Genomic DNA, 57,671 nt, shown 5'->3' with positions numbered 1-57,671 from the left:
TCCCGGCGCCAGACGCGGACCTGTCGCCCAGCATGCAGCGCATCGAAGCCGGCGCATCCATTGGCAGTACCCTTAAAGCGGCCGGGTGGTCGGTGGGCAAGCAAACCATTGACCTGGAATGGATACCGGTCGGTACCGAAACCCTGGCGTGGACCGGCCTGAATGAACCGAGTGACGGCGCCGGCCTGGCCCTGCACATATACCGCCTCACCGCGGAACGAGGTGGGGAGACACACCTGGTGGCGCGTATTGCGGAACTGCACCATCCCGATTACCTGACCCTGGCCGACCTGGACCGCCTGTTTCCGGAGCGTTTGCCGCCGGGGACGGACGATCGGGCATTCATGCGACAGGTTCGTGAGTTGCTGGCCCGGTGATTTTGCGTCCGTTACTTTTTCCTGCCGAGCCGGTTCGTCCCTGACCCCATTCATAGGAGATACCCCGTGACCCGAGCCATTTTGATACTTGCCGTTTTCCTCTGGGTCGCGCTGTTCACAGCGCCGCCAACCGCCGAGGCCCAGGAAGCGCGCGCCCGCTGGGAACGGATGTGCCAGATCCGGGCGGAGAAATTCGACCTCGTCATGCCTGGCGCGATGACGGCCAACGATCTCGACATGTGGATCGTGGTCATGCGTGAAGGCCTGCTGGATCCGCTGTGGGAAGCACTGGGCCGCGGCTACGTGACCGACTGGGCGTACTACGTGTTCACCCGAAAGGGTGACCGAGTTGAGCGCGCGGCACTCGGGGTCGGGGGTTACCGCCTGGAAGAATGCGGTGTTTACGATCATTTCGGTGGCAAGGACGAATTGCCCGATTACGTCGCCGAACGCGATCCGCAACGGATCGGGGTCAACATGGCCGAAGCCATCGGTGGAGCGGACGGCCTGTCGCACACTTCCTACCTTCACCTGCGCGATATTCTGGGCGAATACGGTAACCGCCTGGTTTCGGCCGAGCGTTTCGTGTCGGATTTCCGTTCGACCCGCACGGCCATCGAAATCGCCGCTTTCGCGGAGGCTGGTGAAATCAGCCGCGAAATCGCCGACCGCGCGTTTTCCAACGAAGTGATCACGCCCGGTGTCACCACCCTGGAAGACGTTGCCTGGTGGATGTCCGACCAGCAGCTCCGCCGCGGGCTGGAATCTTCGTTCGACATGCCGTCGGTCTACGTCACGGGCCCCGATGGCATCGCCGCGGTGTCCAGTGATCGCATCATTCAGCGGGGCGACCTGCTGATGATCGACTGGGGTGTGGGCTTCCTCGATTTCTACACCGACATGAAGCGCATTGCCTACGTGCTGCGTGAAGGGGAAACGGAGGCGCCGGCCGGCTTGCAGAATGCTTTCGACCAGGCAGTGAAAGTCCGTAACATCATGAAACGCACGATCCGTCCGGCGGCCACCGCGCAGATCGCGCTGGATCGTACCTGGGAGGCGATCGAGGCGGCCGGGTTCAACCGGGTCGGATTCAATCAGCCGACCGAAGATCCCGGGGTCACCGATGTCGTCCTCGGACCGCACTCGGTGGGTAACTGGGGACACGGTATCGGCCCGTCGCTGGCGTTTTTCAATCCCAAACAGTTAACATTCGAATTGCGTCCCGGAACGTTGATTTCCATAGAACTTTTCGCCTATACAGCTCATCCGGGCTGGAACAATGCGAAGGTGCGGATTCCACTGGAAGACGATGCCGTGGTGACCGAACGGGGCGTTGAATGGCTGTATCCGGTGGCGGACCGGATTTTGTTGATCAAGTGAGCTTCAACCGATACGGCCCGGAGGGCCAGTGTCCTTGTGATCGAGTCATGCCGTCAGCCTGTTACGCGCAGGAATACGGATAACGACCGTATGAGGGAACGCAATATGCGCGCCGTACGAATGCATGAACACGGAGGGCCTGAAGTCCTTCGCGTGGAGGAAGTCCCGGAGCCGGTTCCCGGCGCAGAGGATCTGTTGGTCCGGATGCGCGCGACGACCGTGAACCACCGTGATGTCTGGATTCGCAAAGGGCACCCACATCCCGCTTACCGCGTCGATCTTCCGGCCATTCTGGGGATCGATATCTCCGGGGAAATTGTGGACAAGGGAAGCGAGGTCGAGGGTTTTGCCGTGGGTGAACGTGTTACGGCCAATCCTTATATTCCCTGTGGAAAATGCGGCTACTGCATTCGCGGGCATTTGCAGAATTGCCCGCGCTTCAGCGTTTTCAACGGCGCTTATGCGGAACTGGTTACGATTCCCGCCCGCCAGGCCGTGAAGTTGTCCGCGCAGGTCTCGAACGTGGATGCGGCCTGTTTTCCAAACACCTACATCACCGCCTGGCAGATGCTGATGGGCAAGGCGGCGCTGACACCGGACGATATTGTTTTCGTCTGGGCCGGTACCAGTGGACTTGGCAGCGCGGCCATTCAGATTGCACGACTCGCCGGCGCAACGGTGATCGCCAGCGCCGGTGGCCAGCGCAAACTCGACGTATTGCGCGGCCTCGGGCCCGATTTCATGGTCGATCACTACCGGCAGGACGTGGTCGAGCGTGTCATGGACATCACCGGTGGCGAGGGTGCAAGCGTGGTTTTTGAACACGTTGGCCAGGCAACCTGGGAGCGTTCACTGGAACTGGCGAGCCCGGGTGGCCGCATCGTCAGCGCCGGGGCGACCAGTGGGGACGACGTGCACATGGACGTCACCCGCATGTTCGTCAAACAGTTGCGGATACTGGGTTCGCGGCTCGGCACCATGGAAGACGCACTGGCGGCCGGTAAGCACCTGAACGCCGGCCACTTCAAACCGCTGGTAGGGGCGACCATTCCGTTTGAAGAAATCTCCGAAGCCCACCGCTTGATGGAAGCCGGAAAGGTAATCGGAAAAGTCGTGGTGACGGCGGACTGAGGTGCCATTCGGGCCCGATTCCGCTCCGCCGGCAACCGGATTGAATCAGGCTCCGGCTGCTCCGGTCCGTTCGCCGACCTCGATTTCTTGTGGTTCACGCAGGGTGGTATGCACGTAGCAGGTCTGCTCGCCCATCTGCACCATTTTCAGGTTGCTCTCGTGGGTGTCTTCGCTGTCCAGGAACACGGCGGTCTCGACCGGTGACGGCGCATCGGCGCAGAACGCGGTGCGTTGGACAATACGATATCCCGACAGCGGCAGCTTGCGGATTTGCGCGTAACGGCCCAACTGGGTCATGAAGCAGAAGGCGATGCCGGCGGACAAGTAGGCCGCCCCGGTCGGGGCCCGCATGTCGTCGCGGTTGCCGCTGGCCAGCAGTACGAAACGGCTGCCGGTGGGCTGGACACACAATGCGCTGATTTCGTGCAGGCCGTCGGGGCGAACCCGTACGTCGGCGGCGATATGAACCGAGCGTTTCTGTTCCCCTTTCAGTCCCACGGCGCCTTCGCTTTCCGTGGCCTCGGCCGCTTTGTGTACCAGCGGTTCGGAGGTGTCGGCGTTGTCTGCCGGTGACAGACCTTCGAACAGGGCGGCGGGATCTCCGGCTTCGCTGAGTGCGCCCGCCGGACTGCCGGGCCAGTCGACGATCTCGCCATTGACGTGCACGAGGAAGCGGCTTGGCAGGTGAGCGGCAAGCGTCGAGGCGACCGGGCTGCCATTGCGCAGCGACTCCGACAGCAGCGACGCCACCGCTTCGCCGGACGCACCCGCAGGCTTCACTTCGATGGAATCGACGCCGGCGGCCATGGTGCCGCGCAGGATCGAACCTTCCATCGTGAAGTGGATGTCCACCCGCAAGGCGAGGTCGTCGCTCGGCACACCCCGGTCCGCAGCGGCCGCCGTGACATCGGCGAGCACACAGGACGCCAGTCCGCCGACGAAATAACCCAGGGGGAAGGGCGCCAGGTCGGTGCCGTTGAGCCAGGGGCCTTCGTCGCACAGCACGCGCCAGGCCTGTTGCGTGGCTTCGTCGATCACCACGGCTTCCTTCTGCATGCCTTCCAGCGCCCGGGTGCAGGTCAGCAGGCCGGGCGGGGCGAGCAGGGCGGCGCTGGCCGCGGCCTGTGGTGGTGTCTCGGCGAGGGGATAGACGATGGGGATGTCGGTGTTCATGTCAGCGTTTCACCTTGACGACGCGGTCGCGGTTGGGTTGGCCGAGAATTTCATGCATGGCCGGCGCGGCGTGGTAGGAGTCGGTGATGACGATTTCCTCGTCCCACAACGCATCCTGGATCGCGCCGGAAATGGCGTGCAGCGGTGCGCCGGCGCTCTCGCCCATGCCCTTGGCGCCGTTGTAGGTAAACGGTGACGGTGACTCGATGTTGGCGTGGGCCACGTCGGGCATGTTCATCGCGGTGATCGGGCAGTAATCGCTGAAGGTCGTGGTCAGCAGATTGCCCTCGGCATCGTACGGAAACTGTTCCATCAATGATGCGCCGATGCCGTGGGCGGTGCCGCCGTACGCCTGGCCTTCGACGATCTTCGGGTTCAGTACCGTGCCGCAATCATCCACCGCGGCGTAGGCCAGAATTTTCGGCCGGCAGGTGTCCGGGTCGATCTCCACCACCACGATGTGCAGCAGGGCCGCGTAGGTCAGGGTCAGGTTGCCGAATTTCCGTTCCAGGTCGGGGACTTCGAATTCGGGCCGAAAGACATTGCGGACGTTGAGGCTGACATCCTTCAGTGAGTCATCCAGCGAGGCGTTGTTGTTGTTCACCAGGTTGGACAGCATCCAATACGGCAGGCTCTGGTCGGTGCCGCGGACCCGCACTTCCGGGCCCTGTTCCCCGGTGGCGAATTCCAGATCGCCTTCGGCGGCTTCCAGCGCATGCGCGGCGAGTTGGCGCATTTCCGCCTTGAGCTTGTCGCAGGCGCCCTGGATGGCGGTCATGCCGGTGACCGCGAACTGACTGGCGTAGGTGCCGGAATGGCCGGCGAAGGTGTTCCAGGCCGTGTCGAAGCCGGGTTGCACGTAAATCGCGTCGGCGGGGATGTTGAATTCCCGGGCGACCAGGTTGGCCGCGGCGGTTTCGTGGCTTTGCCCCGATGGCCCGGTGCCGAGCGTGACCCGGACCGTGCCGTCCAGGGTGACCGCCATCGTACACACCTCGGAATTACCGGAAAACGGCAGGTGCGGATTGATGATGCGGGCCTGGCCGAAATTGTTGGTGCCGGAATCCAGGGTCGCGCCGATACCGATTCCGATGCGGCGGCCCTCGGCCTTGGCTTCGGCTTGCTTGCGTTTCCACTCGTCCCAGCCGATGAGTTCCTTGGCGCGGTCGAGCATGCCGAGGTAATCGCCGGAATCGTAAATGCAGCCGTTGGGTGTCTCGTAGGGGAACTCGCGAATGTAGTTGCGCTCGCGGATCACGTCCAGCGGAATGCCCAGGGTGTGTGCGCACACATCCACGACCCGTTCCATGAACCAGATGTGCTGCATGCGTGAGTAGCCGCGATTGGGCACGACGGGGCATTTGTTCGTCACCGCTTGCTCAAATTCGAACCGCACGTTGCGTAAACCGTACGTTGCCGGGAGAACCTGGGCCCAGATGATGCAGCCGAGGGGCTCGTACCGGGGATAGGCTCCGCAGTCATCGAGGTGGCGGGAGCGAATGCCGGTGATCACACCGTCCTTGCTCACGGCCACTTCGGTGTCCAGGAAGGTGCGCTCGTTGCCGTGGCCGCTGGCCAGCAGGTTTTCCGAGCGGGTCTCGGACCATTTCACCCGCCGCCCGCCCGCCTTGCGCGAAGCCAGCGCCGCGATGGCCATGTACAGGTAGTTCCAGATCTTGTTGCCGAAGCTGCCGCCGATATCGTGGCTGCGGATGTGCAGTTGGTCGGTGCCCAGTCGCAGACCGGGGGCCAGCAACTGCTGCGCGAAGCCGATGAATGAATTGTTGCAGAGGATTTCGACCTTGCCCCGGCGGGTCCACTCGGCGACACAGGCGTTGGTTTCCAGCGGAGTACTGGCGAAGCGGTGAAAATGCAGGCGGCCGATTTCAATCACATGGTCGGCCTCCTCGAAGGCGCGATCGACCTCGCCGTATTCGAATACCTCGCGCCAGATCCGGTTGGTGCCGGCGGTATCGTGCAATACGGTGGTGTCGGTCAGCGCATCCTCGACATCGATGACCGCCGGCAGTACATCGTATTCCACCTCCACCCGCTCGCCGGCATCCGCTGCCAGGGCGGCGGTTTCAGCGACCACGGCAACGACGGGTTCCCCCTGGTAGCGCACCCGATCGACGGCCATGGGGTAATCGGTGATCGCATCCGCCGGCGGTGGCGCGATCTGCATGTACGGATCGCACTGCTCGGCGATTTCCGCGCCGGTCAGCGTGCAGACGACGCCGGGCATGGCTTCGGCGGCCGTGGTATCGATGGCCTGGATGCGCGCATGCGCGTAGGGCGAGCGCACCAGATGCACGTGCAACAGGCCGGGTCCGACCTCATCGTCGGTGAACAGTCCGGCGCCGCGCACCAGGCGGGCGTCTTCCTTGCGGTACAGCGAAGCGGAATCTGAATTCATGATTTTTGGCCCGGATGCGGACATCTTCTCCCGTGAAAGCGGCGTTTATGGTACAGGTTTCCAGACGCATCGCAGGTCGCAGTCGACGCAACGAGGTGTTGCGCACTCGGCAATCCGGATCGCGAATTCATCTGCGAGAATGGAGCCATGAACCTGACTCTATATCACAGCGTGGAATCGACCTGCGCACAGAAAGTTCGCATCGCGATGGCGACCAAGGACCTCGATTGGGAGGAGTTGCGTCTCAATTTGCGCAAGGGCGAGCAGTTCGCGCCGGAATACCTGAAACTGAATCCCAAGGCGGTGGTGCCCACCCTGGTCCATGAGGGCGTGGCCATCCGCGAATCCTCGGTGATCAACGAGTACCTGGAAGACCGGTTTCCGCAACCGCCGCTGCGGCCGGCCGATGCGGCGGCGCGGGCGCGGATGCGCCTGATCGTCAAGATCATCGACGACGAGATTCATCCGGCCATCGGTGTGCTCAGCTATGCGGTGTTCCTGCGTCACCAGATGAATGCCCGCATGACACCCGACGAACTCCGTGAACACTTCCGCCGGGTCACCGACCCGGCCCGTCGGGAACGCCAGCAGTCGACCCATGAAAAAGGGCTGGAATCTCCGGGCGCCGCCGGGGCGGTGGCTGCGCTGCAGCGCTTCGTGGCGCACCTGGACGACTCCCTGGACCAGGCCGCGCAGATCACCGCGGACCGCGAGCCCTGGCTGGCCGGCGATCGGTATTCACTGGCGGACGCCGCCGCGGTGCCTTACATGGTCCGGGCCCGCGCGCTGGGGCTGACGCCGCTTTGGGCCGCCCGCCCGGCGGTCGGTGCATGGCTGCAGCGGGCCGTGGACCACGCGCAGGCGTTGCCGGTGGGCGAGGTTTTCGGCTCGGACGCCTTTCATGCCATGGTGGCGGAATACGCCGAACAGGAGGCTCCGGGTGTCGAGACCCTGCTGAAGGCGACGGCCGAAGTGGGATGATTTCAATCCCCGGCCGGTGTATTTGCATCAGCGAACCGTCAAAAGTGACAGTGTCGCGACAGGCTCAGTGAGCGCAGAATGTGTTTCATCGAACAGAGGGACCGGCGAGGGAACGTCGGGACGCCCGAGGCAGACAGGAGTCAGCCGCAACATCGGGCAGCGATCGGCAGGGAAAGCTGAACGTACCGTGTTCGAATGGCCGCGAGGTCGAACTGTGAATGAGCAAGGGATTGCTCAGGAAGCCAGGGACCGGCTTCCGCGAAGGCGAAGGATCGCCACCCGGTCCGGGAAGGATCGGGGAAAGGCAACGGATTGCCAGGAGCCCGGGCAAGCAGCCCGAGGACCAAATTGAGAATAATGGGCAAGTATGAGCCCGGCTGCCCGCAGCCGGGCTTTTTTGTGAACACTCCCCTGGAATTGATGTTCGCCGGCGCATTTTCCCCGCCCGGGTGCGGTTCCCGCCCCTCCAATACCTCCATGGTTTAGTTATGAACGTTCAGGCCTGAACTTTTGGCTGCAGGCCGCTGGACCATTGGCCCTAAAGCCGATGTGCAGTGTGGTCGGGATCGGTGTTATGGTGCCCTTTCAACACGGGCAGACAGTCACTCGGGAGCGCTCATGGGCAAGTCCTTCGGCGCGAGTATCGATCTCGCGAAACTGATCGACCGCCGGTCGTTCATGCTGGGCATGATGACGGCATTCGGCGAATGCATCGCCGGTGAAGCCAAGCGTTGCGCCTTCAGTCCGCCGTTCTATCCGGACGACTACTTCAGTCTGAAAACCGAGGCCGAGCGGATCGCCGGTGAACTCGGCATCGAACTGTGGTTGGAAGAAAATCCCGAAATTGACGAAGAACACCGCGTGATGTGGTGGGTCATGTACAAGTTTCCGGAAGTGCTCGACGAGTATCAGGCGCTGCGCGAGCAGGGTTGCAACCCTGCCTATGAGTTCGACCGCTTCCGGGATCTGCTCAGTTACGGTTTCGCCTTCGGTGAGAATGCCGAAGCGGTACGTGGTCGCCTGCGGGAGAAAACGGACACCATGGAAACCGTTACCCGGGTGTTGTTCCAGCCCGGCGACTGGCCGGTGCCTCGATCCGCGCGCCGAACGGACGATGCCTGAGGCAGCCGTTCCCCGCGAATGGGCTCACCATATGCGCCGCCCGAACCTGTTTTTTTTACCCTGACTTTTAGATTCGGAGAAATTCATGCGTTTCAGTGTTCGTCTCATCCAGCACCTCGGCACGCCGCGCGAGGTTGTGAACCTGGCCGTTCTGGCCGACCAGATGGGTTTTGACCAGGCCTGGTTTCCCAGCGACAAGTTCATGTACAACGCCTGGTCCATCATCGCGGCGGTGGCCGAGAACACGGAGAACATCGTGGTCGGCGCCAACGGGACCGAACCCTACGCCATTTCCCCGGCCGAAATAGCCGCCTTCATGGCGACCCTGGATCACCTGAGCCAGGGCCGGGTGGCCATTGGCTTCGGCATGCACACCGAAAAAATGGTCAATTGGCTGGGCCACGATACTTCCGACCGACTGCAGCGCATTACCGAGGCCTGCGATCTGATGCGGCGGCTGTGGCGCGGGGAAAATGCGCAATTCGACGGTGATGTCTACCACTGGTCGGACCAGTGCTACATGCGTTTCAAGCCATTCCGTGACGCCATACCGATTTACGTGTCCGGTTTCGCCGATGACGACCTCGAACTGAGCGGTGTGCTCGGTGACGGCAGCCTGCCGATGGTGACGCCGCCGGAAAGCGCATCACTGCAGGCGGAGCGGATTCTGCGCGGCGTGCGCAAGGCCGGCAAGGATCCGACCGAATTCGACATCTGCGGCTGTGCCTGGTTTTCAGTCACCGAAGACGGCCAGGGAACCATGACCGATACGCTGAAGGACGTGCTGGCCTACTTCGGTCACTACATGGACGAGGAAACGCTGGCCACCGTGGGTCTCAGCCAGGCCTCCTTCGCCGAAACGCAGCGCCACGTCGATGCCGGTGATTACGCCGCCGCGCGGGCCGCGGTGACTCCCGAGATGGCGCAACTGGCCATTACCGGGAGTCCGAAGGATGCCATCGCCAAAATCGAAATGCTGGCCGATGCCGGTGTCACCCAGGTGTCCATTGGCGGTCCGCTCGGTCCCGACCCCGCCGCGGCGATACGCCTGATTGGTGAGAAAGTCATTCCGTATTTCCGATGAGCCGCGAGTGAGCCGCGCTGCAGCCGGGCCGTTGCCCGGAAACGCAGGACAGGACTCCGGGTCACGCCGGCCCGGAGGATTACGCGCCGCTGAAGGTGTCGCGGTAGGTTTCCCGAAGCACGTTTTTCTGCACCTTGGCCATGGTGTTGCGCGGAAGTTCATCGACGAAGAACACCCGCTTGGGCACCTTGAACGCGGCCAGGTCCGCACGCGCCCCCCGAATGATGGTTTCCTCATCGAGCGTCGCGGATGCTTGCGGCACGACCACGGCGACCACGCCTTCCCCGAAGTCGTCATGCGGTACGCCGATCACGGCGGATTCACTCACTCCGGCGATGCGATCGATAACGAGTTCGACTTCCTTGGGATAAACATTGAGCCCGCCGGAAATGACCAGGTCCTTGGCCCGGCCGACGATGGACACGTAACCGTCGTCGTCGAACGTGCCCTGGTCACCGGTATTGAAGAAGCCGTCGTCGGTGAAATCCTCAGCGGTTTTGTCGGGCAGGTTCCAGTAGCCCGCGAACACGTTCGGGCCGCGGATCTGCAAGTGTCCGACGGCGCCGTTGGCGACCGGTTGCCCCTGGTCGTCGACCACCCGTGCCTCGACCCCGGGCAGCGGCGGGCCGACCGTGCCGGGCCGACGTTCACCATCGACGGGATTGGACGTGTTCATATTGGTTTCGGTCATGCCGTAGCGTTCCAGAATGCGATGTCCGGTGCGTGCTTCGAAGGCTTGAAACGTCTCGGGCAGCAGGGGCGCGGAGCCGGAAATGAACAGGCGCATGTTGCCGCACACATCACCCGAAAAATCCGTGCGTGCGAGCAGGCGGGTGTAGTAGGTCGGAACGCCCATCATGATGGTGCATTCGGGCAGGTATTCAATGATTTTTCCGGGATCGTAGTTCGGCAACCAACGCATGCTGGCACCGCTGGCGAGCACACAGCCGATGGCCACGAACAGTCCGTGCACGTGGAACATCGGCAGGGCGTGGAGCAAGCGGTCGGAGGCGGAGAACTGCCAGAAGTCGACCAGGGTCTCGGTGTTGCTGATCAGGTTGCCGTGGGTCAGCATGATGCCCTTGGGTGTGCCGGTGGTACCCGAGGAGTAGAGCAGGGCCGCGAGGTCGTCGCGGCTGGCGTCGACCGGTTCGCAACGGACAGGCCCGGCGCTCTCCGGTTGCTCCGCGGCTCCCTCGCTCAGGCTGCCGTGGCCTGCGGCGTCGAGGGTCAGCACCGATCCGGTGCCTGCGGCCTCGGCGATGCCGGCCAGGACCTCGTGTTTGGACGGATCGCAGACCACCAGCGCGGGTTGGGCATCGGCGATGAAATAGCGCAGCTCCGAGGGCGTGTAACCCAGGTTCAGTGGGTGATAGACGAAGCCGCCGCGCAGGCAGGCGAGATACAGGCACAGCGCCTCGGGCGATTTCTCGACCTGCACGGTGACCCGGTCTCCGCGGGACAGTCCGAGTTCACGCAAATACCGTGCGATGCGGGCGGAGTGATGGTCCAGGTCGGTGAAGGTGAACGACTGGCCGGTGTCCGTTTCCAGCAGCGTCCGGTCCGGTGTCGAAGCGTTCCGGTTGCTGAACAGGGCGAATAGATTGACAGGCTTTTTTTGCATCGCAATTACTCTTGTCGGCGGGCATGATGGTTGCCTGGTGCCGGAACGGGTCGGAGGGTGAAATGGTTATCTACGGAGTGGCATTACTGGCCTTTTGCATGCTCGCGGGCCTCATCGTCGGTGAGCTGCTCGGTCGGCTCATCGGTGTCAATGCTAATGTCGGCGGCGTCGGCTTTGCAATGTTATTGCTGATTCTGCTGACGAACCTGTCCCGCTATCGCCTGCAACTCGCGCCGATGACCCAGGAAGGGGTCGGGTTCTGGAGTGCCATGTACATTCCCATCGTCGTGGCCATGGCTGCGAAGCAGGATGTCGTGACGGCTGTGAGCAGTGGCTGGGTCGCGGTGGTCGCCGGTGTACTGGCGGTGGCCGCGAGCTTCGCGATGATTCCGGTGCTGGCGCGCTTCGGCGGCGGTGAAACCGATGATTCCTGACACACTGGTTCAGGTTCTGGGCAAGAATTCGCTGATTACGGCGTTCCTGTTCGTGGGCGTGCTGGTGTGGTTGTCGTATGCTTTCTCGCGGCGATTCACGGCCGGACACATTCATGGATCGGCGATTGCCATCACCGCAGGACTGGGGCTGGCCTATCTCGGTGGCAAGCTGACCGGTGGTCACCAGGGCGTGGCTGATCTGGGCTTGCTTGCGGGCGTGGGGATCATGGGTGGCGCGATGCTGCGTGATTTCGCCATAGTGGCCACGGCCTTCGGTGCCGATCCAAAGTCGATTCGTTCGGCAGGCGTGGTGGGTGCGCTGTCCGTCGTCATCGGGGTCGTGCTTTCGTTTGCCGTGGGCGCCCTGGTGGCGGTTGCCTTCGGCTACCGCGATCCGGTCTCGGTCAGCACCATCGGGGCCGGGGCGGCAACCTACATCGTCGGTCCGGTGACCGGTACGGCCCTGGGGGCGGGGTCGGACGTTATCGCCCTGAGCATTGCCGCGGGCCTCATCAAGTCGGTGCTGGTCATGATCGGAACACCGCTGGTCGCCGGCCGCATCGGTCTCAATAACGCTGTCGCTGCGATGGTTTACGGCGGTTTGATGGGCACGACCAGCGGCGTGGCGGGCGGTCTCGCAGCCACCGATCCGAAGCTGGTGCCCTACGGGGCGATGACCGCGACTTTCTACACGGGTGTCGGCTGCCTGCTGGCGCCCTCCGTACTGTTCTTGCTGACGCGCATGGCCTTGACGGCCTGATGGAGCTCTGGTGCATGGGAACGATCAAGCGAATTTTAGAAGGATTGCGCGGGGTGGCGATGTGAGCGGTCCGCGGATTTATTACGGCTGGTGGATCGTCGTGACGGCGGCCATCGGCATGTCCACAGGGCCGGGGCAATTTGCTTTTGGCGCGCTGGGTCTGTTCATGATCCCGCTGGGAGACGAGTTCGGCTGGAGCCGCACCGAGATCAGCCTTGCGCTGACCTTTTTCACGGTCGCGCTGGCGCTGGCGATTCCCTATATCGGAACCCTGGTCGATCGTCACGGCAGTCGCAATGTGTTGCTGCCGTCGTTTCTGGTGTTCGGTGTGCTGCTGGCCCTGATTCCGGTTTTCGCCGATCGCCTGTGGGTGCTCTATCTGCTGTTCTTCCTGATCGGTTCCCTGGCGGCCGGTTCCAACGCCTTGCCGTACCTGCGCACGATATCGGCGTGGTTCGACCGCCGCCGCGGACTGGCCCTTGGCATTGCGATGGGCGGCAGCGGCATGGGCTACGTGTATGTGCCGCCGGCGGTCCAGTACATGATCGATCACCACGGCTGGCGTTCCGGCTACTTCCTGCTCGCAGTCGTGACCGTGGTCGTGGCGGTACCCCTGGTGTACTTCGTGTTGCGCGAGTCGCCGACGGCCCGCGATCTCGAAGGGGTGGACGAATTGCACTCCGCGCCCATCGCTGCCAATGGCGGCGGTGACCCCGCGCCGTTCGGTGCCCTGCTGCGGCAGCCTCTGCTGTGGCTGCTGTTCGTGATCTTCTGTGGCTTGTCGTTCTGCCTGTACGGCGTTTTGTCGCACCTCGTGCCGATGTTGCGCGACCGCGGCATGGATCCGGGCAGCGCGGCGCTGGTGCAGTCGACCCTGGGTATGGCACTGGTGGTCTCACGCATTCTGATCGGTTACATCGTCGACCGGGTCTTCGCGCCGCACGTCGCGGTGGGCTGCTTTCTGCTGAGTGCGGCCGGCATCGCGCTGCTGGCCTATGGCGCCATCGATGCCGTCGCTTTTCTGGCAGTGGTCGGCATCGGCATCAGCATGGGCGCGGAAATCGACATGCTGGCCTTTCTGACCGGGCGGTATTTCGGGGTGGAGAACTTCGGCCGGGTCTACGGCATATTGTTTACCTCGTTCCTGATCGGCACCTCGCTGGGGCCGGTCGGCTACGGTTACGCTTTCGAAACCCTGGGTTCGTACGACTGGGTTCTGTTTCTGAGCATCGGCCTGATGCTGGCCTCGGCCGTGCTGACGATTCGCTTGCCGCGCTACGAGGACGGGAGGCGTGCGGTGCGCCTCGCGATGGGGAAATCCACGGAGGAAACGACATGAATTGCTTGCGCATATTGATCCTGGCGCTTTGCGGCCTCGCGACGTCCGCTTTCGCGGACACGGTCATCCACGCCGGACGCCTGATCGACGTCGTCGCGGGCGAAGTGGACGAAGCGATGACGGTCACGGTGTCCGGCGACCGGATCGTCTCGGTCGAGCAGGGCTACCGTCCGGCGGCGGAAGGCGAGGAGGTGCTCGACCTGCGCGATCACACGGTGATGCCGGGCCTGATGGACATGCACGTGCACCTGACCACCGAGATGTCGCCGCAGATCCACACCGAGAAATTCCTGATGGAATCAGCCGACTACGCCTATCGCGCCAAAACGTTCGCCGAGCGCACCCTGCTGGCCGGATTCACCACCGTGCGCGAGATGGGTGACCAGGACCGCAACCTCGGCGCTTCGATGCGTCGCGCGATCGAGGCCGGCCACATCCATGGACCGCGGATATTCACCGCCGGCAAAGGGCTGGCGACCACCGGCGGTCTGGCGGACTACTCCAATGGCCTGCGCCATGAATACATGGGTGAGCCGGGGCCGGTCGAAGGGGTGGTCAACGGGCCGTTGTCGGCCCGCCAGGCGGTGCGCCAGCGGTACAAGGACGGGGCCGACCTGATCAAGATCAATCTCACCGGCGGCATCATCAATCGCTCCGGCATCGCGCTGGGTCCGCAGTGGATGCAGGATGAACTGGATGCCGTGGTCGAAACCGCCCGTGACTACGGCATGACCGTCGCCGCGCACGCGGCCAGCCTGGAAGGGATTCAGCGCGGCGTCCGGGCCGGGGTCGATTCCATTGAACACGGCACTTTTCTGGACGCGGCCACGGCCAAACAGATGGCGAAGCAGGGCATCGCCCTGGTGCCCACCATGACGGCGCTGAAGTGGATCGCGGAAAAGGTCGGCAGCGACACCAGCCGCTCGGAAATCGAACGCTCGATGGTGTCGGACATGGGCGGCCGGATCGACCGGGTGCTGGCCCTGGCACGCGAACACGGCGTATGGATCGTGATGGGCAGTGATGCGGGCGTGTTTCCGAACGGCATGAACGCCGATGAGTTCGTCTACATGGTGAATGCCGGGATGCCGCCCATGGAGGCCATCCGGAGCGCGACCCTCGAGGCGGCGAAACTGCTGCGTATCGAAGAGCGGGTGGGTTCGCTCGAGGCCGGCAAGACAGCGGATATCGTCGCCGTGTCCGGTGATCCGCTGGACGATATCGCCGTGTTGCGGAACGTGGCCTTCGTCATGAAGGACGGCGTGGTCTACAAACGGGGCGGTGCGGTCATCAAGACGATTGGTGACGGCTGAATCGCGGTACCCGCCTTCGCTACCGGCCGGCGTGATCCGCCGAACCGCGGGTGCGAAATCCGAAGGACGCCAGCAGCGCGCCGACGGAGAACAGCGCCAGCACCGATGCCAGCAACGGCAGCGTGGCCTCGAACAGGCTGCCCGCCACGAAATTCAGCAGTGCCGCGCCCATGGACTGCACCAGCACGAACAAGGCCGACGCGGTGCCGGCGGCGTGCGTGAAGGGTGTCAACGCCTCGCCTGCCGCCAGGCTGACCACGAGGCCGGTGCCGAGGCTGGCCACCACGACACAGGGCAGGATCAGCAGCAGAGGCGGCTCAGGCAGCACGGACATGGCGAAGATCGCACACCAGCCGGCGCAGGCCGTCAACAGTCCGGCGCCGATGCTGCGGTCCACGCCCAGTCGCGGCGCGACCGCCCAGACCAGGTAGAACCCACCCGCGATGGTGGCGTTGAACACCGTCAGCAGCAGGCCGTTCTGGCTTGAATCGAAGCCGAATCGCGCTTCAGTGATGTAGCTGTAATTGGACAGAAAAAACAGCAGCGCGCCGAACAGGAACATGTTGGTCAGGGTGTGCCGCAGAAACACCGGATGAGACAGCACGGCCGTCCAGCGACGGCCCCTGGGATTGGCGCCGTCGTCCTCCGGCCGGGTTTCCCGCAACCAGATGAAACTTGCCGCCCAGATGGCGCTGGCGCCGCACATCATGACAAAGAAGTTTGCGCGCCAGTCGAAATAGCCGCTTAACAGCCCGCCCGCGATCGGGGCCAGCACCGGCACCCACACCATGATCAGGAACATGCCGGCGATGGCTTTGGTGGCGTCCTTGGAGCCGTACACGTCGCGCAGCACCGCACGGGCGATGATGGCCGTCGACGAGGCACAGAAACCCTGCGCGACGCGGAACACGAACAAGCCGGTAATGGTCGGTGACAGCAGGCAGCCGAGCGCGGCCAGCACGTATCCGCCCACGCCCAGCAGCATGACCTTGCGCCGCCCGATGCGGTCGGCCAGCGCGCCCCAGATGAAGGGGCCGAAACCGTAACCGAGCAGAAACAGGGTCATCAGGGTTTTGACGGCTTCGGGGGTGGTGCCGAAATCCCGGGTCACCGAGGGCATGGCGGGTGCGAAAAAATCCATCGACAGGGTCGACAGCGCGCCGGCCAGCGCCAGGATGAACTGGATGCGCAGACGGCGCATTTCCGGATGACCGGTGTCGGGCTTTGACGGCATCAGCGTTGGGCCTGGTTGCGGACGGGGCGGCGCGCGGCCTCGGTGCCACACGCCCGGTACCAGCCCGGATATTGCATCAGGGCCAGCGGGTGTGACACCAGTCTAGCGGCGGGCTTTTCATCGCACCAAGAAACTTTTTAGGGCCGGTGCCCCGCGGCCGGGCATCCGGTCATCGCTTGCTCACGGTTCATACTCGACCCGGCACACGCCCCCCCGGGTCTGCATGCTCTCCGGGGTGTACTGCTGGATTTCGATGAAGATGCCATTGGGGTCGTGGCAGCTGATCATCCGGGTCAGGTCCTTTTCCAGCACGGGTTCGTCGGTCGCGATGCCGGCCCGGATCATGGCCCGGTGGATGGCCTCGATGTCGTCGACCTCGATGGCGAAATGGCGTAATACTCCGGCCGGCTGCGGGTCGCGAACGTGGATGACCTCGACATAGGTCGGGCTGCCGGGAAACGCCAGGTAAAACCCCACCACTTCGTCGTGCTGATTGCGGAAGTCGTAACGGCGCTCGAGGCCCAGTACGGCATAGAAGGCCTCGGTGGCCTCCAGGTCGGGCGTCTCGATGCAGACGTGTGCGAGTCCGGTGGTGAATGTTTCAGTCATGGTCTTTGCCCTCGCTCCACCAGTCCGCACCGGCCACGCCACGCAGGAAGGCGTCGCGTCCGGCGTCGTCCTGGGCGAACATTTTCCCCAGTACCATTTCGGCCACCTCGTCGGCGGGCCAGCGTAGCCGCGACTCGTCGGAATGGGCGATTTTCACATACAGCTCGCCGATCCGGCGGGCCGGATAGGCCTTGCTCAGGCTGTCGCGAACGGCTTCCAGGCGGCTTTCCACCAGCGGCCGGTACGGGGAATCCGGCGGATAGTCCGGCGGCAGCAAGCGGTCGTTGTTCAGGCTGTCGTCGAAGATGCCGGTGGCGTACATGCCACCCTCGACCAGCGCCACCCGGATACCCCAGCGGTCCACCTCGTGACGCAGAGCCTCGGTGGCGCCTTCCAGGCCGAATTTGCTGGCGCTGTAGGGCAGGTCGCCGGGCAGGCCGGCAATGCCGGACAGCGAACTCATCATGATGATGCAGCCGCTGCCTTGCGCGCGCATCTGCGGCAGCACGGCGCGGGCCAGCAGCAGGGGGCCGGTGAGGTTGGTTTCGATTACGTCGCGGAGATCCTGTTCGCTGACATCTTCCAGTGAACCCGGCCGGATGATGCCGGCGTTGTTGACCAGCACATCCAGGCGGCCCGATTGGTCGATGATGTCAGCCAGGACGGCGGTGAAAGTTTCCGCACGGGTGACGTCAAGGGTGACCAGGTTCAGGGTGAGGCCTTCGGCCTGCGCCGCCTGCGTCAATCCCTCGGCCCTGGCCGGGTCGCGCACCCCGGCATATACCGTGTCGCCATTGCGGGCGAAGGCGAGGGCGCCTTCCAGGCCCAGGCCGCTGCCGGCCCCGGTAATCAAGACAGTCGCCATGTTCAGTCCTCCATTGGATAACGCAGGCCAATCCGGGCGCGAATGGTGTCCAGGGTGCGCATGATCTGCAGCGTCTCGTCCAGCGGCATGCGCGAACTTTCGGTCCGGCCCTGGCGGATGCAGCGTGCCGCTTCCTCGGCTTCGAACTGGTAGCCGTTGCCGGCGAACGGCAGGTCCAGGTGTTGCTCGTCGGCGCCGTCGAGTTTCAGGGTCAGGCCCCGTGGCGCGAACACCGGGGGGTGGATGTGGATGCTGCCGCGTTCGCCCGCGATCATCACATCGGGTGAGCGTTTGGCCTGCAGAGAGACGTACAACTGCGCGGTGGAACCGTCGGCGTGCTCGAGCAGAACCGCGTCGTGCTCGTCCACGCCACTGTCGCCGATTCGTCCCGTGGCCATGATCTGCTCGGGCTGGCCGAACAGCCACGAAGCCCATGACACGAGATACACGCCGGCATCGAGCAGAACTCCGCCGCCGAGGTCCGGCCGAAACAGGTAATCGTCCGGGTCGAACGGCGGCATGAAGGCGCCGCCGGCCACCATCAGCCGCGAACGGCCCAGCACGCCCTCGTCGAGCAGTTCACGCAAACGGGTCACGGCCGGCAGATAGCGGGTCCACATTGCTTCCATCAGGAAACGGTTATGGGCGCGGGCCGCGGCGACCATGCGTTCGGCCTGTTTCGCGTTGATGGCGAATGGTTTTTCGCACAACACGTGTTTGCCCGCTTCCAGGCAGGCGAGGGTGTCGTCGCAGTGCATTGCGTGCGGGGTCGCGATGTACACCAGTTCCACGTCCGGGTTGGCCAGCATGCGGTCCAGGCCTTCGGTGGCGTCGGGCACGGCGAAGTCCGACGCGAAGCGGTCGGCGGCGTCCTGGCGGCGGGAGGCGACTGCCTGCAGGCGAATGGACGGTGCGTGCTTCAGGCCTTCGGCGAAGTCGCGTGCCATGCGCCCGGTGCCGAGAATACCGAGTCTGACCGGCTGATCCTGCGGGCTCATGCGTCCGCCCCCTTGACCGAGTAGCCGCCGTCCACGGCCAGCACCTGTCCGGTGACGAACGAAGCGTCCGGCCCGGCGAGAAAGGCGATGGCGGCCGCGATTTCCGGTGGTTCGGCGATCCGTCCCAGCAGACCATAGCCGCGGGTCATGTCGCGGATCTCCCCGGCGGTCACGCCTTTCGCGGCCATTGCGTCGAGGTGGAAATCGGTCAGCGTATTGCCGGGGCACACGGCATTGACCCGAATGCCGGATTCGCCGTATTCAGCCGCCAGGCTGCGGGTCAGGCCGAGCACCGCCGCTTTGCTCATGTCATAGAGCGTCATGCCGGTGGTGCCCACGAGGGCATTGACCGAAGACACGAATACGATTGAACCGCGGTCCTGGTCGAGCAGGGCGGGCAGGGCGGAACGCGCGCAGTACGCGGTTCCGTTCAGGTTGACTTCGAGGATGCGCTGCCAGTCTTCCGGCGCCGTGTCGGTGAGGGTTCCACCGATCTGCACGCCCGCGTTGGCGACCAGGGTGTCCAGCCGGCCCCAGGCGGAACGGATCTGCCGGACGGTGTCGTCACAGGCCGGGGCATCGGTGATGTCCAGGGTCGTGGTCAGAACTTCGCCGCCCGCTTCGCGAATTTCCCTTGCGGTCTCCGCAAGTCGGTCCGGGTCGCGGTCGGTCAGTGCGACCCGGTAACCTTCGCCGACCAGCCGGTACGCGCAGGCACGCCCGATACCGGCGGCGGCCCCGGTGATCCAGGCAACGGGTGCGGTTGATTGGCTTTTCGTCGTACTGTCTGTCATTGATGCACTTCCGCTTTGAAGGCGTTTTAGTTTATATATTTACTATTTGCCCTGCTATGGTAGTCTCGATGCCTGTCTGCTGCAAACGGAGTCCCTGAAAATCAGGAGTTGTCGATGGCGCGTCGCATCATATTTCCCCGTCGGGGTGAGGTGGCTTTGGTCGACTTCGAGCCGGGTTCGCCGGCTCCCGGTGAAGTCCGCGTGGCGACCCGTTACTCACTGATGAGTATCGGCACCGAGACCACGATCCTGCACGCCCGCTATGCTTCCGATTCGCATTTCGCGCGGATGTTTTCGTTCCCCCAGATCAAGACCGGCGTGCAGGCCGTGGGTCGGGTCGAGGCAGTGGGCGAAGACGTCGACGAATTTCAGCCGGGCGACCGGGTATTCATGCGCCAGGCGCACGGCTCGCACCAGGTGCTGCCCGCCGCGGCCTGCTCGCGGGTGCCTGCCGCGATGGATTCCCGACAGGCCTGCTGGGCGGGCCTGGCCAAAACCGCGTTCCGCGCCGCGTGGGCCGCTCCGTTCGTGCGCGGCGGTCATGTCCTGATCATCGGCGCCGGACCGGTGGGGCAGATGGCTCTGCGTTGGGCACATGCGGCACGATGCGCGACCATCGCCGTGGCCGACCTCGCTGATTTCCGCCTCGGGCACGCCCGCCGGGGCGGCGCGACCCGGACCTTTACCGGGCCGGTCACCGATCACCGCGACGCCATCGGGGCCTTGTTCGAAGGTGGTGGTCCGCCGGTCACTGTCGATACCACCGGTAATGCCGAGGTTTTTCGCCAGGCGCTGTCGGTGACCGCACGGTACGGCAAAGTGGTGCTGCTGGGCGACACCGGTTATCCCGGCCGCCAGTGCCTGACATCCGACCTGATGACGAAAGGGCTGACCGTGCAGGCCACTCACGACAGTCACGACCGGGATGGCTGGACACAACGCCGGATTGATCGGCTGTTCTTCGACTGCGTGCGTCGTGGGCGCTTTGAACTGCGCGGTCTGATCACCCGGGTTTTCGCTCCGGATGACTGCGCGCAGGCCTACGCATTGGCCGAATCCGACCGTGGCACCGCCCTGGGATTGCTGTTCGACTGGTCCGGTGATTAGTGAGTCAGGCCAGGGGTCAGAGAAGCATACGGGTCAGGCCAGGAAGGTCGCGACCGCCACCCCGATGAAAGTACCGATCACGTAGCCGAATACCCCGACCATGATGGCCGGGGTCACCAGGCTGCGCCAGCCCTGGGAGATCGCGATGGCAGCGGTGACCGCAGGTCCGACCAGGGCGGCGCCCGAGGCCACGATGGCTTCGGCCAGATCCACTTTCATCAGCCGGGCGACGCCGAGCACGATGCCCAGATGCACGATGATGATGAACATGCCGTAGATGAAATACCGCAAGGCCGGTCCGGCGAACTCGGTGAAGTTGGTGCTCGAGCCCACCATGGCGAAGAACAGGTACATCAGAATCATGCCCATCTCGAATTCGCCCTGCAGCGCATCCATGGCACGCGGGAAGAGATTGGCCACGACGATGGTCAGGACGGTGACGAACAGGATGTTGTACTGCGGGTGGCCGATGGCTTCGCCGATGGTCGACGCGATCGTGCAGATACCGAAGCTGAGCGCGATTGCGCCGGTCAGGTGGCGCAGGCTGAGCCGCGGCCGCTGATGGGCCGGCTGGCCGGCGTCATCGGTGGCGTTGTCGCCGTCGTGACTGGCCAGCGGCAGAAAGCGAACGACCAGGCGGATCGAAGGCAGGGTGATGAGCATCAACAGCGCCAGAATGCTGACGAAACTGCTTGCGCTCAGGGCCGAGGCGAACTCCGTTTTGGACATTTCCACGACCTGCGACACGGCCAGGAAATTCATCGCGCCGCCGACATAGCCGGCCGTGTAGGTGCCGGCGACCTTGGCGCCGACTTCGCCGAAACCCATCAGCAGAAAGCCGCCCACGGCCGCGATCACGGTGGCGGCGCTGGCGACCATGAAGGTGATGATGACCTTGCCGCTCTCGCGGATGATCTTGCGGATGTCGGCCTTGAACAACAGCAGCGGGATGGCCAGGGAAACCATGTAGCCGCCGACGAAGTCGTAAACCGGGGCTTCGTACGGGATGAGCTTGAAGTGGGACAGCACCATGCCGCCCACCAGCACCCACACCACGCCGGAAGTCTTGCGGCCGATGGGATGCTGGTCGATCCAGAATCCCAGATAGGCCAGCGCGAACAGCGCCGTGCCGAGTCCGAATACGTTTTCCGCGGATATCAGTGGCACGGCGCTCTCCCTCAGTAAGTGGTCAGACTAGCCGGTTCGGCCTCAATCACACAAACTCCGGCGATTCTGTGGCATCAGGATGAATGGCCAGGGCGTGGGCATGCGTTCGGTCACGGTGACCTCGATCAGGGTGGGTCCGTCCTCGTTGAACGCACGGGGCAGGGCCGCGGCCAATTCCGCCGGGTTGCCGACGCGGTATGCCCCGGCGCCGAAGCTTTCGGCCATTTTGACGAAGTCCGGGTTGGTCAGGTCGGAGCAGATGCGGCGGCCGTCGAACCATTCGTCCTGCTGTCGCTGGACGTTGGAAAAGGTGTTGTCGTTGAAAATCACCGTGACCAGGTTGAGACCGTAATGCACCGCGGTGGCGAGTTCCTGCATCGTGAACATGAAGCCACCGTCACCGCTCACCTGCACCACCGCCTTGTCCGGATGTGCGGCCGCAACACCCAGCGCGGTCGCGAAGCCGTATCCGAGGGTGCCCTGCTGGCAGGCTGAAATGAAATGCCGTGGCTCGTACACCGGAAAGCCATACCACGAGGCGAAGCCCACCTGGGTGACCTCGTCGACGAAGTAACCGTCACGGGGCAGGGCGGCGCGAATGGTGTCGAGGTAGGCCATCTGGGGCGCGATTTTCTCGCGCAGTTGGGCGCCGATGCCTTGCTTCAGATTGCGAAGTTCTTCCTCGCGTGAAGCCGCGGCGTCACCGGTGCGCTCCAGTTCTTCGGCCAATGCGGCCAGTACGGCCCTGGCGTCGCCGACGATACCCACGTCCGGTTCGGCAATGCGGGTCAGTTCCACCGGATCGATGTCCACGCGAACCAGTTTCAGGTCGCCGTCACGGCCCCACATGGTCAACGGCATTTTCAGCCGGGTACCGACCGCGAGCACGGCATCGGCCTCACCCCAGAGACGATGACCCGCCGGCAGGTTCTGGCTCAGATAGTGATCATCGGAGACCACGCCCTTGCCCTTGCGCTTGGCGACGACCGGGGCCTGCAGCCGTTCCGCGATCGCGAGCAGTTCAGTGCCGGCGTCGAGTGCGCCGCCGCCGATCACGATCAGGGGTCGCCGGGACTTTGCGAGCAGTTGGGCGGCTTCCCGGATCTGGTCGGTATTCACGGGGGGCGGAGGGGGCGGTTGGGTCGCCCGGGGTTGCGCCACTTCGGCACTCGCCCCCATCACGTCCATCGGCATTTCCACTTCCACCGGGCGGACGCGGCCGGAACGGAGTTCGCTGAAGGCCTGGTCCATGATCGCGGCGGTCTGGGTCGGGTGATTGATGCGCTCCGCCCACTTGGTGATGTGGCGCACCATACCGAGCTGGTCGGGGATTTCGTGCAGGTGGCCGTAGCCGCTGTCGATGCCTTTGAGGTGCACCTGTCCCGAAATCGCCAGCACCGGTGATCCACAGGCCCAGGCGGTGCACAGCGCGGCCGTGCTGTTGAGCAGGCCGGGGCCGGGAACGACGGTGTAGGCGCCTACCTTGCCGGTGGACTGCGCGTAGCCGAAAGCCATGTAAGCGGCACCCTGTTCATGGCGGCTGTGAATCAGCCGTGGTGCATCGTCGAGACGGTAGACGGAATCGAACAGATGGTCGAGCTGGCCGCCGGGAAGCCCGAAGAGGGTGTCGACCCCATTGGCGGTCAGTGATGCGACGATGGCGTCGGCGCCCGTCATGTTTGGCATGCGTGTGCTCCAGTGGGCCCGCCAGCGGACCTGCAGGTAATGATAGTTTACATGTAAACAGAATAGCCTGAAGCATGATGTGTGTCAAAGCCAAAAATCGGCGGAACTGTTACTCTTCGAGCCCCGATACGATCGCTTCGAGGGCCTGGTATGCGCCATCTCCGTTCCGGAATCAAATTGATTGGAGCCAACCGGTTCATGCTGATGTTCCTGCTGGTTTCACCTACGGGGTTGTCCGCCCAGCAAGCCGACGTGACGTTCTTCGTCATCGGCAAGCACGCGTCGTTCGAGCAGGAGGAAACCGGCGGCTTGCAGCCCGTGGACTTTTCGTTCTTCTCGGAGATATTCCTGAGCGCGAACGGTGATGCGAGTGACGCCGTGCTCACCCTTCCGACCGGAGCGCGTTTCAAATACCGTGACCTGCGCGGTGTCGAGGGCGGTGAGCGCGACAATCTGCTGCTGGTATCCGGCAAGCGTCGTTACCCGTCGTTCGCTGAGTTGCAGCACGATTATCCTGACGGCCAGTACACGATTTCTTTCGAAACGCCCGGCGGCCGGGTGAACAATGCCTCGTTGGTGTTTACGGGCAATGCGCTGCCCGAAGCGCCCCGTATTCTGCCGAGACAGGCGGGCAAGCCCGTCTGTTCCGTGGTCGATCCGTCGTTGCCCCTGACCGTGTACTGGTCTCCATTCGTGGCGGGCACTTCGGATTCACAGGGCATTCTTGATGATCTGGTCTTTGTCATTCTGACGGACGACGAGGGTCATCGCGTCGCTCATAGCGGGCGGCCGTTCGAGGGGCAGCCCTACCTGACGTATCAGGCCAGGTCTTTCGAAATACCGGTCGGCACGATGGAGGCGGGCCGCGCCTACCGGCTGACGGTGGAGCACGCGATTCTCGACGATACGCGGTTCGTATCCGACATACCGGCGATGACCACGCGAGCGGTAACCACCGGGATCAGTTTCAAAACTGCTGCAAACGACGTTGATGCCGCCGACTGTCATCCGGCCAATCGCGGTGAGGTCGATTGAAATGAGTAACGGTACGGCCCAAAAAAAACGCCGCCCGACCGGTTTGGTGGGGCGGCGTTGTGGGCTTGGAGAGAGCCGTCAGAAGTTGTAGGAGATCGTGCCTCCGATCACCCGCGGATGCGGTTTCAGCCGGAAACCGCTGAGGCCGAAGTTGTCACCGGCGCTGGTGTAGTACTCCTCGTCAAAGACGTTCTCGACGAACACGGTGAGTTCCCAGCCCTCGCCGAACGTAACGCCGCCGCGCAAGTGGAACAGGTTGGTCGAAGGCGTTTTGAACGGGAAGCCGTCCGAGCGGTCCGGAATCTGCCCCACGACATTGTCGGGCGTGGCCGGCAGCAGGGGATCCAGCAGTACCAATTGGTTGCTGGTCTGCAGGTAGGTCACATCCTCGATGGTGGAGAATTGCGAGTCCAGGTATATATACTCGCCGCGGATGAAGGCCTCGTTGGCGCCCAGCGGCCAGCGGTACTCGGCCGCGAAGTTGGCCGAGAATTCCGGCGAGCGCGGCAGGGGTTCGCCTTCCAGGCTCACGGTCAGGTTGCCGCTGAGCCGCGCGGTGTCGTTACTGGTGATTTCCGTGTCCAGTACGCCGATGCCGCCCGTCAGGGTCAGGTTCTCGGTCGGGGCCGCGGCGAATTCCAGCTCGAAGCCCTTGGCTTCGGCGTCGCGCACGTTGATGGTCTTGGCGATGTTGGACGATGCGTCACCCGGTACCGCGAAGAAGAAGGTTTCGAGCTGCAGGTCGCTCCACTCGAGGTAGAACAGCGAACCGTTTACGCGCAACCGGTTGTCAAACCATTCCGTCTTGAAGCCGACTTCATAGTTCCACAGCACCTCGTCGTTGAAGGTCTCGTTGATCTCTTCACCGTTGGCCGAGTTGAAGCCCAGCGTGAAGCCGCCGGCCTTGTACCCTTTGGAGATCGTGCCATAAATGCGTGCGTCGTCATTGACCTGGTAGCCCACCGAGAAGCGGGGCGCGATGTCCTCAAAGGTCTTCTTGTTGGTGGTTGAAACCGGGGTCAGCCCACTCGGGTCGCTGGGATCCGGAATACGCGGTGTACGGAACAGTCCGAAACCGGTATACGAGCCAAAGACCTCGTCGTGGGTGTAGCGCGCGCCCACCGTGATGTCCAGTTGGTCGCTGGCGTGCCAGGTGTAGTCGGTGAAAATCGCATAGCTCTCCAGTTCGTTGCGCCGCAGGCCGCAACCCAGGCACAGCGGCTGCATGCCGTCGGGGGTCAGGTTGTACAGGAAGAATGGTTCTTCCGGGCTGCCGAGGTTGAACAGCGGAGGCAGGGCGCCGGTCAGGGCGAAATCGATCAGCCCGGGTCCGGTGATCGGAACGTCGGGGTTACCGCCCGGTACCGGACCGAGAAAGATTCCGGTGTCCAGCCCCGTGGTCACGCCGGTTACAACACCGATTCCGCCGCCGGGTGCATCCCATGGCTTGCCTTCGATCTTGTCGTCGGAGTACAGCGCACCGACCACCCAGTCGTACTGGTCGTTGGTGATCTCCAGGCGCAGTTCGCTGCTCCACGAGGAGCCGTCGACGGACTCGTAGCGGCGGACGAGATCTTCGGGTACCAGATCGTTGTCAAAAACTTTTTCGCGCTCGGTGTCGATCAGGCCCGTGATCCATTTCAGGGACATGGTGTCGCTGAAGGAGTGGGAGACGTTCAAAACGGCGATAGTGGTTTCGAACTCGTTCCTCTCGTCGATGGCCGTGTGCGCGACCTGATTGCGGTTGTTCGGCCAGAAGCCGATACCGTCATCGGGGGCAAAGGTCAGGCGATTGGGGTCGTTCGGGTCATTGAGAAAGAAGGTGGCCACCGAGTCGGTATCCCACACGCCCGACGGAACCGCTTCGTCCAGGCCCTGGTCTTCCTGGCTGTACATGACCATGAAGTCGACCGTGGTGTCTTCGGAGGCCAGCCAGCGTGCTGACCCGCGGAACATCGAATACTCGTGGCCGCTGTCGCCGCCGTTGGGCACGATGTTTTCCACCAGTCCGGAAGAGTCTTCGTAATAGGCCACGCCGCGCAGGAAGAAGTTTTCCGTGACCGGTGCGTTGAGCACCACGCCGACATCGTATTGCTCGCCGGCGTTGTCGAAGGAACGGGCGCCGAGGCGGACCGAACCCTCGAAGGTGTCGGTCGGCTTCTTGGTGGTCAGGTTGAGTGCGCCACCCACGGCGTTGCGGCCGAAGTAGGTGCCCTGGGGTCCGCGCAACACTTCGACCCGTGCCAGGTCGAGCAATTGCGGGTTGAGCGTGACGTTGGCGGTCGAAGCCACGCTGAATTCGTCGAGGTAGATGCCGACGGACTGAATGAAAGCGCTTTCGTCCGTATTGATGTTGCTCACGCCGCGCATGGAAATGCTGATGCCGCGGCTGCCGCCCTGCTGGCCGTCTTCGGTATAGCTGACATTGGGTGACAGGTTGAGGTACTGGGAAGCCTCGCGGATATTGGCTCGTTCCAGTTGCTCGGCGGTGAAGGCGGTGATGCTGACGGGTACTTCCTGGAGGCTTTGTTCACGGCGTTGCGCGGTGACGATGATCTCCTCCAAAGCCCCGGCTGCCTGTTCCTGTGCCTGTGCCGGTAGCGCGGTCAGCGGCGCGGTCACGACCGAGGCCAGCGCCAGCGACATCATGTGATTGACTGTGTGTTTCATTGTTCCCTCCGGTAGGGGTGTGAATTACATTCGGCTCAACGACTCCGTATTCTTTAACCTCATTATGGCGTTGTGTGCCAGAAAAAGTATATACACTTTTGTTCAGGTGTAAACAAAAGGCGTGACGGGCTTGCGTTCGGAGGGTTCATGAGAGCGTCGTAAGCAGTCTTCCTGAAGGGGGAGCGCCAGTATGAGAATTTCTCATGGCAGGCATCAGGATGCCTCGCCGCCGCTGGCTGGCCGCGTAGCCGGTGGTTGCGTTAATCTGGGTTGGCGCGCCGTGCGCTGCGGTAAGTGTTGGTTCTTCCGGGCCGGCCCATTCGGGAGGCGTCGAATCCGTCGGCGCGGCGCGGGCAGCGGCTGCCGGGCTGTCAGGATCGGGTCTTGCGCGCACGATGGCGGCGGCGGTACCGGATCAGGAAGAACGGAAAGCCGAGAAAATAGATCCATACCCGGGGATTGACGAGGGCCTTGCCGAGTCCGGATACGATGTCGTCCGGGCTTACATAGACCTTGCTTTCCATCGGCTGGTCCGGGTGGGAGTGCACGATCAGATGATCTTTTTTGTACTCGATCCGTCCGAAAACGAAGTCGATATCGGCGAGTCTGCTTTTGACTTTCATTCCGCTTTCCGGGTTAGAATGTGAGAAAGTTTATATATAAACATATTATCCCCGAAACCCGGGGTCGTGTCAAAAATCCAAGGCCCGGAGAACCGAAAATCATGCAGCCAACAAGGGTCCGACGCACCGTCGCTTGCGCCCGGTACAGGGTAGCCGTCCTGCTGTTTGCAGTCGTGGCCTGGAGCAGCGGGTTCGCCGCCGGGAATAATCCCGTCGACGAGGCCTGGTGGCCGTCGGTGCATGGTGCTGATGATCAGTTGGGCGCCATCCGTTCCATTACGCCGGAAAAACGCCTCGAGGCCGCGGGTTTGGTGCGGCAGGGCCGCACTCTCACCCTGGGTATGCCGTACCAGCGTGGCATGCCCATGATGTCCAGCCGCACTTTCAGCCTGATTATCCCCGGCGGAGGAAGGCCCGTTCACGGGCCGTATCCCTGGCAGGGTGATGATTTCCAGCTCACCTACAACGATGAGTTCATTGCCGGAGAACTCGGCCAGATCGGTACCCAGTTCGACGGTCTCGGTCATGTGATGGTGGCCGTGCACGGTCAGTCTGGCTGGCGCGATGGCAACTATTTGTACAACGGCCGCCGCCTGGAGGATTATTCGAATGGCTACGGCCTGCGGGTCAACGGGGTGGAGCACGCGGCCGAGGTGGGGTTTTTCACCCGCGGGGTTCTGATCGACATGCCGGCGTTGCTGGGCGTCGAACGCATGCAGGCCGGCCAGGAGGTCACCCTGGCTGATTACCGGGCCGCGCTCGATCGCCAGGGCGTCGACGAACCGGGTGCGGGCGATGTAGTTCTGATTCGAACCGGATGGATCCAGTTGTGGAAGAGCTACCTGGACGAGCACGGCCGCATCAGTGGTTCGACCGAAGAGGTGGCGGCGGCGAACGCACTTTACGGCTCGGCCGAACCCGGCGTGGCGCCGGAACTGTGCGACCACCTGGCCGGACGGGGCATCGCGATGCTGATGGCCGACCAGGGCGCGATCGAGCCGGTCGGCCTCGCGGCGGACGGCGCGCAGGAGGACACCGGGCCGTTTGGGTACTGTCACGTCAACCTGCTCGCTCGCCGGGGAATTTATTTGTTTGAAAACATAGATATGGAAGCGCTTTCCGAACAAGAAGTGTATGAGTTTCTGTTCACCTGGGCTCCCCTGAAACTGGTGGGTGCGACCGGTTCGCCGGGTAATCCGATGGTTGCCTGGTAGGCGGGCTGACCCATGAGTGAAATCAGTAGCCTGATTCGATTACACCCGGACGACAACGTCGCGATTGCCGTCCGCGCCCTGGAGCGTGGCGAGACCTTCGGGGAGTTTGCGGTGGTCGAGAACATTCCGGCTCTGCACAAGGTCGCGGTGCGCGACATCGGTGCGGGTGAGCGCGTGCTCAAATACCGTCAGACCATCGGGCTTGCCGAAGGCGAGATTCGGGCCGGCGCCCACGTGCACGATCACAATTGCCGGGTGGCCAGCCTGCAGCGGGACTACGATCCCTGCGGCGCGGCGCGGGTGACGGAGATCGTGCCCGAGACCGGCCGTGCGTTTTTTCAGGGGTTCAGGCGTGCGAACGGCAAGGTCGGAACACGAAACTTTTTGGGTGTAATCACCTCGGTGAATTGTTCCGGCACCGTCGCCAACCAGATCGCGGCGCGGTTGAATGCCTCCCAGGCCGTTGCGGAATCGGATCACATCGACGGCGTGGTGCCGTTGGTGCACGGCACCGGTTGCGGCATGCGGGCCGAGGGCGAGGGCTTCGAAACGCTGCGCCGCACCCTGCGCGGCTACGCGGCCCATCCCAACTTCGGCGGGGTGCTGATCGTCGGTCTCGGGTGTGAAGCGATGCAGATTGAACCCATGCTGGCCGAATACGGGCTCGCGGAATCCGACACCCTGCGTTACCTGACCATTCAGGACGCTGGCGGCACCCGTGAAGCCATCGAGCGCGGCCTGGGACTGTTCGGCGACATGCTGCCGGGGGTGGCCGGCGCGCGGCGGGAATCGGTGCCGGCCAGCGAACTGACGCTGGCTCTGCAGTGCGGGGGGTCCGATGCGCTGTCGGGCGTGACCGCCAATCCCGCCCTGGGCGCGGCGGTGGATCTGCTGGTGGCGCAGGGCGGGACGGCCATTCTGTCCGAAACCCCCGAGATCTACGGTGCGGAACATCTGCTGGTGAGCCGGGCGCGGGAGCCGGCCGTGGCCGAAGCCCTGATCGAGCGGGTGCGCTGGTGGGAGGACTACACCCGCCGCACCGGCGACGAACTGAACAACAACCCGTCACCCGGAAACCTCAAGGGTGGCCTGACGACCATTCTTGAAAAATCCCTCGGCGCGGTGGCCAAGGGGGGCAGCACCGACCTGTGTGGCGTGTACCGGTACGCGCAACCGGTGGATCGAAAAGGCCTGGTCTTCATGGACAGCCCGGGTTTCGACCCGGCCTCGGTGACCGGCCAGGTCGCCGCCGGCGCCAATGTCATCTGCTTTACCACCGGGCGCGGTTCGGCATTCGGCTTCAAACCGGTACCGTCCCTGAAACTGGCGTCCAATTCGGATATCTTCCGCCGCATGAGCGAAGATATGGATCTCGACTGCGGCGACATCGTCGAACGCGGCGTGGACGTGCAGGCCAAGGGGCGCGAGATTTTTCAGGCAGTGTTGGCGACGGCATCGGGGCGACCCACCCGCAGCGAAGAACTGGATTACGGACTGAACGAATTCACGCCATGGCAGATCGGCGCAGTGCTCTAGCCGGCCCGGGCGTGGCGGAAGCCTGGACGCTGCCGGTCATGCCGCATCAGAGGTCAAACGAATGAAGGAATTTCTTTCGCAATTGCGCCATTCCGGTGAATTGCTGGTGGTGGAACGCGAGGTCGATCCGCGGCATGAACTGGCCGCCGTCACGAAAAAAGCGCAGATGCAGGGCGATCAGGCTTTGCTGTTCGAGCGGGTTAGCGGCTCGAAACTGCCGGTGGCGACCAATCTCTACAACAGCCGGCGGCGCTTGTGCGAGTTGGCCGGGGCGCCGCTGGACGGATTCTGCCGGCACTGGTCGCAGCTGGTCGACGGCATCGGCGAAGGCGGCGAGGAGACCACCCGCGCCGCGCAAGACCCCGCGCCGCGGCGGGATGGCGCGCTCAGCGACCTGCCCCTGATTACCTACCACGGCAAGGATGCGGGCCCGTATTTCACGTCGGCCATTTACCTCGCCCGCGACCCCGGCAGCGGGGTGCCCAATCTGTCCTTCCATCGATCCATGTACGTCGCGGACGATGAACTCCGCATCCGTCTGGGCAGCAGCCACGATCTGGCACGTTACCAGCGACGGGCCGAAGAGAAGGGCGAAGCCCTGGAAGTCGCGCTGCTGATCGGGGTGGAACCGGCGGTGTTCCTGGCGGCGTGCACGTCGATTCCGCCGGCCTGGAGTGAACTGGACTTGGCGGCGCGAGTTGCCGGCCGGCCGATCGACATGGAACCCTGCGCGGGGCTGGAACTGGAGGTGCCCGCGTCGACCCAGATCGTGGTCGAGGGGCGTATCCTGCCACACGAACGGCGCCCGGAGGGGCCGTTCGGCGAGTTCCTCGGATATTACGTTCCGGAAGGTGAAAATCACGTGTTCCAGGTCGACCGGGTACGCTATCCCGAAGACGCGGTTTTTCACAGCCTGCTGTGCGGATCATCCGAGGACCTGGCACCGCTGGAAGCCGTCACGGCCGCACGGGTCTATCGGCACCTGGTGAATGCCGGCCTGCCGGGCATTCTCGATGTGAGTTGTTCCCCGGCCTTCATGAACACGACCATCCGCATCCGGCAGCAATTCGAAGGTCACGCCCGCCAGGTGATGCTGGCGGCCTTCGGCGCCAACATGGATTACAACCGCGCGGTGTTCGTGGTCGACGAGGACATCGACATAACCGACATGAACGAGGTGATGTGGGCCTTCCTGACCCGCGGCCGCGTGGACAAACGCGTGATGGTTCTGGACGACGTGCCCGGCTTCTACCGCGACCCGCACAAGGACTACTGGGGCCGCATCGGCGTGGATGCGACCATGCCGATGGACCGGCGCGAGGAATTCGAGCGCAAGACCGTCCCCGGTGTCGACGACATCGACCTGCGGGATTATCTGTCCGGCAGTTAGATCAGCCCCAGCGCCACCATGCCGCCGGCGACGCGCTGGAATCCGGCGATGTTCGCGCCCTTGACCAGGTCGCCTTCCGCGCCGAACTCGTCGGCGGTTTCAAAACACAGGCGGTGAATGCTGCGCATGATGTCGGCCAGGCGTTTTTCGGTGAAGTCCGCGGTCCACGAGTCGCGTGAGGCGTTCTGCTGCATTTCCAGTGCTGATGTCGCCACTCCGCCGGCGTTGGCGGCTTTGCCCGGACCAAACAGGATGCCTGCTTCCGTGAAGGCGCGCACGGCTTCGGGCGATGCCGGCATGTTGGCGCCTTCGGCCACCGCGATGCAGCCGTTCTCCAGCAGGGTCGCTGCATCCTTGCCGGACAATTCGTTCTGGGTGGCGCAGGGCAGGGCGATGTCGCAGGGAATCTGCCAGATCGTACCGCGATCCGAATGGCGGGCCCCGGGACGTTTCTCGGCATAACGCGTCAGCCGGGCGCGCTCCACTTCCTTGACCTGTTTGAGCAGGTCAAGATCGATGCCGTCGGCGTCGTGAACGTAGCCGTTCGAATCGGAGCAGGCGATGACCTTGACTCCCATGTCCTGCAACTTGCTGATGGCATAAATCGCCACATTGCCCGAGCCTGAGACAACGGCGCTGCGTCCCTCCGTCTCGAGGCCGCGCGATGCCAGCATGCATTCGAGAAAATAGACCAGGCCGTAGCCGGTCGCCTCGGTGCGCACCAGCGCACCACCCCATTGGGTACCTTTGCCGGTCAGCACGCCGGATTCGTAACGGTTGGTAATGCGTTTGTACTGGCCGAACAGGTAGCCGATCTCCCGCGTACTGACACCGATGTCACCGGCCGGCACATCGGTGTACTCGCCGATGTGACGGTACAGTTCGGTCATGAAGCTCTGGCAGAAGTGCATGATTTCGGCGTCCGAGCGGCCCTTCGGATCGAAGTCGCTTCCGCCTTTGCCGCCGCCGATGGGCAGGGACGTCAGTGCATTCTTGAATATCTGCTCGAAGCCCAGGAATTTGACGATGCCGAGGTTGACCGAGGGGTGAAAACGCAGCCCGCCCTTATAGGGCCCCAGCGCGCTGTTGAACTCGACGCGCATGCCCCGGTTGATGTGCACCTGTCCCGCGTCGTCGGTCCAGGGCACACGGAAGATAATCTGGCGTTCGGGTTCGCAGATGCGCTGGATGATTTTGCGCTCGGCGAACTCCGGATGTTTCGCAATCACCGGTCCGAGGGAATCGAGTACCTCGCGCACGGCCTGGTGGAATTCCACCTCGCCGGGATTGCGTTTCAGCACTTCGTCGTAAATGGGTTCCAGTTTTTCGTCGATCATGGTCATTCGCCTGGTCGCTCGCTGGCGACGGTCATTGTCAAATTGAAAATGGGTGTGGGTCTATCGAATGGGTGATCCGCGAGCCGGCTGGTTCTGCCTGTGGCTCCCCCGGTCATTGCAATCGTCCTTGGCCCCTTTCCCGGTCATTGCAATCGTCCTTGGCCCCTTTCCTGCTCCCTGCATGACTCGCGGCGCTGCATACGGGTCCTGCCCAGGCGTCCGTGGTCCGTGCGACACCGTAAGCAGAATGGTGATTACGAGGGTGTAGGCGGTTGTACAACTGGCCGCCGAAATGCATAACGCCGGGCTTCCCCAATCCCCATGGATTGTAGCCGCTATTTGATGGCCAGTGCGAAGCCGAAAACCTTTCGAATCCATGACCCGTTCCGACCCGGCAGGGAGGGCAGTCCGTGGTGCCGGTCATGGCCAGCATGCAAAGCGGAACCGTGGCGATGGCGTGCCCGGAAGCCCTGCCGGTGTGGGTGAAGCGTTCATTCGATCAGCGGGATGCATCGACATGAATGGCTACCGGATCACTGGCCGGAAACGTGTCGTCCAATGCCGCGTCCAACAGAGCATCGAGCCGCGCGCGCTGCTTTTCCCCGGCGTTTTCCGCTTTGTGGCGGCCCGTCTGCTCAGAGCGTGATGCGGAAGGCGGACTGTCCATCGTTGTGCAGTGCAGGACCTTGCCTGCGTGATCTGCGACGACCTGTACCCGCCGATCATTTGAAAAGAACGTCAGGCGCACCTTTCCGGCATCTTGTTCCGCCCCCTTTTCGAAGCGGCTCGTGATGGCGCCCCGGCGCATCTGTTGTTTCAGGTTCGCTTCGTCGAGCCCGAAAGCACGGGCGAGAACACGTGCATCAATCGATGCCGAGTCGTTCGTAACTGTGATCCGGTCCATATTCGTCTCCGCGGGTTGAAGTGCCGTTCATTCGGCGATGATCGGGGGGTGGATGGCACGGGCGCGATGCCACGCGCAATCTTCGATGGTCAGCTTGTCGAGTTCGTTGATAAAGGCTTCCTGAGCGGCGGCAAGCTGGGATTTCAGGCGGCAGTCGGGATTCAGCCGGCAGTGGCCGCCGTCTTCGCGAAAACACTCGACCAGGGGAATCCGTTGCTCCAGGTGGCGTACCACTTCACCGAGGGTGATGTTTTGTGGCTGGCGGCCCAGTGACAGACCTCCATTGCGGCCACGCTGGCTCTGCACGAACCCGCCCCGTGCCAGCGCTCGGACGACCTTTGCCAGGTGGTGTTGCGAGATGTCGAAGGTTGCTGCGATTTCACCGGTGGACACGGCGGTTCCGCGTGTTGCCGCCAGGTACATCAAAACCCGTAGACCGAAGTCTGTGAATGAAGTGATGCGCACACCGAACCTGCTGAATTAAATCGGTATAATAAATACCAATTATAGGCTGCGGTACCGGGTTTGTACAGGCTGGAACTGCAGTCCCTCAGCGAGTGGCGGTGAACGGGGAGCAATCCATTGCGCCCCGATGTTGCGGTTTCCCGCGCCGGGTCAGGCGCGACTGACCTTCGGGCGTGACGAGCGGAAGCCGTAGGCCAGGAGTATCAATGCCAGGCCGAGAACCGCAGCCTGTATCCCGAGCGTCTGCAGCGTCGGGTAAATTCCCAGAAAGTCGATACGCGGAAAGCCCACAGGGTCGATGGGCAGTTTTCCGGCTTCCTGCAGCGCGGCGACACCCTTGCCGGCGAAGATCACGGAAAGCCCGATCATGACGGCTGTCGTCGCCATGAAAAACTGTTTCAGCGGCAGACGGACACTGAAGCGGAAAATCACCCAGGCCAACACGGCGATCAGAATCAGTCCGACGGCGGCCCCGGTGACCAGCGAGCGCTCGGAGGCAGGCAGCGTGACCTGTGCAAACAATGCCTGAAAAAACAATACGGTTTCAAATACTTCGCGATAAACCGCAATAAATGCGATACCGGCCAGGGACCAGCGCCCGCGGCCACCCAGTGTCCGTTGCATGGTGGTTTGCAGATATTCCTGCCAGCGCCGGGCGCTCATGCGGTTGTGCATCCAGAAACCGATGTAAAACAGGATTCCGGCGGCCAGAAGCGCGGTCACGCCCTCGGTGATTTCACGGGTGGCGCCGGAAATGGTGATGAAAAACGTGGAAACGGCCCAGGTCACCAGGCCGGCCAGCAGTGCCGCGATCCAGCCACCGTGCAGCCACGGCAAGGCATCGCTTCGTCCGGTCCGGTTCAGAAGCGCAGCCATGGCACCGAGGACGAGAATGGCTTCCAGCCCTTCCCGGAGCAGAATCACCAGAGCGCTGAGGAAGGCGACTCCCGGTGAAAGTGATTCGGTGTCCTGGTAGTCACGGGCCTGCTGCAGCAGGTCGAGTGTTTGTTGACCGGCGGCGGCAATTTCGGATTCCGGCTGATTGGCGCGAATGGCGACGCGCAGCCGGGTCATGGATGTCTCGATGTCGCGGACCAGGTCCGGATGGGATGTGCTCAGCGCGGCTTCAGCCAGTTCGAATCCCTCCAGGTAGGCGTCGACGGCCGCATCGTGGGCGCTCTCCTGTTCACCGCCGGCGTAATGCTGCAGGCTCTGGCGAACTCCCGCCATGGCGATCGACAGCGGGTCGGCCCGGTTGATGGCGAGCTTGGCGGGTTGAGTCCGCAGCCAGGCATACAGGGCCGCCGTGTTCTCGCCCCGGTCTTGCTGAATGTTGCGCAGGGTGCCGGTTGTCACCTCGCGCAGGCCGGGCCGTTCCGCTTCCGGGGTCGCCTGCCAGGCCTGCTGTCCGCGTTCGAGGGTGTCGGCGCTGGCGTGCATGCCACCCACCAGGAATGCGAGCGACCACCGCTGGTCGGCGGTCAGTTGCCCGAAGGGTGGCATGGCGGTGCCTTCAACGCCAAGCGTGATGGTGTTGTACAGCCCGTACAGGCTGCGTGCCCGAGCGCGTTGCTCATCCGTGAAGTCGGTTGGGGCCGGGTTCATGTGCCCGGACGCGAGCGGACCGTTTCCCTGGCCCGAGATTCCGTGGCACCCGGCGCATTGATTCTGGTAGATCGGGCGAACGGAATCGGGGTCGGGCAGACGGGCAGGCACGGCTGTCAGCGCCGGTGATTGAAGCAATACGCTTGTCATTCGTTGCGCCGTTGCAGCGATCACCGCGGGATCGGTTCTGGAATCAATCCCCCGCGCCAGTTCTTCGACCAGCGACTGGAGTTGCTCTCGTGCGGTATCAGGTGGCAGCCGATCGATTTCGTTTCTGATCAGCCGGGTGAATTCCTGCATCTCGCCGTACTCGAATTCATCGATGATCTCGCCGTTCTGCACGGCAGCGGCGTAATCGACACCCACGTAGTCCACCAGTTGGCTCAATCGGGCGGGATTTCCGGATTCCCCGGCCAGTGCAGGGAGCATGAAGGCAATGCCCAGGAGCAAGAGGGCCAGCAGGGTTAATGGTTTCGGGGCGTGGTTCATTCGTTGCTTCTGGCGGGGTTCAGGTATTCAATGCACAGTTTAAATAATAATGATTCTCATTCATAGGCATGCTCCGGAATTGTTCCCGGGTCAGCCAGTGGGAAAGGCGCCGGTGGCCCGGCCGGAAGACACCGGCAGCCGATTGGAGCAAACAGGGGGCGGGCGCGGCGCGGTGTCCGGGTGCCGCAGGTTGCGGCACCCGTCGCCCGTCATGTGCCCGGGTGTGATCTCAGGCCGCGCTGAGTGTGCTGCGCAACTGCTCCAGCTCGCGGTGCCGGCTGGGGATGTCATCGCGCCGTTCGGCGGTGCGAAGGTCGCGGAGCCGCTGCAACGAGTCCAGCAGAACCGGCAGCGGTGGGCCGCTGGCGGTCAGGTTGTTCAGTCCCGATTCGGGCAGGGCGCCGGCCTGGCGTTCGATGTACTTGGTCACCAACTGGTCATGGTGCTGGGCGGCGCCGCGACCGTGTGCGTCCACCACCTCGAGGTAGGCGGCGAGATTGCGTTGATAGGTATCGGGCCGGCGTTTCGCACGGTGCAATTTGAGGAATGCGTTCAGGAAGGACTCACGCCGCATGCAATCCTTCAGGATCGCCTGGTCCTCGGGCTGCATGAACAGGAACTTGTCGTTGAGAATCTGGGCGTAGTCGGGGTTGTCCGCCGAGCACAGGCCCAACAGCACGTCGATGACGTTGATGCCGGCGAAATCACCGGCATTGGCGCCCCGGTACACCTTGGGGCCAACCCGGTACGGTTTGTAGTAAGGCCGCACGCAGTAGAAGAACCGGTCGGCGTCCAGTTCGCGAAACAGACGATCGTTCCAGGCGGTTACGTCGTCCAGCGCCGCTTTGGCCTCGCCAAACAGGTGCACTGCCAGCGGGTGCGCCACGCCCAGCGGCAGAATACGGCGCAGCGCGTCGGCGGCGCGCATGTAGGCGAACACGCCCAGGGTGTTGTAGTCGATGAATATGCGTTCGTCTTCGAGGCTGGTGAAGCTGCGGTAGGCGCCGTCGGGCGCGCTGTTGTTCGTGGTCAGGTGGCTGCTGGCGAAGCGCGGCGAGACACCCAGGGTCATGGACAGGTGCAGGGCCAGCGCGGAGGCTTCCAGCAGCGGTGAAGTCCGCTCGCGCGACGGCTCGGTGATCTCGTGGCGCCGGCAGGCGGCCATGTACAGTCCCACGCAGCCCAGCAGATCGTAGGCGGCTTCGAAACCTTCGTCGGTATTGCCCTCGACCAGCAGCGGCTTGATCAGGTCGCGTCCCTCGTCACGCAGGGCCCGGCGGAGATCCGCGCCGTCCGCGGGAATTTCGTGCCGCGCATCCTGCGCAAAGTAGATTTCCTCCAGTTCCGTGTTCATTTCACGGAATCCCGTGCGTATCCAGTGGTCCAGGGCTTCCGTATTGGGTGACATGTTGGCGCGCTCCTCTGCAGGCGTTGTTGGCGGTTGGCGGTCGGCGGAATCCGATCGCTGCTTTCGAGTCCGGGCTTGCCACGGTCTTCGAACACCGGGCCTGGCCCGGCATGGAAGAAATCGTATCCGCTAACTTTGAGAGATTGTGACCAAAATAGCCTCAAATCCTTACAGAAATATTGGAAATAACTCCAAATAATACGTAAATTAGAGAATATGACTCATAAACTGGATAGAACCGATCTGCGCATCCTCGATGCCCTGCAAACCGAGGGTCGAATTTCCAATGTCGAACTGGCCGAGCGGCTCAACCTGTCGCCGACGCCGGTGGCGCGGCGTTGGCGGCGTTTGGAGCGTGAGGGCTACCTGACCGGCTACTCCGCCCGGATCGATGCCGCGCGGGTCGGCCTGACCGTGACGTCCTATGTGTCGGTGCGTTTGCGGGCCAACGACTGGCGCACCGCGTCGGCATTCGAGGACGGGGTCAAAACCCTGCCCAATGTGATCGAGTGTTGCGTGGTTTCGGGTTCCAGCGATTACCTGTTGCGGGTGGTCGCGGCCAGCCTGGAAGACTACGAGCAGTTTCTCAAGCGTGAGCTGGCCGGCCTCGAAGCCGTGGCCTCGATCGATTCGACCATCGTGCTCAGCCAGGTGATCGAGCGGACGGAATTGCCGTTGGGTTGAACCGGGCGCTGGCCCGTTGTCAGCGTGAGCGGAAGTGCTCCAGCAGGGCGCCGATGCCGTACTCCCAGCGTGGAGCGTGGGAAGACCAGGTGACTTCGTTGCTCAGCGCGCCGAGCTGCGGCGAGGCGACGGTCACCCGGTCACCGGGGTGGTGGGTGAAACCCTTGCCGGCCCCGTCGCGGTCCTGGGTCGGGGCGATCAGCGATCCGAGATACAAGGCGAATCCATCGGGGTACTGGTGGTTGTCGCCGCAGGTCTGGGCCACGAGATCCTCCGGGTCGCGGCTCATCAGGGTCATGGAACTGGCGTCCCGAAAGTGGAAGCCCTCGTCGCCGTTGACCTCCAGTGACACTTCGGCGCTGCGGACATCGTCCAGCGTGAAATCTTCGTCGAACACGCGGATGAAGGGGCCGATGGCGGCCGACGCGGTGTTGTCCTTGGCCTTGCCCAGCAGCAACGCGCTGCGGCCTTCGAAATCGCGCAGGTTCATGTCGTTGCCGAGGCTGGCGCCGAGTATTTTCCCGCGGCTGTTGCACACGAGGACGATCTCCGGTTCGGAATTGTTCCATTCAGAATCTTCGCGGATGCCGATCCAGTCGCCCCAGCCTACCGCCGACAGGGGCGGGGCCTTGGTGAAGACCTCGGCGTCCGGACCGATGGCGACTTCCAGGTATTGCGACCACAGGCCTTCTTCGATCAGGTGCCGCTTGATGTCGGCCGCTTCCGCGCTGCCCGGGGTGACGTCGCTGAGGCGGTCGCCGAGCCGTTCGGCCAGGGTCGCACGGATGCGTTCGGCGGCCCGCAGATCGCCGCCGGCCTGTTCCTCGATGACGCGTTCCAGGACCGACACGGCGAAGGTCACGCCGCAGGCCTTGATGCATTGAAGGTCCACCGGCGAGAGCAGCGCGAGACCCGCATCCGTGTCATTGCGTGCCCAGGCCGGGGGGGCGAACACCGTGCTGACGGGCCCCAGGTCACGGCCTGCCGCGGCTCGCAGCCGGGCGGCCAGGTTCGGTCCCTCGCAGAGCTGTGAAATCGTGGGTGCGAGCGCACTGATGTCCAGCACGTGGCCATCACGGATCAACAGGGGCACGGGCCCGCCGGCCTCGGGGCTCCAGGCACGCGCCAGTAACAGGGCAGTCCCGGCGTCCTCGGGCAGCGCCTCCATCACATGGGTGTCAGGCGTTCGGTTCATCGGCGTCTCCGGTGATGACCTGGGAAAGAAAACGCCGGATGCGTTCATTGTCCGGACGGTCGAAAAAGCGTTCGGGGCTGCAGTCCGCCGCAATGCGTCCCTGGTCCATGAAAACCACGCGATCGGCAACCCGGCGGGCGAAGGCCATCTCGTGTGTCACGCAGACCATGGTCATGCCGGATTCGGACAGGGCGATCATCGTGTCCAGCACCTCGCCGATGGTTTCGGGGTCCAGCGCGGACGTCGGCTCATCGAACAGCATGATGGCCGGATCCATGCACAGGGCCCGGGCGATGGCCACCCGCTGCTGCTGTCCACCGGACAGTTGCGCGGGGAAACTGCCCCCGTAATCCGCCAGGCGGACTTTCTCCAGGTAATGGCGGGCGCGTTCCCGTGCTTCGGGCTCCGGGGACTTGCGCACCATGCGTGGAGCCAGGGTCAGGTTTTCCAGCACGGTGAGGTGGGGAAACAGGTTGAACTGCTGAAACACCATGCCCACGTCCTGCCGCAATTGGCGGATTTCACGATTGGAACGGGCAATCTGTCCCCGCACGGCGATGGTTCCGGACTGGTGTGGCTCCAGCGCATTGATGCAGCGGATCAGGGTGGATTTGCCGGATCCGGACGGGCCGCAGACGACCACGGTCTCGCCGTGCCGGATCGTCAGGTCAATGTCCTTGAGGACGTGAAGCTGGTCGTACCACTTGTTGAGACCGGTGATCTCGATGGCCGGGCCGGTCGCGGGTGTGCCCTCCGTGGACGCCGGGTTCATGATTGGGAATCCCCGGACGGGTCGCCGCCGGCCGGTCCTTCTTCCGGTCCGTCGCGTCCTTCCAGCCACCAGTCGATGCCGGACAGCCGGGTGAGCATTTCTGCGCGGCCGGCCGCATCCGCCTCGTCCAGGGTTCGGTCCATCAGTTCGGCCATCTCGCCGATGACGTGGCGGAACGGCGGGTCCGGGTCGTGGCTGATGTCGAGGATGGCGGAGGCGACTTCCTGCGGGTCGCCGCCGCCGGCCACCGATTCGTGGACCTTGCGATAACGGAAGGCCTGCAGGGCGGCGTAGGGGGAATCACCGGTGTGTTCGGGTTTCGACTCGAATCGCCGTTTGATGCCTGTGCGATACGCGCCGGGCGAGACCACGCTTACCCGTACTCCGAACCGGGCCACCTCGTAACGCAGGGCTTCCATGGCCATTTCCAGTGCCGCCTTGCTGGCGCAGTATGCGCCGTCGATGACCCGGCCGACGCGGGCGCCGATGGATGAGACGGAAATCACGTGTCCGGAGCCGTGCTCGCGCATCGACGGCAGCACGGCCCGGGCGAGCCGGATGGCACCGAAGAAATTGGTTTCAAGAACACGGCGGAACGCGGCCTCGTCCATGTCCTCGATCGCGCCGAGCAGATGGATACCGGCATTGTTTACCAGTACATCGATGCGGCCGTGATCATTCAGAACGCCGCTGACGCAGGCATCGATGGAGGCTCCGTCGGTCACGTCCAGCGCCCGCAACTCAATCCCGTCTCGGCCGGCGAGCGGGTGAGTGGATGGGTCCCGGGCGGTTGCGATGACCCGGTCGCCGTTGGCGGCGAAAGCGGCCGCGCACTCGGCGCCGAAGCCCGAGTTGCTACCGCTGATCAGAACGATTCTCACGATTCAGCTCACGTTGGCGACGATGGATTTCGATTCCAGGTATTGTTCCATGCCTTCCCAGCCGTTTTCACGGCCCCAGCCGGACTGCTTGTAGCCGCCGAAGGCAATGGCGGGGTCGGCCACGGCGTGGCAGTTGATCCACACCAGACCGGCCTCCACGCGAGCCGCGATCTGGTGGGCCCGCTGCAGATCCCGGGTCCAGATGCTGGCCGCGAGGCCGTACTCGGTGTCATTCGCCGCCGCGATGACGCTATCGAGGTCGGTGAACTTCATCGCGCACAGAACGGGCCCGAAAATTTCCTCGCGTACCACGGTCATGCCGGCATCGGTATCGGCCAGCACCGTGGGTTGCATGAAGCAGCCCGTGTCGCCGAGGCGTTCGCCACCGGTGACGACCCGCGCGCCTTCGTCGCGGCCGCTTTGTACCAGGCCGAGCACCCGGTCGAGTTGCTTGCGCGAAATCAGGGGACCCATCTGGCTGCCGTCCTCGATGCCGGGGCCGACCCGCATGTCGGCGGCGATGCGCGCGATGCCGTCGATCACCCGGTCGAACACCGGTTCTTCGACGTACAGGCGCGAGCCGGCGATGCACACCTGACCGGCGTTGAAGAAAATCGCATTGGCGGCCGCCGGAATCGCCTTGTCCAGGTCGGCGTCGGCGCAGATGATCACCGGCGACTTGCCGCCCAGTTCCAGCGAAACTTTTTTCAGGTTGCCGGCTGCCGCGCGGACGATTTCCCGGCCGACCTCGGTGGAGCCGGTAAAGGCCACCTTGCGGATGCCGTCGTGGGCGCAGATCGCCGCGCCCGCCACGGCACCGAAGCCCGGCACGATGTTCACCACTCCCGGTGGCAGCCCGGCCTCCTCGAGGATGCGGCCGATGTAGAGTGCGGTCAGCGGGGTCTCTTCGGCGGGTTTGAACACCGAGGTGCAACCCGCGGCCAGGGCCGGTGCGAGTTTCCACGACGCGGCCACGATGGGTCCGTTCCAGGGGACGATCTGTCCGACGACGCCGACCGGTTCGGGCCGGGTGTAGGCATGGAAATCCCGTGCGGACGAGACCAGTTGCGGTGACCGGCCGGCGATTTTGGTGCACATGCCGGCGTAGTGACGGAAGGTGCGGGCGGCGGCGGGTACATCACCGGCGCGCGAGGCACTGAGCGGCTTGCCGTTTTCCAGCGTGTTCAGCCAGGCCAGGGATTCGGCATGCGCCTCCAGGCCTTCCGCCACCCGCCACAGGATGCGCCCGCGCTCGTCGGGTGACAGTCCGCTCCACGCGTCGGAGTGCAAGGCCGTTTGCGCCGCGCTCACGGCCGCGTCGATGTCGTCGGCGCCGGCGGCCGCGGTCCGTCCCACCACGTCTTCGGTGGCGGGGTCGAGCACGTCGATGATGCCGTCGGACCCACTGTCGACCGGTTCGCCGCCGATCAGCAGCGGCCGGGTCGAATCGAGAAACTGCCGGAGTTCACTGGGAATCATGGGTCCCGTCAGTCCTTGCGCAGCGTGCCGAGTTCATGGGCGTAGGCCACCCGGTCGGCCAGTTCCTTGGACATGTCTTCCGGCTTGAGGCCGTGCGGCGGCGTGAACGTGCCCTGGGCGTAAAGCCGGTCGAGCGCGGTTTTGGCACCGGCGATCTTGTCGGTTAGGTTGCGCGGTGGTTTGCCGACCGGGAACAGGTTCGGCGGGTAAACCGGCTTTTCGTACATTTCTGCGAAAATTTCGGTACGCATGTCCACCCAGGTATTGTGCGCGATGCGCGAGCGGTGTTCGCGCAGGGCCTCGATGTCGATGGGTCCGGCCAGCACCTGCTCCTCCGGGTAGGGCGCGATGCGGTTGACCACGCCGAGGTAATCGATGATGTAGGAATGCCCCGGGCAGAACGCCTTGGGGTAGTAGTCGTAATCCACCGTGCCCCAGTTCGAGCCGAGGATGTAGCACATGTTGTCGTGGGCGCGGGCGCGGCGGGTGAAGGTCCAGAAATCCCATGGATCGCTGACACCCTCGAAGGATTGCAGCGCGGTCGGGTGACAGATCACCTCGGCGCCGTTCCAAGCCAGCGCACGCGAAATTTCCGGGGTGGCGCCGTCGTGGCAGGTCATGGTGCCCAGCTTGCCGATCTCGGTGTCGATCACCGGGAAGCGGCTCTTCAGATCGTCGCCGTAAATGGGGCCGTACTCGTCGATCATGTCGTGTGGGCTGGTGCCGAGGCCAATGTAGGCCGGCACGTGCCACTTGTGGTACTTGAGCACCACGTCGCCGTCCGGTCCGATGATGAAAGCCGTGTTGAACCAGCGGTCCGGAAATTCCTCCAGGCGCTCGACCACGCCGCCGCCGGCGATGTACATACCGTATTTCTTCGCCACCTTGCCGAGGATTTCGGTTTCCGGTCCGGGGATGGTGATGGCCTTCTTCATGAAGCCCTCAAGGCCGTCCTCGCCCTTGCCCGGGGTGGTCACGCCCTGCAGGAAATACTCGGGCAGCACCGCCAGGCGGGCCGGCAGTTCCCAGTAGTAACCGACCGCGAAGTCGATCATGTTGCACACCCGGTCGAGGTTTTCCATGATGTCGTCGCGGTTCTGCGCGACCTTGATGTGCGGCTGTACGACGAGTCCGGTGTAGGTCTTGATTCGGCTGCTCATGCGACTTTCCTCTGCATTTCGTGAAATAGATTACGTGAGTTAAATATCGTTAAAAATTCATGTCGAGATCTTCGAGAATCTCGTTGGCGGTGACCATGCCCATGGCGCTGATGCCGCCGCCGGGATGGCACGAAGCCCCGGTCAGGTACATGCGCTCCAGCGGCCCGCGGTACTGCGAATAGCCCGGCAGGGGCCGGAAATAGCCGGTCTGTGACAGCGTGCGCTCGCCCCCGGTGGTGGACCCGCCAATCAGGCAGCGATTGGACTGCTCGATGCTGATCGGCGTGTCGATGTACGTGCCCAGGATGTTTTCATCACCCATGTTGGTGGTGTACTCGCGCAATTTGGTCAGCAGGCGGGCGGCGAAGTCTTCCTTGATGTCGTTCCAGTCCCCTCCGTCCCGCAACGTATTGGGCACGAAAGTGTCGATGATGAAGGTGTGCTTGCCGTCCGGTGCGCGGCTGGGGTCGGCCAGGGTCCAGCACGCGGTCCACAGAAAAGGATTGCGCGGGGGCACGCCCAGGGCGATGTCCGAGTAATGCTTCTGGGTCTCTTCCACCGAATAGAAAATGCGCTGAAAACTGGTGGTGCTCATGTCTTCGCCGTTGCGAAACCGCGGCGCCTCGTTCAGGGCGTAGTGCGCGCGGAACACCCCGATGTCGCCGAACGAAAACGAACGCGCCATGCGGGTGGTGTCCTCGTCCAGCCATTGCTCGTCGATCAGTTCGAGGAAGTTCTGTTTCGGATCCAGCGAACTGACCACGGCCTTGCCGGCCCGCAGTTCCCGGCCGTCTTCGAGCCGGACGCCGGTGGCGGTGCCGTTGTCGACCAGGATCTTTTCGACGCCCGTACCCGTCAGCACTTCGCCGCCATGGTCGCGGACGTAGGCGGCCAACGCTTCGGCCAGCATCTGGCTGCCGCCTTTCGGGATGGCCTGACCGTATACGTGGATCGCCGGGATCATGATGTAGAAGGTCTGGCCGACGGCTTCCTGATCCGGCGTGATCTGCGGAGCCAGCGCCCAGCCGAGAATGACGTTGCGCACCTCGGGATGTTCGAAATTCTCCTCGACGAAGGCGCGGGCGCTGAGGTTGTAATCGCGCAGCATGCGCAGCCCGTCGGGGCTGTTCTGCATTACCAGGGGCAGGAAGCTGGGCGGAGCCGGCGGCGAGAACATGCCCTTGATGAAGCCGTCCTTGATCTCGATGAAGCCGTCGAAAATTTCCCGGTAACGTCGCGCATCCGCCTCGGAGTAGGCCGCGATGCTGGCGCAGGTCTTCTCCAGGTCCTTGTAGATGATGATGCCGGGACCGTCCTGGGTGGGGTGGCCGGTAATCTGGTCCTCGGCCCAGAGGTACTCGAGCCCGTAGGGCTCCAGCTCGGGGAGGAGTTCCTGAAAATACGGATTGGCGTGCAGCCAGACATGGCTGGAGCCGTACAGGTCGTGCTTGAAGCCGGGCAGGGTCACCTCGTGGGTGCCGGTGGCGCCACCCAGCCAGGTGTTGCGCTCGACCACCAGGGTGCTGAGCCCGGCGCGGGCCAGGCTGGCGGCGCAGGCGAGGCCGTTGTGGCCACCGCCCAGGATGATGATGTCTGCATCGGAGTTCTGGCTCATTCAATTCCTTCCGTCTGACGGGTTTCGTGTCGGGTTCGGCTGAGCGTCCCATGGTGAAGGCCGCGCCGTGAAACGGTCAACCGAAAGTTTCTCATATAAACCATTATGCTTCGGCCAGGGGGGTGACTCAGCGAGCCGTGCCCAGACGTGTGCGCCGTTCCAGGAAGGCGCTGTAGCGCGACATGCCGAAACAGAAAGCCCAGTAGATCAGGCCAACGAACAGGTAGCCGGTGGCGCGGGCGGCGGATCCGTGCCATTCCGGGTCGCCGGAAATGGCCTGCACCATTCCCAGCAGGTCGAACAGGCCGATGATGACCAGCAGGGACGTCTCCTTGAACATGCCGATCACGATATTGGTGATCTGCGGCGTGGACAGGGTGAGTGCCTGCGGCAGTATCACGTAGACATTGGCCTGCCAGCGGTGCAGGCCGAGCGCCCGGGCGGCGTCGCGCTGGCCGGCGGGCAGGGCGCGCAAGGCGCCGCGGACCGCTTCGGCGATGTGGCAGGACATCAGGATGGACAGGGCGATCAGGGCGCGCAGCAGCTTGTCGATGTTGATGTCGGCCGGCAGGAACAGCGGCAGCATGATCACCGCCACGAACAGCACCACCAGGGTGGGCACGCTGCGCCACAATTCCACCCAGGTGCCGCACAGCATGCGTAGCACCGGCAAGCGGGATTCGCGTCCCAGGGCCAGACCGATGCCGGCCGGCAGCGCGAATGCGAAGGCGAACACCCCGATCACCAGGGTCAGGAACAGCCCGCCCCAGGCGCCGGTGTCCACCCGCGCCAGACCGCCGACGCTGCCGAAAAACAGCAGCACGCACAGCAGTGGGTAGGCGGTGACGAACAGGCCGATCCACAAGCCCTTGCGGGGTATGCGCGGCACCATGATGGGGACCAGCAGGGCGGCGCCGATCAGCAGTCCGAGATCGACCCGCCAGCGTTCCGCGGCCGGGTAGGCACCGTACATCAATTGACCGAAGCGCTCGGCGATGAAGGGCCAGCAGGCACCGGAAGCGTCCGGGCAGGCCAGCGCGCCGCTCAGGGCGTCCGCCCCGCCGTTGAAGATTCCGGTCCACCAGGCATCCAGAACGGCCCACTCGAAGGCCGGCCACAGCAGCCAGATCAGCGCGATGAAACCGGCGAAGCTCAGTGCCGGCCGCAGGTGGCGGGCCAGGCCCCTGCCGGCGAGTGTCGGGGCCTGACGGTGCGAAATGGCGGGTGATTCCGGCATTGGTGAAGGTCCTCGCTCAGGCCGCCATGAAGCGGTTGTGGCGGCGATTCAGCCGGCTCATCAGACCGATGCCGAGCAGCGAGACCAGAGAGTAGACCGCAAACGTCAGAAACATGATTTCCACCGGCCGGCCGACGATGTTGTTGGTGGTGCCCACCATGACCGAAACGATTTCCGGGTAGCCGATGGCCGCACCCAGCGAGGTGGCCTTGAAAATGTTCAGGTAGCACGTGGTCAGGGGCGGAACGATGACCCGCATGGCCTGGGGCAGGATCACATGACGCAACACATGGCTGCGCGAAAGGCCCAGCGAGCGGGCGGCTTCCCACTGGCCGCGGGGCACGGCCAGGAAACCGGCGCGTATCACCTCGGCGACCGAACTGGCGTTGTACACCGCCAGGCCCATGATCAGGGCGCCCAGTTCCGGCGTGATGACCAGGTCCGAGTCGTAGCCGAAGGCATGCAGGCGCGGAGCCTGCCAGTCAATCGCCAGGCCGAGTGCGGCCACGGCGACAAGCAGCCAGGCGGCGAAACCGGTACGGGCGGCCCACGAGCCCCGCAGCGGCCGCAGGCAGGTGCGGCGCCGGACGGCCCGGAGGTAGAGCGCCAGGACGGCCGTCAGGGCGAGTCCGGCTGCCAGGACCCAGCCGGCCGTGCCGGCATTCCATTCCGGGCCCGGCAGAAACAGTCCGCGATTGTTCAGGTGAATCGACGCTCCCAGGCTCCAGCTTTGCTCGAAGGATGGCAGGGACCGCAGCACCACGTAGTACCAGAAGAAAATCTGCAGCAGCGCGGGAATATTGCGGAACACCTCGATGAAGCCGTAGCCGAGCGCGTTGAGGAACCAGTCCCGGCTGATGCGGCACAGAGCGACGACCAGACCCATGAGCGTGGCCAGCGCGATGGACAGAACGGCGAGCAGCACCGTGTTGCACAAGGCGATCAGAAAGGCCTGGTAAACCGGGGAGTCCGAGGAGTAGCTGAACAGGGTCTGGTTGATGTCGAACCCGGCCCGTTTGCCGAGAAACTCGAAGCCCGATTCAACGCCCAGCCGGTCCAGATTTTCCAGCGTGGTCTGGCCAATGGCGACGACACCCCAGGCGAGAACCGCCAGAACGGCCACCTGCAAGGCCCAGACGCGCAGGGCGGTCCGGCCGGAAGGCGCCTGTGGCGGGGCGGAGCCGCTCATCGCTCCGATACGGCGTCCCGCAGTTCCGCGAGCACGCCGGAAACCGACGGGTAGCGGTTCACCGCCTGCCACCATTCCCGCAGGCGCGGGACACCATCGAGCGGCGAGGGACGTCCATGCGGCTCCAAAAACCGTTCCAGGTAGAAGCAGGCCGGGGCGAAGGCGCAATCCGCGAGGCTCAGGCTGTCGCCGCACACCGGGCCGGACTCATCCATCAGGCGGGCCAGGGCCTGAACGGTGCGATCTCCATCCGCGACGGCCTGTTCGATGGCCTGTTCGGCCTCCTCCCCGGTGGCACCGCGCAGACGCAGCAGCACCGGGAACAGGTACTGATCCACCGCCTGCACGAAGGCGCGCATGCGGGCTGTGGCATGCGGATCGGCCGGTCGCAGCCGGGGCTCGGGAAAACGGTCTTCGAGGTATTCCGCGATGGCGAAAGACTCGATCACCGGTCCGGAATCGGTGAGCAGCACCGGGATGCGGCCGAAGGGATTGCCGGCGGCGAAATCTGCGATTGTCTGTTCCGGCGCCGGGTGGGCGATCTCGAGATCCAGATCTTTCTCGCGTGCCTGGATCAGCACGCGCGCGGAGTAGGGTGAAGTGGGCAGAGCCAGCAGTTTCACGCTTGCAGTTCTCCTCAGGTAGCGGGGTTTCAGCGGAAGGGCAGGGCGAACATCAGCCCGCCGTCGCGCCACAGCCGGTTGGGGCCACGCTGCAGGCCGATGGGCGCGAGGTTGCGATCCCACACGTCGGCGTAACTGCCCACCAGCCGGATGATGTCGTAGGCCCAGTCGTTGTCGAGGCCCATCACCTGGCCGAAGTCGCCGTACACGCCGAGCAGCCTCTGGACTTCCCGGTTGCCGGATTCGGCCCGTACCCGTTCGACGTTGGCCTGGCTGATGCCGTGCAGTTCGGCGAGCAGCCGGGCATTGAACGACCACCAGACGATGTCGCGCCAGCGCGAGTCATTCTGGCGCACCAGCGGTCCTTGTGGTTCGCTGGAGATGGTTTCGTCCAGGATGTGATGGTCGTCGCGGTCGGCCATGCCGCTCATGCGCGTGGCCAGGGCCGCGCGCTGCATGGTCAGGGCGTCGCAGCGGTCCGCCTGGTAGGCCTCCAGCGCCTTGTCGGTGTCGGCGAAGGTGATCAGTTCGTAGTCGAGCTTCTCGCTGTCGAAGAAATCCGCCAGATTCTGCTCCAGCGTGGTTCCCTGGGCGACGCAGAAGGTGGCGTTGGCCAGATCGGTCACCGTTTTCACATCATGCCGTTTGCGCACCATGAAGCCCTGGCCGTCGTAGAAGTAGATGCCGGCGTAATCCAGCCCCAGCGAGGTGTCGCGCAGGTAGGACCAGGTAGCGCCGGCCGGAAACAGGTCGATGGCGCCGGACTGCAGCAGGGTAAAGCCGGTCTGCGGAGTGGCCAGCACGTATTCGACTTTGAGTTCACCGAAGACCGCCGCGGCGATGGTCTTGCAGTGGTCGACCTCGAAGCCGGCGCGCTGGCCGTTGGCGTCGAGGTAGCTGAAACCGACGCCCGATTCCGTGATGCCGCACTTCAGGTAACCGCGCTGGCGTACTTCGTCCAGCGTGTCGGCCCCGAGCGTGCCTGCGAAGGGTGCCGCGATGAACGCCAGCAGCAGAGCCGCGAGGCGCGGCAATGCGCGCTGTCGTATCACTTCGGCGCCTGTCGGGACCGGGGGGATCAGAGATCGTCCTCCTCGTCGACCAGGCCGAAGTCCTTGAGCATTTCGCCGGCGGTGATCACACCCATGCCGCTGATGCCGCCGCCGGGATGGCACGAAGGACCGGCCAGGTACATCTGCTTCAGCGGGCCGCGGTATTGCGAGTAACCGGGGAAGGGCCGGAAATAGCCGAGTTGCGACAGGGTGCGTTCGCCGCCCGAGGGTACGCCGCCGACGAAGCACGGATTGTGCGCCTCCATGTCCTCCGGAGAGTGACTGAAGCTGGCGATGATGTTGTCGTCCGACATATTGGTGGTGTAGCGGCGCAGGGTCTTGATCAACTCGCCGGAGTACTGGTCCTTGATCTCCGCCCAGGACTGGCCGCCGGCCAGTTTGCTCGGCACGAAGGTGTCGATCATGAAGGTGTGTTTGCCTTCGGGCGCCCGGCTGGGATCGCGCAGCGACCAGCAGTGCCCATGGATCGGCGGTGTATCGGAGGGCTGGCCCACCGACAGTTCGGCGAAATGGCGGTCGATGTCCTGCATGCTGGTGATGGTCCGCTGGAACGGCGATTTGCTGATGTCCTCGTGACCAATGTAGTGCGGCGCCTCGTTGAGCGCAAAATGGACCCGGAACGACGCGACGTCGCCGAAGGTGAAATTCTTCGCCATGCGCAGAAAATCATCGTCCAGGTGTTCCGGCTCGATCAGTTTGAGGAAGGTCTGCTGCGGTTCCAGCGCGCTGACCACGCCGCGCGAGGCGGTGATTTCGGTGCCGTCCTCGAGCCGGATGCCCACCGCGGTGCCGTCGTTCACCAGGATGCGGTCCACCGGGCTGGACGTGAGTACCTTGCCGCCGTTCGCGTTCACGTATTTCGCCAGCGCATTGGGCAGCTCGATGCTGCCACCCCTGGGGATGGCCTGGCCGTATACATGAATGGCCGGGATCATGATGTAGAAGATGCCACCGGCGCCCTGCTGGGTGGGCTTGATGTTGGGTCCCAGCGCCCAGCTCAGCAGAAAGGCCTGAATATGGGGATTCTCGAAATTCTCCATCACGAAGGCGCGCGCGCTCAGATTGTAGTTGCGCAGCATGCGCAGGCCTTCCGCGCTGTTTTCCATCGCCGCCGCCTGGTAGCTGGGTGGCGCCGGCGGTGAGAACATGTTTTTGGTGAAACCGTCCTTGATCTCGACGAAGCCGTCGTAGATCTCGCGGTAACGCGCAGCGTCCTTCTTCGAGTACTCGGCGATGTTGTCGACGGTTTTGTCGATGTCCCGGTAGACGATGATGCCCGGCCCTTCGGTCATGGGGTGGCCCATGATTTCATCCTCACCCCACAGATATTCCAGGCCGTACTCCTTGAGTTCCGGCATCAGGTCGCGAATGAAGGGATTGGCGTGGATCCACACGTGGTTGGATCCGAACAGGTCGTGTTTGAAGCCCGGTTCGGTCAGTTCGCGGGTAACCGCGCCGCCGCCGACCCATTCGTTGCGTTCGGCGACCAGGGGGCGCAGGCCGGCCTTGCACAGGGCGGCGGCGCAGGCCAGGGCGTTGTGGCCGCCGCCGGCGATGACGACATCGTAATCAGACATGAAACGGTTTCCTTGAATTCATTACGGGTTCACGACGCGGGTTGCGCGTCGGAACGCACTTGGGGAAGCAACAGGTATTTCCACGGGAAGTCGGATTTTTCGATCGGCATTTCGATCACCACCGGCCCGTCCTGCTCGAAGCCGAGACGGATTTTCTCGGCCAGTTCATCAGCGGTGGATACCCGGTAGCCGGTCGCGCCGTAGGCTTCGGCCATGGCGGCGAAATCCGGATTGGTCAGGTCGGTGCCGATCACCCGGCCGCCGAACCGCTTGGTCTGGGCGCGGGCGACATTGGTGTAGGCGCCGTCACTGAACACGATGATGACCAGGTTGAGCTGGTACTTCACCGCGGTGGCCAGTTCGCCCACGTGGAACATGAAACCGCCGTCGCCGTTGATGGAAATCACGCGGCGGTCCGGGTTGGCCACTTTGACCCCGATGGCCGTGGCCAGGCCGTATCCGAGGTTGCCGGCGTAACCGCTGGTGATCAGGGTGCGCGGCTGGTACACGGGGTAGCCGTACCACGAGGCGTAGCCGACCTGGGTGATCTCGTCGACCAGGATGCCGTCGTCCGGCAACTGGCCGCGGATGGCGTGGAGGATTCCCATCTGCGGCTGGATGTCGGCGTCGAAGGCCTGGCGCATTTCCGCCTGCAGGGCTTCGAATTCCTCCCGCCGCGAGGGGCGGGGTGTGGAACCGGCCTCCTCCAGCGCCTGCAGCAGGCCGGCGGTTGCCTCGCGGGCGTCACCGGTGATGCCGACGGTCGGCGTGGAAATGCGGCGAAGTTCGGTCGGGTCGATGTCGATGTGGATGATTTTCAGCTTCGCATCCGTGCCCCAGTGCATGCGGGGGTACTTCAGCCGGCTGCCAATGGCGACGACCACGTCGATTTCGGGCCACATGCGATGGCCAGCGGGGTAGGAATGCGCCAGGTAGTGGCGATCACTGACCACGCCGCGGCCGCCGCGCTGCGAAACCACCGGGGCCTGCAGGTGTTCGGCCAGGCGAAGAATCTCTTCGCCGGCTTCGACGGCGCCGCCGCCGATGTACAGCATGGGCCGCTCCGCGGTCTTCAGCAGTTCGGCGGCGCGGCGCAGCGCTTCCGGCTCGGGGCGCACGGGTTCATCGAAGACGGTCGGTTCGAGCATGTCGACTTCGGCTTCTTCGGACATGACGTCCAGTGCCATTTCCAGCGAGACCGGGCGGCGGCGGCCGGTGGTGAGCTTGCGAAAGGCCTCGGCCACCATGCCGGGAGCGTGCGCGGGGTGCTCGATGCGGGCCGCCCATTGGGTCATGCGTTGCAGCACGCCCAGTTGATCGGGGACATCGTGCAGGTAGCCGACGCCGCGCCCGATACCATGAGAAGGCACCTGGCCGGTGAGCGAGAGCACGGGCGCGTTGCAGGCATAGGCCGTGGTCAGCGCCGCGCCGGAGTTGAGTACGCCGGGTCCCGGCACCGTGGTGTAGACCCCGACCTTGCCGGTCGAACGCGCATAACCGAAGGCCATGTAGGCGGCACCCTGCTCGCTGCGGGTGGTGATGAGCTGGATGTCGTCGCCGCGCTGGTACAGGGCATCGAACAATTCGTAGGTCTGACCTCCGGGGATACCGAAAATCGTATCCACCCCGTAGCTCAGGACGGAGTCCATGATGGCTTTGCCGCCTTTGATTCTGGGCACTCGGAATACTCCTCCTGTAAACTGGAGGAAAACGTTAATAGATAAACTGATTGGTGACAAACCAAACTTATTGATCTCTCGTATTAGGACCCGGCCGGCCTGGCCGGTGTAGACTTCCAGACCAAGCAGCGAACAGCGACTGACCGTGCCAGCATCACCCCCCATCAGCCATCCCGCGCCCACGCCGCGGCGCCTGCCGCCGCTGAATGCCGTGCGGGCCTTTGAAGCCGCCGCCCGTCATTGCAGTTTCACCCGGGCGGCCGACGAACTGTTCGTCACCCAGGGCGCCGTCAGCCACCAGGTCAAACTGCTGGAGGAGTGGTTCGGGTTTCTGCTGTTCGACCGTCACAAGCGTGAACTGCAGCTCACCGAAAAGGGCGAGCAGTACCTGCGCTCGGTCCGCATCATGCTGAACGAGCTGCACTCGGCGACCCGCTCGCTGCTGGATGAGGATTCCGAACGGCTGTTGTGCATTTCGGTGGCCGAATCGTTCGCGGTGGGCTGGCTGATCGATCGGCTGGGCGGTTTCCGGCGCCGGCACCCCGATCTGGACATCCGCGTGACCTCGCAGAACCAGATTGATGATTTCGGCAACATCATCGGCGAGGAAGGCCCCAAGTGGGTGGATGTGCGCATTCGTTACGGCCGCGGCAAGTGGCCGGGCCTGCACGTGACCAAGTTGTTCGACGAGGACGTGTTGCCGGTCTGCAGTCCGGACCTGCTGGCGGGTCGTCCACCCCTGGAGTCCGTGGCCGATCTGCATGATTTCGTGCTGATCCACGACGACATGCAGATGTCGTGGGAGTCGTGGGTGGGTTCCACCGGGTCCGCCGAGACCATGAGCAGTCGCGGCCTGAAATTCAGCCATTCCCATATGGCCATGCAGGCGGCGCTGAACGGCGAGGGCATCGTGCTCGGCCGCAGCGTGCTGGTGAGCGACCTGCTGGAAGCCGGGCGGCTGGTCCGGCCGCTGCAACTGTCGGTGCCCGCCGAACACTCCTACTACCTGTTGTGCCAGGAAGGCATGGCGGGTGAGCCGCGGGTGGCGGTGTTCACCAACTGGCTGCTGGACGAGGCGAAAGCCTTCCGCCAGCGCAAGTTGCACGAATAACACTCCTCATTCTTCCGCCCGATCTCTCCGGGCGTTGATGCATGCGCGGATTCCTTCCCGATTGATTGCGGTCATTAGAATAATTCATGCATAAACCAATTGACTCCGAACGCTTGGTTTATATATAAACCGAAGTCCTGATTTCCCATGAGTTCCAAGCGGCTGAGTCGATCGGCATGTGTTCGTTCGGCATCGGCTTTAATGCTGCACCACATGAACCCGGGGGTCCGCGGGACACCCTGGATAAGGAGGTTTTTGCATGACCAGGACGATTCGGTTGGGATCGGTACTATTCGGCGCGACGCTGGGTCTGGGCCTGACGCCGGTGAACGCACCGGCGCAGGACGCCACGGACGATCTGGTGCTCGAGGAGGTGACGGTGACCGCGCAACGACGGGAGGAATCCCTGCAGGACGTGCCGATCAGCATTTCCGCATACTCGCACGAGGACCTGGAGCGGACCCGGATCGGCTCCGCGGCGGATTATCTGGTCAAGACCCCCAACGTCGGCTTTTCAGAGGACGGCGAAGGCGGTAGCCGCAGCATCAACGTGAGCATCCGTGGTGTGAGCAACATCACGCTCGACGGCGTCGCGACGGCCAACTCCATCGGCTACTACATCGACGAACTGTCGGTGGGCGCGGTCGCGCAGGGCACCGTCAACCCGCAACTTCAGGACATGGAGCGCATCGAAGTCCTGCGTGGCCCGCAGGGCACCTATTACGGCCGTAACGCGGTCGGCGGCGCCATCAACATCACCACGGTCAAGCCCGGGCCGGAACAGTACTTCGAGGGTACGGTCAAAATCGGCAGCTTCGACACCTATGGCGCGGAAGCCATCTTCAACGTGCCGTTCAGCGACACCTTCATGGCCCGCGGTGTCTTCGCCTACGAGGAATCGGACACGCCCATCGAGAACGTCAACCCGCTGGGCAACGATCCGTTCTACGAGTATCTGACCGGGCGCCTGTCATTCCGCATTCTGCCGTCCGATGACGTGACCATCGATCTGTCGATCACGCGCACCGATGAAGACGAAGGCGGCGACATCGCGGTGCCTTCGGGCGTGGTGGACCTGGACACCGGATCGATCTTCGGCCTGGGTCCGCACGATGCCATCGATTCCGGGCAGGGGTTTTATCCGGACACTGACGATCGCATCGATCGCGACACCATCGAGCGCAACGACAAGTCCTTCACCATCATCAACGGCCGCGTGGCCTGGGATCTGGGCAAGGCCACGCTGAAATCGGTGACCGGCTACATCGACAGCAGTTTCGATCGCGAGGCCGATCTCGACGGCATCCCGTTCACGTTCGGGCCGCTGCCCCTGCGCCGGGTGAACGACTACGGCGGCACCTCGTGGAGCCAGGAACTGCGGCTGATGTCGTCCGACGACAGCAAGTACAGCTGGACCCTCGGCGCGTTTTACGTCGACGACGATCTGGACCGCATCAATCAGATTCAGATCATGCCGGATGACGCTCCCAGCGGGGATCCGGAAGGGTTCATCAACAGTGATCAGATGAACTTCCGCTTCAAGAGCGCGGCGCTGTTCGGTGAGGCGACGATGCCGTTCAACGATTCGATCGATGTGACCATCGGCGCCCGCTGGTCGCGGGACAAGGTCACCACGTCGATGATCGACTTCAACCTGGGGCCGGAAAAGGTCTCGGGGAGCAAAACCTTCGAGGATTTCTCGCCCCGGGTCGTGGTGCGCCACATGACCGACGTGTCGACCTTCTACGGTTCGGTGTCCAAGGGCTACAAGGCGGGCGGGGTAGACGTGGCCAGCCAGCAGCAGTTGTTCCCGTTGCCATTCGAATCGGAAGACCTGTGGAGCTATGAACTGGGCTTCAAAACCCAGTTCGCCGGTGGCCGTGCCAACCTGTCGGCGGCGGTCTTCTACAACGACTGGAGCGACTTCCAGGTGCAGACCAACCGGCTGGCCGACCCCAACGACATCAGCTCGGGCGTGTCCGCCACGCAAAACGCCGAGGAAGCCAGTTCCCGTGGCGCGGAAATCGAGTTCACGGCCCTGCTGGCCGAGGAACTGATCTGGGCCGTCAACCTGGGTTACATCGATTCCGAATTCGACGACTACCGCGATGCGGTGCTGCGCGGCCAGACCAACGGCAACGACAACATCATCGACGTGTCGGGCCAACCGCTGCCGCGGTCGCCGGAATGGACGGCGAACACCTGGCTGCAGTATGACTTCGACCTGGGTAACTGGGCCTCGTTCGTGCGTGCCGAAGTGACTTACACCGACGATCAGTACAGCGACATCGAGGCCATTGGATCGCTGGTCGGGGAGACCGTGTTCGGCGACCCGTTCAACCTGCCGGCATTCCCTTACCAGATTGACAGCTACACCCTGGTCAACCTCTATGCCGGCATGGAGACGGACCGCTTCCGCATCCGCGCTTACGCCAAAAACCTGCTGGACGAGCAGTACTACAACGGCACGGCGGATAACTTCGGTGCGGCCGGTATTCGTCTGCGCCCGCATTTCCGTGAGCTGGGTGTCTCGTTCACCATCATGAGCCGCTGAGACTGCCAGCACCTGATCCGGCCCGCGCCGCTGGCGCGGGCCGGGTTTACTGGCTGGCTTGCGGGCCGGGCTGCGGGCCGGCTAGAACAGGTACTTCATGCTGAGCCGGAATTCCCGCGGTTCCACCGGATGGAAATGCCAGTCCTCGACGGGGTCGGTTTCGCCGAACAGCCGGCTCTCGTAGAAGTACTCGATATCATTGGCTTCGGCGTCGAACAGATTGAGTACGTCGAGGCCGAGCACGAACCGGCCGAGCGGGTAGCTCAGGCCGAGATTGATCAGCGTGGTCGCGTCCTTGGTCACGGAACGGTCTTCGATCAGCGGCGCATCTCCGAAGTGCCGCACGCGCAGTGAGCCGACGAAGCCGTTATCCAGGGTGACGGTGGCGCCGAAGGCCCCGACCATGTCCTGTGCGTCGGGGATCGCGTCCTCTCCCGCCGGTGCATCCTTGAACCGGGCGTCCGTTTTGGCCGCCGAAGCATCCAGCACCAGCCAGTCGGTCGGCCGCCAGAACAGGGTGACCTCGATGCCGTCGCGTTCGGTGGCGTCGTTCGGTTCGGTGGTGCCGGCAT

General features: G+C 63.7%; 48 protein-coding genes (2 of these 48 only partly in view). 18 read left to right on the top strand and 30 right to left on the bottom strand.

What is annotated here, in order from left to right:
• The 3 genes from V3330_RS01385 to V3330_RS01375 form a co-directional block, all read left to right on the top strand.
• Nucleotides 1-377 carry the 3' portion of a hypothetical protein gene (locus tag V3330_RS01385; RefSeq protein WP_354693585.1) on the top strand. It extends 142 nt beyond the left edge of the window, so the window shows 377 of its 519 coding nt (coding positions 143-519); its start codon lies off the left edge, out of view; its stop codon occupies nucleotides 375-377.
• 66 nt (nucleotides 378-443) lie between these two features.
• Complete coding sequence (locus tag V3330_RS01380) at nucleotides 444-1,757, top strand: M24 family metallopeptidase (RefSeq protein WP_354693584.1); 1,314 nt, start codon at nucleotides 444-446, stop codon at nucleotides 1,755-1,757.
• 105 nt (nucleotides 1,758-1,862) lie between these two features.
• Nucleotides 1,863-2,888: a zinc-binding dehydrogenase gene (locus V3330_RS01375; protein WP_354693583.1), complete on the top strand. Its 1,026-nt coding sequence runs from the start codon at nucleotides 1,863-1,865 to the stop codon at nucleotides 2,886-2,888.
• A 45-nt stretch (nucleotides 2,889-2,933) separates the two neighbouring features.
• Here the strand turns inward: V3330_RS01375 and V3330_RS01370 are convergent, their stop codons facing one another.
• Both V3330_RS01370 and V3330_RS01365 read right to left on the bottom strand, forming a co-directional pair.
• On the bottom strand, nucleotides 2,934-4,061 hold the full coding sequence (locus V3330_RS01370) for an OsmC family protein (RefSeq protein WP_354693582.1): 1,128 nt from the start codon (nucleotides 4,059-4,061) through the stop codon (nucleotides 2,934-2,936).
• A gap of 1 nt (nucleotide 4,062) precedes the next feature.
• Entirely contained in the window at nucleotides 4,063-6,477 is a 2,415-nt protein-coding gene (locus V3330_RS01365) for a xanthine dehydrogenase family protein molybdopterin-binding subunit (protein WP_354693581.1), read from the bottom strand.
• A 147-nt stretch (nucleotides 6,478-6,624) separates the two neighbouring features.
• Here V3330_RS01365 and V3330_RS01360 point away from each other — a divergent pair, with 147 nt between their 5' ends.
• The 3 genes from V3330_RS01360 to V3330_RS01350 all read left to right on the top strand — a co-directional run bounded on the left by V3330_RS01360 (nucleotide 6,625) and on the right by V3330_RS01350 (nucleotide 9,664).
• Nucleotides 6,625-7,458 carry a glutathione S-transferase family protein gene (locus V3330_RS01360; RefSeq protein ID WP_354693580.1) on the top strand — a complete coding sequence of 278 codons (834 nt, stop codon included), beginning with the start codon at nucleotides 6,625-6,627 and terminating at the stop codon, nucleotides 7,456-7,458.
• 618 nt (nucleotides 7,459-8,076) lie between these two features.
• Nucleotides 8,077-8,580 carry a hypothetical protein gene (locus V3330_RS01355; RefSeq protein ID WP_354693579.1) on the top strand — a complete coding sequence of 168 codons (504 nt, stop codon included), beginning with the start codon at nucleotides 8,077-8,079 and terminating at the stop codon, nucleotides 8,578-8,580.
• Between the two features lie 85 nt (nucleotides 8,581-8,665).
• On the top strand, nucleotides 8,666-9,664 hold the full coding sequence (locus tag V3330_RS01350; RefSeq protein ID WP_354693578.1) for an LLM class flavin-dependent oxidoreductase: 999 nt from the start codon (nucleotides 8,666-8,668) through the stop codon (nucleotides 9,662-9,664).
• A 79-nt stretch (nucleotides 9,665-9,743) separates the two neighbouring features.
• Here V3330_RS01350 and V3330_RS01345 read toward each other — a convergent pair whose 3' ends face one another.
• Nucleotides 9,744-11,288 (bottom strand): malonate--CoA ligase, encoded by a 1,545-nt coding sequence (locus V3330_RS01345; RefSeq protein ID WP_354693577.1) that lies wholly within the window; start codon nucleotides 11,286-11,288, stop codon nucleotides 9,744-9,746.
• Between the two features lie 23 nt (nucleotides 11,289-11,311).
• On the opposite strand from V3330_RS01345, the gene madL reads away from it, so the two are divergent.
• The 4 genes from madL (at nucleotide 11,312) to V3330_RS01325 (ending at nucleotide 15,134) form a co-directional block, all read left to right on the top strand.
• On the top strand, nucleotides 11,312-11,722 hold the full coding sequence (madL, locus tag V3330_RS01340; protein ID WP_354693576.1) for a malonate transporter subunit MadL: 411 nt from the start codon (nucleotides 11,312-11,314) through the stop codon (nucleotides 11,720-11,722).
• Entirely contained in the window at nucleotides 11,712-12,482 is a 771-nt protein-coding gene (madM, locus tag V3330_RS01335; protein WP_354693575.1) for a malonate transporter subunit MadM, read from the top strand. The genes madL and madM overlap by 11 nt, the downstream gene beginning before the upstream one ends.
• A 61-nt stretch (nucleotides 12,483-12,543) precedes the next feature.
• Nucleotides 12,544-13,821, top strand: a complete 1,278-nt coding sequence (locus V3330_RS01330) for an MFS transporter (protein WP_354693574.1) — start codon at nucleotides 12,544-12,546, stop codon at nucleotides 13,819-13,821.
• Complete coding sequence (locus tag V3330_RS01325; RefSeq protein WP_354693573.1) at nucleotides 13,818-15,134, top strand: metal-dependent hydrolase family protein; 1,317 nt, start codon at nucleotides 13,818-13,820, stop codon at nucleotides 15,132-15,134. The genes V3330_RS01330 and V3330_RS01325 overlap by 4 nt, the downstream gene beginning before the upstream one ends.
• 19 nt (nucleotides 15,135-15,153) lie before the next feature.
• Here the strand turns inward: V3330_RS01325 and V3330_RS01320 are convergent, their stop codons facing one another.
• The 5 genes from V3330_RS01320 to V3330_RS01300 form a co-directional block, all read right to left on the bottom strand.
• Nucleotides 15,154-16,368 (bottom strand): multidrug effflux MFS transporter, encoded by a 1,215-nt coding sequence (locus V3330_RS01320; RefSeq protein WP_354693572.1) that lies wholly within the window; start codon nucleotides 16,366-16,368, stop codon nucleotides 15,154-15,156.
• Nucleotides 16,369-16,548: 180 nt separating this feature from the next.
• Entirely contained in the window at nucleotides 16,549-16,977 is a 429-nt protein-coding gene (locus V3330_RS01315) for a VOC family protein (protein WP_354693571.1), read from the bottom strand.
• Nucleotides 16,970-17,842, bottom strand: a complete 873-nt coding sequence (locus V3330_RS01310; protein ID WP_354693570.1) for an SDR family oxidoreductase — start codon at nucleotides 17,840-17,842, stop codon at nucleotides 16,970-16,972. The genes V3330_RS01315 and V3330_RS01310 overlap by 8 nt, the downstream gene beginning before the upstream one ends.
• Before the next feature lie 2 nt (nucleotides 17,843-17,844).
• Nucleotides 17,845-18,840: a Gfo/Idh/MocA family protein gene (locus tag V3330_RS01305; protein WP_354693569.1), complete on the bottom strand. Its 996-nt coding sequence runs from the start codon at nucleotides 18,838-18,840 to the stop codon at nucleotides 17,845-17,847.
• Nucleotides 18,837-19,634 (bottom strand): SDR family NAD(P)-dependent oxidoreductase, encoded by a 798-nt coding sequence (locus V3330_RS01300; protein WP_354693568.1) that lies wholly within the window; start codon nucleotides 19,632-19,634, stop codon nucleotides 18,837-18,839. The genes V3330_RS01305 and V3330_RS01300 overlap by 4 nt, the downstream gene beginning before the upstream one ends.
• Before the next feature lie 114 nt (nucleotides 19,635-19,748).
• Between V3330_RS01300 and V3330_RS01295 the strand changes: the two genes are divergently transcribed.
• Nucleotides 19,749-20,741, top strand: a complete 993-nt coding sequence (locus tag V3330_RS01295; protein ID WP_354693567.1) for a zinc-binding dehydrogenase — start codon at nucleotides 19,749-19,751, stop codon at nucleotides 20,739-20,741.
• 33 nt (nucleotides 20,742-20,774) lie between these two features.
• On the opposite strand, the gene V3330_RS01290 is transcribed toward V3330_RS01295, so the two are convergent.
• Both V3330_RS01290 and V3330_RS01285 read right to left on the bottom strand, forming a co-directional pair.
• Nucleotides 20,775-21,908, bottom strand: coding sequence for a DUF819 family protein (locus tag V3330_RS01290; RefSeq protein ID WP_354693566.1), 1,134 nt, complete (start codon nucleotides 21,906-21,908; stop codon nucleotides 20,775-20,777).
• 42 nt (nucleotides 21,909-21,950) lie between these two features.
• Nucleotides 21,951-23,594: a thiamine pyrophosphate-dependent enzyme gene (locus V3330_RS01285; protein ID WP_354693565.1), complete on the bottom strand. Its 1,644-nt coding sequence runs from the start codon at nucleotides 23,592-23,594 to the stop codon at nucleotides 21,951-21,953.
• A 177-nt stretch (nucleotides 23,595-23,771) separates the two neighbouring features.
• Between V3330_RS01285 and V3330_RS01280 the strand changes: the two genes are divergently transcribed.
• On the top strand, nucleotides 23,772-24,629 hold the full coding sequence (locus tag V3330_RS01280; RefSeq protein WP_354693564.1) for a hypothetical protein: 858 nt from the start codon (nucleotides 23,772-23,774) through the stop codon (nucleotides 24,627-24,629).
• Between the two features lie 78 nt (nucleotides 24,630-24,707).
• Here V3330_RS01280 and V3330_RS01275 read toward each other — a convergent pair whose 3' ends face one another.
• Together V3330_RS01275 and V3330_RS01270 are read right to left on the bottom strand one after the other, a co-directional pair.
• A complete protein-coding gene (locus V3330_RS01275; protein ID WP_354693563.1) occupies nucleotides 24,708-27,299 on the bottom strand; it encodes a TonB-dependent receptor in 2,592 nt (863 codons plus the stop codon).
• A gap of 371 nt (nucleotides 27,300-27,670) precedes the next feature.
• Nucleotides 27,671-27,922 carry a hypothetical protein gene (locus V3330_RS01270; protein WP_354693562.1) on the bottom strand — a complete coding sequence of 84 codons (252 nt, stop codon included), beginning with the start codon at nucleotides 27,920-27,922 and terminating at the stop codon, nucleotides 27,671-27,673.
• A 101-nt stretch (nucleotides 27,923-28,023) separates the two neighbouring features.
• Between V3330_RS01270 and V3330_RS01265 the strand changes: the two genes are divergently transcribed.
• The 3 genes from V3330_RS01265 to V3330_RS01255 all read left to right on the top strand — a co-directional run bounded on the left by V3330_RS01265 (nucleotide 28,024) and on the right by V3330_RS01255 (nucleotide 32,062).
• A complete protein-coding gene (locus V3330_RS01265) occupies nucleotides 28,024-29,136 on the top strand; it encodes a cyclase family protein (RefSeq protein ID WP_354693561.1) in 1,113 nt (370 codons plus the stop codon).
• A 12-nt stretch (nucleotides 29,137-29,148) separates the two neighbouring features.
• Nucleotides 29,149-30,672: a UxaA family hydrolase gene (locus V3330_RS01260; protein ID WP_354693560.1), complete on the top strand. Its 1,524-nt coding sequence runs from the start codon at nucleotides 29,149-29,151 to the stop codon at nucleotides 30,670-30,672.
• A 61-nt stretch (nucleotides 30,673-30,733) separates the two neighbouring features.
• Nucleotides 30,734-32,062, top strand: a complete 1,329-nt coding sequence (locus V3330_RS01255; protein ID WP_354693559.1) for a UbiD family decarboxylase — start codon at nucleotides 30,734-30,736, stop codon at nucleotides 32,060-32,062.
• Here V3330_RS01255 and gdhA read toward each other — a convergent pair.
• The 5 genes from gdhA to V3330_RS01230 form a co-directional block, all read right to left on the bottom strand.
• Entirely contained in the window at nucleotides 32,059-33,399 is a 1,341-nt protein-coding gene (gene gdhA, locus V3330_RS01250) for an NADP-specific glutamate dehydrogenase (RefSeq protein WP_435791146.1), read from the bottom strand. The two genes, V3330_RS01255 and gdhA, sit on opposite strands and share 4 nt — an antisense overlap.
• A gap of 499 nt (nucleotides 33,400-33,898) precedes the next feature.
• On the bottom strand, nucleotides 33,899-34,303 hold the full coding sequence (locus V3330_RS01245) for a DUF6522 family protein (protein WP_354693557.1): 405 nt from the start codon (nucleotides 34,301-34,303) through the stop codon (nucleotides 33,899-33,901).
• Nucleotides 34,304-34,330: 27 nt separating this feature from the next.
• Nucleotides 34,331-34,768: an RrF2 family transcriptional regulator gene (locus tag V3330_RS01240; protein ID WP_354693556.1), complete on the bottom strand. Its 438-nt coding sequence runs from the start codon at nucleotides 34,766-34,768 to the stop codon at nucleotides 34,331-34,333.
• 150 nt (nucleotides 34,769-34,918) lie between these two features.
• Nucleotides 34,919-36,862, bottom strand: a complete 1,944-nt coding sequence (locus tag V3330_RS01235; RefSeq protein ID WP_354693555.1) for a cytochrome c/FTR1 family iron permease — start codon at nucleotides 36,860-36,862, stop codon at nucleotides 34,919-34,921.
• A gap of 229 nt (nucleotides 36,863-37,091) precedes the next feature.
• A complete protein-coding gene (locus tag V3330_RS01230; RefSeq protein ID WP_354693554.1) occupies nucleotides 37,092-38,270 on the bottom strand; it encodes a PrnB family protein in 1,179 nt (392 codons plus the stop codon).
• 216 nt (nucleotides 38,271-38,486) lie between these two features.
• Here V3330_RS01230 and V3330_RS01225 point away from each other — a divergent pair, with 216 nt between their 5' ends.
• The gene (locus tag V3330_RS01225) at nucleotides 38,487-38,954 is read left to right on the top strand and encodes an Lrp/AsnC family transcriptional regulator (RefSeq protein WP_354693553.1); all 468 of its coding nucleotides are present in this window, start codon (nucleotides 38,487-38,489) and stop codon (nucleotides 38,952-38,954) included.
• 19 nt (nucleotides 38,955-38,973) lie between these two features.
• Here the strand turns inward: V3330_RS01225 and V3330_RS01220 are convergent, their stop codons facing one another.
• The 12 genes from V3330_RS01220 to V3330_RS01165 form a co-directional block, all read right to left on the bottom strand.
• A complete protein-coding gene (locus V3330_RS01220) occupies nucleotides 38,974-40,149 on the bottom strand; it encodes a fumarylacetoacetate hydrolase family protein (RefSeq protein WP_354693552.1) in 1,176 nt (391 codons plus the stop codon).
• Nucleotides 40,133-40,921: an amino acid ABC transporter ATP-binding protein gene (locus V3330_RS01215; RefSeq protein WP_354693551.1), complete on the bottom strand. Its 789-nt coding sequence runs from the start codon at nucleotides 40,919-40,921 to the stop codon at nucleotides 40,133-40,135. Before V3330_RS01215 ends, V3330_RS01220 begins: the two co-directional genes overlap by 17 nt.
• Nucleotides 40,918-41,802 carry an SDR family oxidoreductase gene (locus V3330_RS01210; RefSeq protein WP_354693550.1) on the bottom strand — a complete coding sequence of 295 codons (885 nt, stop codon included), beginning with the start codon at nucleotides 41,800-41,802 and terminating at the stop codon, nucleotides 40,918-40,920. Before V3330_RS01210 ends, V3330_RS01215 begins: the two co-directional genes overlap by 4 nt.
• Nucleotides 41,803-41,805: 3 nt before the next feature.
• Entirely contained in the window at nucleotides 41,806-43,281 is a 1,476-nt protein-coding gene (locus tag V3330_RS01205; RefSeq protein ID WP_354693549.1) for an aldehyde dehydrogenase family protein, read from the bottom strand.
• An 8-nt stretch (nucleotides 43,282-43,289) separates the two neighbouring features.
• Nucleotides 43,290-44,441 (bottom strand): nitrilase-related carbon-nitrogen hydrolase, encoded by a 1,152-nt coding sequence (locus tag V3330_RS01200; RefSeq protein ID WP_354693548.1) that lies wholly within the window; start codon nucleotides 44,439-44,441, stop codon nucleotides 43,290-43,292.
• Nucleotides 44,442-44,490: 49 nt separating this feature from the next.
• Nucleotides 44,491-46,056, bottom strand: a complete 1,566-nt coding sequence (locus V3330_RS01195; RefSeq protein WP_354693547.1) for a phytoene desaturase family protein — start codon at nucleotides 46,054-46,056, stop codon at nucleotides 44,491-44,493.
• 127 nt (nucleotides 46,057-46,183) lie between these two features.
• The gene (locus V3330_RS01190; protein ID WP_354693546.1) at nucleotides 46,184-47,293 is read right to left on the bottom strand and encodes an amino acid ABC transporter permease; all 1,110 of its coding nucleotides are present in this window, start codon (nucleotides 47,291-47,293) and stop codon (nucleotides 46,184-46,186) included.
• A gap of 16 nt (nucleotides 47,294-47,309) precedes the next feature.
• Nucleotides 47,310-48,482 carry an amino acid ABC transporter permease gene (locus tag V3330_RS01185; RefSeq protein ID WP_354693545.1) on the bottom strand — a complete coding sequence of 391 codons (1,173 nt, stop codon included), beginning with the start codon at nucleotides 48,480-48,482 and terminating at the stop codon, nucleotides 47,310-47,312.
• Complete coding sequence (locus tag V3330_RS01180) at nucleotides 48,479-49,105, bottom strand: glutathione S-transferase family protein (protein WP_354693544.1); 627 nt, start codon at nucleotides 49,103-49,105, stop codon at nucleotides 48,479-48,481. The genes V3330_RS01185 and V3330_RS01180 overlap by 4 nt, the downstream gene beginning before the upstream one ends.
• A gap of 29 nt (nucleotides 49,106-49,134) precedes the next feature.
• A complete protein-coding gene (locus tag V3330_RS01175) occupies nucleotides 49,135-50,157 on the bottom strand; it encodes an amino acid ABC transporter substrate-binding protein (protein WP_354693543.1) in 1,023 nt (340 codons plus the stop codon).
• A 26-nt stretch (nucleotides 50,158-50,183) separates the two neighbouring features.
• Entirely contained in the window at nucleotides 50,184-51,755 is a 1,572-nt protein-coding gene (locus V3330_RS01170) for a phytoene desaturase family protein (RefSeq protein ID WP_354693542.1), read from the bottom strand.
• Between the two features lie 29 nt (nucleotides 51,756-51,784).
• On the bottom strand, nucleotides 51,785-53,434 hold the full coding sequence (locus V3330_RS01165) for a thiamine pyrophosphate-dependent enzyme (protein WP_354693541.1): 1,650 nt from the start codon (nucleotides 53,432-53,434) through the stop codon (nucleotides 51,785-51,787).
• Between the two features lie 145 nt (nucleotides 53,435-53,579).
• Here V3330_RS01165 and gcvA point away from each other — a divergent pair, with 145 nt between their 5' ends.
• Nucleotides 53,580-54,545: a transcriptional regulator GcvA gene (gcvA, locus tag V3330_RS01160; RefSeq protein ID WP_354693540.1), complete on the top strand. Its 966-nt coding sequence runs from the start codon at nucleotides 53,580-53,582 to the stop codon at nucleotides 54,543-54,545.
• Nucleotides 54,546-54,804: 259 nt separating this feature from the next.
• Nucleotides 54,805-57,099, top strand: coding sequence for a TonB-dependent receptor (locus V3330_RS01155; RefSeq protein ID WP_354693539.1), 2,295 nt, complete (start codon nucleotides 54,805-54,807; stop codon nucleotides 57,097-57,099).
• A gap of 81 nt (nucleotides 57,100-57,180) precedes the next feature.
• Here the strand turns inward: V3330_RS01155 and V3330_RS01150 are convergent, their stop codons facing one another.
• Nucleotides 57,181-57,671: the final stretch of a TonB-dependent receptor gene (locus V3330_RS01150; RefSeq protein ID WP_354693538.1), read on the bottom strand. 1,606 nt of this gene lie beyond the right edge of the window; only the last 491 of its 2,097 coding nucleotides appear in the window; the start codon falls outside the window, past its right edge; it ends in the stop codon at nucleotides 57,181-57,183.

The sequence above is a fragment of the Elongatibacter sediminis genome (genome assembly GCF_037892215.1).
Taxonomy (GTDB): domain Bacteria; phylum Pseudomonadota; class Gammaproteobacteria; order Xanthomonadales; family SZUA-36; genus Elongatibacter; species Elongatibacter sediminis.
The sequence above is the reverse complement of the archived record's forward strand: the minus strand, read 5'-3'. Positions and strand labels throughout refer to the sequence as shown.

Excerpts from the sequence above, each read along its gene's own strand:
- V3330_RS01375 (WP_354693583.1), top strand. The coding sequence starts at position 1,863 with ATGCGCGCCGTACGAATGCATGAACACGGAGGGCCTGAAGTCCTTCGC.
- V3330_RS01370 (WP_354693582.1), bottom strand. The coding sequence starts at position 4,061 with ATGAACACCGACATCCCCATCGTCTATCCCCTCGCCGAGACACCACCA.
- V3330_RS01365 (WP_354693581.1), bottom strand. The coding sequence starts at position 6,477 with ATGAATTCAGATTCCGCTTCGCTGTACCGCAAGGAAGACGCCCGCCTG.
- V3330_RS01360 (WP_354693580.1), top strand. The coding sequence starts at position 6,625 with ATGAACCTGACTCTATATCACAGCGTGGAATCGACCTGCGCACAGAAA.
- V3330_RS01355 (WP_354693579.1), top strand. The coding sequence starts at position 8,077 with ATGGGCAAGTCCTTCGGCGCGAGTATCGATCTCGCGAAACTGATCGAC.
- V3330_RS01350 (WP_354693578.1), top strand. The coding sequence starts at position 8,666 with ATGCGTTTCAGTGTTCGTCTCATCCAGCACCTCGGCACGCCGCGCGAG.
- V3330_RS01345 (WP_354693577.1), bottom strand. The coding sequence starts at position 11,288 with ATGCAAAAAAAGCCTGTCAATCTATTCGCCCTGTTCAGCAACCGGAAC.
- madL (WP_354693576.1), top strand. The coding sequence starts at position 11,312 with ATGATGGTTGCCTGGTGCCGGAACGGGTCGGAGGGTGAAATGGTTATC.
- madM (WP_354693575.1), top strand. The coding sequence starts at position 11,712 with ATGATTCCTGACACACTGGTTCAGGTTCTGGGCAAGAATTCGCTGATT.
- V3330_RS01325 (WP_354693573.1), top strand. The coding sequence starts at position 13,818 with ATGAATTGCTTGCGCATATTGATCCTGGCGCTTTGCGGCCTCGCGACG.
- V3330_RS01320 (WP_354693572.1), bottom strand. The coding sequence starts at position 16,368 with ATGCCGTCAAAGCCCGACACCGGTCATCCGGAAATGCGCCGTCTGCGC.
- V3330_RS01315 (WP_354693571.1), bottom strand. The coding sequence starts at position 16,977 with ATGACTGAAACATTCACCACCGGACTCGCACACGTCTGCATCGAGACG.
- V3330_RS01310 (WP_354693570.1), bottom strand. The coding sequence starts at position 17,842 with ATGGCGACTGTCTTGATTACCGGGGCCGGCAGCGGCCTGGGCCTGGAA.
- V3330_RS01305 (WP_354693569.1), bottom strand. The coding sequence starts at position 18,840 with ATGAGCCCGCAGGATCAGCCGGTCAGACTCGGTATTCTCGGCACCGGG.
- V3330_RS01300 (WP_354693568.1), bottom strand. The coding sequence starts at position 19,634 with ATGACAGACAGTACGACGAAAAGCCAATCAACCGCACCCGTTGCCTGG.
- V3330_RS01295 (WP_354693567.1), top strand. The coding sequence starts at position 19,749 with ATGGCGCGTCGCATCATATTTCCCCGTCGGGGTGAGGTGGCTTTGGTC.
- V3330_RS01285 (WP_354693565.1), bottom strand. The coding sequence starts at position 23,594 with ATGCCAAACATGACGGGCGCCGACGCCATCGTCGCATCACTGACCGCC.
- V3330_RS01275 (WP_354693563.1), bottom strand. The coding sequence starts at position 27,299 with ATGAAACACACAGTCAATCACATGATGTCGCTGGCGCTGGCCTCGGTC.
- V3330_RS01270 (WP_354693562.1), bottom strand. The coding sequence starts at position 27,922 with ATGAAAGTCAAAAGCAGACTCGCCGATATCGACTTCGTTTTCGGACGG.
- V3330_RS01265 (WP_354693561.1), top strand. The coding sequence starts at position 28,024 with ATGCAGCCAACAAGGGTCCGACGCACCGTCGCTTGCGCCCGGTACAGG.
- V3330_RS01260 (WP_354693560.1), top strand. The coding sequence starts at position 29,149 with ATGAGTGAAATCAGTAGCCTGATTCGATTACACCCGGACGACAACGTC.
- V3330_RS01255 (WP_354693559.1), top strand. The coding sequence starts at position 30,734 with ATGAAGGAATTTCTTTCGCAATTGCGCCATTCCGGTGAATTGCTGGTG.
- gdhA (WP_435791146.1), bottom strand. The coding sequence starts at position 33,399 with ATGATCGACGAAAAACTGGAACCCATTTACGACGAAGTGCTGAAACGC.
- V3330_RS01245 (WP_354693557.1), bottom strand. The coding sequence starts at position 34,303 with ATGGACCGGATCACAGTTACGAACGACTCGGCATCGATTGATGCACGT.
- V3330_RS01235 (WP_354693555.1), bottom strand. The coding sequence starts at position 36,862 with ATGAACCACGCCCCGAAACCATTAACCCTGCTGGCCCTCTTGCTCCTG.
- V3330_RS01230 (WP_354693554.1), bottom strand. The coding sequence starts at position 38,270 with ATGTCACCCAATACGGAAGCCCTGGACCACTGGATACGCACGGGATTC.
- V3330_RS01225 (WP_354693553.1), top strand. The coding sequence starts at position 38,487 with ATGACTCATAAACTGGATAGAACCGATCTGCGCATCCTCGATGCCCTG.
- V3330_RS01220 (WP_354693552.1), bottom strand. The coding sequence starts at position 40,149 with ATGAACCGAACGCCTGACACCCATGTGATGGAGGCGCTGCCCGAGGAC.
- V3330_RS01215 (WP_354693551.1), bottom strand. The coding sequence starts at position 40,921 with ATGAACCCGGCGTCCACGGAGGGCACACCCGCGACCGGCCCGGCCATC.
- V3330_RS01205 (WP_354693549.1), bottom strand. The coding sequence starts at position 43,281 with ATGATTCCCAGTGAACTCCGGCAGTTTCTCGATTCGACCCGGCCGCTG.
- V3330_RS01200 (WP_354693548.1), bottom strand. The coding sequence starts at position 44,441 with ATGAGCAGCCGAATCAAGACCTACACCGGACTCGTCGTACAGCCGCAC.
- V3330_RS01195 (WP_354693547.1), bottom strand. The coding sequence starts at position 46,056 with ATGAGCCAGAACTCCGATGCAGACATCATCATCCTGGGCGGTGGCCAC.
- V3330_RS01190 (WP_354693546.1), bottom strand. The coding sequence starts at position 47,293 with ATGCCGGAATCACCCGCCATTTCGCACCGTCAGGCCCCGACACTCGCC.
- V3330_RS01185 (WP_354693545.1), bottom strand. The coding sequence starts at position 48,482 with ATGAGCGGCTCCGCCCCGCCACAGGCGCCTTCCGGCCGGACCGCCCTG.
- V3330_RS01170 (WP_354693542.1), bottom strand. The coding sequence starts at position 51,755 with ATGTCTGATTACGATGTCGTCATCGCCGGCGGCGGCCACAACGCCCTG.
- V3330_RS01155 (WP_354693539.1), top strand. The coding sequence starts at position 54,805 with ATGACCAGGACGATTCGGTTGGGATCGGTACTATTCGGCGCGACGCTG.